The sequence below is a fragment of the Burkholderia sp. PAMC 26561 genome, assembly GCF_001557535.2.
Classification (GTDB): domain Bacteria; phylum Pseudomonadota; class Gammaproteobacteria; order Burkholderiales; family Burkholderiaceae; genus Caballeronia.
The window spans coordinates 173015-230685 of the sequence record NZ_CP014308.1 but is presented as its reverse complement, the minus strand read 5'-3'; the positions used below and the strand labels follow the sequence as shown (position 1 = coordinate 230685).

47 protein-coding genes and 6 pseudogenes (2 of these 53 running past the window's edge) are annotated in these 57671 nt (G+C 57.7%); 22 read left to right on the top strand and 31 right to left on the bottom strand.

Annotation, left to right across the window (positions count from 1 at the left end; translation table 11 throughout):
• From AXG89_RS24010 to AXG89_RS23990, 5 genes and pseudogenes are all read right to left on the bottom strand, one after another.
• Positions 1–810, bottom strand: partial view of a sensor histidine kinase gene (locus AXG89_RS24010; RefSeq protein WP_062173240.1) — the 5' portion only. Its footprint begins 594 nt before the window's first position; the window shows 810 of its 1404 coding nt (coding positions 1–810); the start codon lies at positions 808–810; its stop codon lies off the left edge, out of view.
• Positions 786–1448: a response regulator transcription factor gene (locus tag AXG89_RS24005; RefSeq protein WP_062173238.1), complete on the bottom strand. Its 663-nt coding sequence runs from the start codon at positions 1446–1448 to the stop codon at positions 786–788. The genes AXG89_RS24010 and AXG89_RS24005 overlap by 25 nt, the downstream gene beginning before the upstream one ends.
• Positions 1445–1906, bottom strand: coding sequence for a hypothetical protein (locus AXG89_RS24000; protein ID WP_062173236.1), 462 nt, complete (start codon positions 1904–1906; stop codon positions 1445–1447). The genes AXG89_RS24005 and AXG89_RS24000 overlap by 4 nt, the downstream gene beginning before the upstream one ends.
• A gap of 309 nt (positions 1907–2215) precedes the next feature.
• Positions 2216–3342, bottom strand: a pseudogene (locus tag AXG89_RS23995) (VIT1/CCC1 transporter family protein).
• Between the two features lie 137 nt (positions 3343–3479).
• On the bottom strand, positions 3480–4037 hold the full coding sequence (locus tag AXG89_RS23990; RefSeq protein WP_062173234.1) for a cytochrome b: 558 nt from the start codon (positions 4035–4037) through the stop codon (positions 3480–3482).
• A 321-nt stretch (positions 4038–4358) separates the two neighbouring features.
• Between AXG89_RS23990 and hpnI (AXG89_RS23985) the strand changes: the two genes are divergently transcribed.
• Positions 4359–5576 carry a bacteriohopanetetrol glucosamine biosynthesis glycosyltransferase HpnI gene (hpnI, locus tag AXG89_RS23985; RefSeq protein WP_062174066.1) on the top strand — a complete coding sequence of 406 codons (1218 nt, stop codon included), beginning with the start codon at positions 4359–4361 and terminating at the stop codon, positions 5574–5576.
• Between the two features lie 36 nt (positions 5577–5612).
• Complete coding sequence (gene hpnK / locus AXG89_RS23980; protein WP_062174064.1) at positions 5613–6494, top strand: hopanoid biosynthesis-associated protein HpnK; 882 nt, start codon at positions 5613–5615, stop codon at positions 6492–6494.
• Position 6495: 1 nt separating this feature from the next.
• Here hpnK and AXG89_RS23975 read toward each other — a convergent pair whose 3' ends face one another.
• The 3 genes from AXG89_RS23975 to hpnJ are packed head-to-tail and all read right to left on the bottom strand — an operon-like array spanning position 6496 to position 10203.
• Complete coding sequence (locus tag AXG89_RS23975) at positions 6496–7509, bottom strand: lysylphosphatidylglycerol synthase domain-containing protein (protein ID WP_082771650.1); 1014 nt, start codon at positions 7507–7509, stop codon at positions 6496–6498.
• Between the two features lie 5 nt (positions 7510–7514).
• The gene (gene hpnI / locus AXG89_RS23970; protein WP_082771590.1) at positions 7515–8750 is read right to left on the bottom strand and encodes a bacteriohopanetetrol glucosamine biosynthesis glycosyltransferase HpnI; all 1236 of its coding nucleotides are present in this window, start codon (positions 8748–8750) and stop codon (positions 7515–7517) included.
• A 31-nt stretch (positions 8751–8781) separates the two neighbouring features.
• Complete coding sequence (hpnJ, locus tag AXG89_RS23965; protein ID WP_062173230.1) at positions 8782–10203, bottom strand: hopanoid biosynthesis associated radical SAM protein HpnJ; 1422 nt, start codon at positions 10201–10203, stop codon at positions 8782–8784.
• A 477-nt stretch (positions 10204–10680) separates the two neighbouring features.
• Between hpnJ and AXG89_RS23960 the strand changes: the two genes are divergently transcribed.
• The 6 genes from AXG89_RS23960 (at position 10681) to AXG89_RS23935 (ending at position 17181) form a co-directional block, all read left to right on the top strand.
• The gene (locus AXG89_RS23960; RefSeq protein WP_062173228.1) at positions 10681–11916 is read left to right on the top strand and encodes a LarC family nickel insertion protein; all 1236 of its coding nucleotides are present in this window, start codon (positions 10681–10683) and stop codon (positions 11914–11916) included.
• An 18-nt stretch (positions 11917–11934) separates the two neighbouring features.
• A complete protein-coding gene (locus AXG89_RS23955) occupies positions 11935–12747 on the top strand; it encodes an ATP-binding protein (protein ID WP_062173227.1) in 813 nt (270 codons plus the stop codon).
• The gene (gene larB, locus AXG89_RS23950) at positions 12744–13466 is read left to right on the top strand and encodes a nickel pincer cofactor biosynthesis protein LarB (RefSeq protein ID WP_069638433.1); all 723 of its coding nucleotides are present in this window, start codon (positions 12744–12746) and stop codon (positions 13464–13466) included. The genes AXG89_RS23955 and larB overlap by 4 nt, the downstream gene beginning before the upstream one ends.
• Entirely contained in the window at positions 13463–14593 is a 1131-nt protein-coding gene (locus AXG89_RS23945) for an aldo/keto reductase (protein WP_062173225.1), read from the top strand. The genes larB and AXG89_RS23945 overlap by 4 nt, the downstream gene beginning before the upstream one ends.
• Before the next feature lie 216 nt (positions 14594–14809).
• Positions 14810–15766, top strand: a complete 957-nt coding sequence (locus tag AXG89_RS23940; protein WP_236873540.1) for a HoxN/HupN/NixA family nickel/cobalt transporter — start codon at positions 14810–14812, stop codon at positions 15764–15766.
• A 71-nt stretch (positions 15767–15837) separates the two neighbouring features.
• Entirely contained in the window at positions 15838–17181 is a 1344-nt protein-coding gene (locus AXG89_RS23935; protein WP_062173221.1) for a PQQ-dependent sugar dehydrogenase, read from the top strand.
• Positions 17182–17242: 61 nt separating this feature from the next.
• Here AXG89_RS23935 and AXG89_RS23930 read toward each other — a convergent pair whose 3' ends face one another.
• Positions 17243–18364, bottom strand: a complete 1122-nt coding sequence (locus AXG89_RS23930; protein ID WP_069638432.1) for a DUF748 domain-containing protein — start codon at positions 18362–18364, stop codon at positions 17243–17245.
• Positions 18365–18527: 163 nt separating this feature from the next.
• On the opposite strand from AXG89_RS23930, the pseudogene AXG89_RS43160 reads away from it, so the two are divergent.
• A pseudogene (locus AXG89_RS43160) lies at positions 18528–18749 on the top strand (IS5/IS1182 family transposase); the annotation flags it as partial.
• 839 nt (positions 18750–19588) lie between these two features.
• On the opposite strand, the pseudogene AXG89_RS23920 reads toward AXG89_RS43160, so the two are convergent.
• From AXG89_RS23920 to AXG89_RS23900, 5 genes and pseudogenes are all read right to left on the bottom strand, one after another.
• A pseudogene (locus tag AXG89_RS23920) lies at positions 19589–20357 on the bottom strand (IS6 family transposase).
• A gap of 139 nt (positions 20358–20496) precedes the next feature.
• Positions 20497–21550: pseudogene (locus AXG89_RS23915) on the bottom strand (ABC transporter ATP-binding protein).
• Positions 21551–21580: 30 nt separating this feature from the next.
• Positions 21581–22420, bottom strand: coding sequence for an ABC transporter permease (locus AXG89_RS23910; RefSeq protein WP_205583092.1), 840 nt, complete (start codon positions 22418–22420; stop codon positions 21581–21583).
• On the bottom strand, positions 22417–23274 hold the full coding sequence (locus AXG89_RS23905; RefSeq protein WP_236873539.1) for an ABC transporter permease: 858 nt from the start codon (positions 23272–23274) through the stop codon (positions 22417–22419). Before AXG89_RS23905 ends, AXG89_RS23910 begins: the two co-directional genes overlap by 4 nt.
• Positions 23275–23324: 50 nt before the next feature.
• Positions 23325–24419, bottom strand: a complete 1095-nt coding sequence (locus AXG89_RS23900; protein ID WP_062173211.1) for an ABC transporter substrate-binding protein — start codon at positions 24417–24419, stop codon at positions 23325–23327.
• Positions 24420–24860: 441 nt separating this feature from the next.
• On the opposite strand from AXG89_RS23900, the gene AXG89_RS23895 reads away from it, so the two are divergent.
• Both AXG89_RS23895 and AXG89_RS23885 read left to right on the top strand, forming a co-directional pair.
• Positions 24861–25247, top strand: a complete 387-nt coding sequence (locus AXG89_RS23895; protein WP_062173208.1) for a transposase — start codon at positions 24861–24863, stop codon at positions 25245–25247.
• A gap of 1247 nt (positions 25248–26494) precedes the next feature.
• Positions 26495–26941 (top strand): annotated as a pseudogene (locus AXG89_RS23885) (transposase); the annotation flags it as partial.
• A 520-nt stretch (positions 26942–27461) separates the two neighbouring features.
• On the opposite strand, the gene AXG89_RS23880 reads toward AXG89_RS23885, so the two are convergent.
• Positions 27462–28076, bottom strand: a complete 615-nt coding sequence (locus AXG89_RS23880) for a thioredoxin fold domain-containing protein (RefSeq protein WP_082771589.1) — start codon at positions 28074–28076, stop codon at positions 27462–27464.
• Positions 28077–28330: 254 nt separating this feature from the next.
• Positions 28331–29365, bottom strand: coding sequence for a zinc-dependent alcohol dehydrogenase family protein (locus tag AXG89_RS23875; protein WP_236873537.1), 1035 nt, complete (start codon positions 29363–29365; stop codon positions 28331–28333).
• A gap of 94 nt (positions 29366–29459) precedes the next feature.
• Here AXG89_RS23875 and AXG89_RS23870 point away from each other — a divergent pair, with 94 nt between their 5' ends.
• Positions 29460–30413 carry a LysR family transcriptional regulator gene (locus AXG89_RS23870; protein WP_069638431.1) on the top strand — a complete coding sequence of 318 codons (954 nt, stop codon included), beginning with the start codon at positions 29460–29462 and terminating at the stop codon, positions 30411–30413.
• Positions 30414–30667: 254 nt separating this feature from the next.
• On the opposite strand, the gene AXG89_RS23865 is transcribed toward AXG89_RS23870, so the two are convergent.
• A complete protein-coding gene (locus AXG89_RS23865; RefSeq protein WP_162916120.1) occupies positions 30668–31594 on the bottom strand; it encodes a LysR family transcriptional regulator in 927 nt (308 codons plus the stop codon).
• A 183-nt stretch (positions 31595–31777) separates the two neighbouring features.
• Here AXG89_RS23865 and AXG89_RS23860 point away from each other — a divergent pair, with 183 nt between their 5' ends.
• From AXG89_RS23860 to AXG89_RS23825, 8 genes are all read left to right on the top strand, one after another.
• Positions 31778–32656: an HpcH/HpaI aldolase/citrate lyase family protein gene (locus AXG89_RS23860; RefSeq protein WP_062172941.1), complete on the top strand. Its 879-nt coding sequence runs from the start codon at positions 31778–31780 to the stop codon at positions 32654–32656.
• A 24-nt stretch (positions 32657–32680) separates the two neighbouring features.
• Positions 32681–33913 carry a CaiB/BaiF CoA transferase family protein gene (locus AXG89_RS23855; RefSeq protein WP_062172940.1) on the top strand — a complete coding sequence of 411 codons (1233 nt, stop codon included), beginning with the start codon at positions 32681–32683 and terminating at the stop codon, positions 33911–33913.
• Positions 33914–33988: 75 nt separating this feature from the next.
• A complete protein-coding gene (locus tag AXG89_RS23850) occupies positions 33989–35011 on the top strand; it encodes a TRAP transporter substrate-binding protein (RefSeq protein WP_062172937.1) in 1023 nt (340 codons plus the stop codon).
• Between the two features lie 72 nt (positions 35012–35083).
• Complete coding sequence (locus tag AXG89_RS23845; protein ID WP_062172935.1) at positions 35084–36952, top strand: TRAP transporter large permease; 1869 nt, start codon at positions 35084–35086, stop codon at positions 36950–36952.
• A gap of 49 nt (positions 36953–37001) precedes the next feature.
• The gene (locus AXG89_RS23840; protein WP_062172933.1) at positions 37002–37886 is read left to right on the top strand and encodes an amidohydrolase family protein; all 885 of its coding nucleotides are present in this window, start codon (positions 37002–37004) and stop codon (positions 37884–37886) included.
• A 32-nt stretch (positions 37887–37918) separates the two neighbouring features.
• Entirely contained in the window at positions 37919–38677 is a 759-nt protein-coding gene (locus AXG89_RS23835) for an SDR family NAD(P)-dependent oxidoreductase (RefSeq protein ID WP_062172932.1), read from the top strand.
• Between the two features lie 127 nt (positions 38678–38804).
• Positions 38805–40004 carry a porin gene (locus AXG89_RS23830; RefSeq protein ID WP_062172930.1) on the top strand — a complete coding sequence of 400 codons (1200 nt, stop codon included), beginning with the start codon at positions 38805–38807 and terminating at the stop codon, positions 40002–40004.
• Positions 40005–40291: 287 nt separating this feature from the next.
• Positions 40292–40501, top strand: coding sequence for a hypothetical protein (locus AXG89_RS23825; protein ID WP_236873508.1), 210 nt, complete (start codon positions 40292–40294; stop codon positions 40499–40501).
• A 103-nt stretch (positions 40502–40604) separates the two neighbouring features.
• Here AXG89_RS23825 and AXG89_RS44760 read toward each other — a convergent pair whose 3' ends face one another.
• The 8 genes and pseudogenes from AXG89_RS44760 to AXG89_RS44755 form a co-directional block, all read right to left on the bottom strand.
• A complete protein-coding gene (locus AXG89_RS44760) occupies positions 40605–40793 on the bottom strand; it encodes a plasmid pRiA4b ORF-3 family protein (protein ID WP_162916119.1) in 189 nt (62 codons plus the stop codon).
• Between the two features lie 25 nt (positions 40794–40818).
• Positions 40819–43089 (bottom strand): xanthine dehydrogenase family protein molybdopterin-binding subunit, encoded by a 2271-nt coding sequence (locus AXG89_RS23815; RefSeq protein WP_062172926.1) that lies wholly within the window; start codon positions 43087–43089, stop codon positions 40819–40821.
• Complete coding sequence (locus tag AXG89_RS23810) at positions 43079–44149, bottom strand: FAD binding domain-containing protein (protein ID WP_069638430.1); 1071 nt, start codon at positions 44147–44149, stop codon at positions 43079–43081. Before AXG89_RS23810 ends, AXG89_RS23815 begins: the two co-directional genes overlap by 11 nt.
• Positions 44150–44152: 3 nt before the next feature.
• Positions 44153–44635, bottom strand: a complete 483-nt coding sequence (locus AXG89_RS23805) for a (2Fe-2S)-binding protein (protein WP_062172924.1) — start codon at positions 44633–44635, stop codon at positions 44153–44155.
• Between the two features lie 434 nt (positions 44636–45069).
• Complete coding sequence (locus AXG89_RS23800; RefSeq protein WP_062172920.1) at positions 45070–45969, bottom strand: LysR family transcriptional regulator; 900 nt, start codon at positions 45967–45969, stop codon at positions 45070–45072.
• Positions 45970–46077: 108 nt separating this feature from the next.
• Positions 46078–46371, bottom strand: a pseudogene (locus tag AXG89_RS23795) (ATP-binding protein); the annotation flags it as partial.
• Positions 46372–46572: 201 nt separating this feature from the next.
• Positions 46573–47097 (bottom strand): IS21 family transposase, encoded by a 525-nt coding sequence (locus AXG89_RS23790; RefSeq protein ID WP_062172918.1) that lies wholly within the window; start codon positions 47095–47097, stop codon positions 46573–46575.
• Between the two features lie 181 nt (positions 47098–47278).
• Positions 47279–47647: a cupin domain-containing protein gene (locus tag AXG89_RS44755; protein WP_062172915.1), complete on the bottom strand. Its 369-nt coding sequence runs from the start codon at positions 47645–47647 to the stop codon at positions 47279–47281.
• A gap of 337 nt (positions 47648–47984) precedes the next feature.
• Here AXG89_RS44755 and AXG89_RS23780 point away from each other — a divergent pair, with 337 nt between their 5' ends.
• Positions 47985–49277 carry an IS701 family transposase gene (locus AXG89_RS23780; RefSeq protein ID WP_062172822.1) on the top strand — a complete coding sequence of 431 codons (1293 nt, stop codon included), beginning with the start codon at positions 47985–47987 and terminating at the stop codon, positions 49275–49277.
• A gap of 317 nt (positions 49278–49594) precedes the next feature.
• Here AXG89_RS23780 and AXG89_RS23775 read toward each other — a convergent pair whose 3' ends face one another.
• Genes AXG89_RS23775 through AXG89_RS23755 form a run of 5 tightly spaced genes read right to left on the bottom strand, consistent with a single transcriptional unit; the run spans position 49595 to position 54134 of the window.
• A complete protein-coding gene (locus AXG89_RS23775; RefSeq protein WP_082771586.1) occupies positions 49595–50698 on the bottom strand; it encodes a Gfo/Idh/MocA family protein in 1104 nt (367 codons plus the stop codon).
• Positions 50699–50751: 53 nt separating this feature from the next.
• Positions 50752–52125: an NAD-dependent succinate-semialdehyde dehydrogenase gene (locus tag AXG89_RS23770; protein ID WP_062172911.1), complete on the bottom strand. Its 1374-nt coding sequence runs from the start codon at positions 52123–52125 to the stop codon at positions 50752–50754.
• Positions 52122–52541: a (R)-mandelonitrile lyase gene (locus AXG89_RS23765; protein ID WP_062172910.1), complete on the bottom strand. Its 420-nt coding sequence runs from the start codon at positions 52539–52541 to the stop codon at positions 52122–52124. Before AXG89_RS23765 ends, AXG89_RS23770 begins: the two co-directional genes overlap by 4 nt.
• Positions 52542–52555: 14 nt before the next feature.
• Positions 52556–53251, bottom strand: a complete 696-nt coding sequence (locus AXG89_RS23760) for a hypothetical protein (RefSeq protein ID WP_062172908.1) — start codon at positions 53249–53251, stop codon at positions 52556–52558.
• Positions 53252–53258: 7 nt separating this feature from the next.
• Positions 53259–54134: an alpha/beta fold hydrolase gene (locus AXG89_RS23755; protein ID WP_236873536.1), complete on the bottom strand. Its 876-nt coding sequence runs from the start codon at positions 54132–54134 to the stop codon at positions 53259–53261.
• 118 nt (positions 54135–54252) lie between these two features.
• Between AXG89_RS23755 and AXG89_RS23750 the strand changes: the two genes are divergently transcribed.
• Positions 54253–55194, top strand: coding sequence for a LysR family transcriptional regulator (locus tag AXG89_RS23750; RefSeq protein WP_335671983.1), 942 nt, complete (start codon positions 54253–54255; stop codon positions 55192–55194).
• A 1547-nt stretch (positions 55195–56741) separates the two neighbouring features.
• On the opposite strand, the gene AXG89_RS23745 is transcribed toward AXG89_RS23750, so the two are convergent.
• On the bottom strand, positions 56742–57671 hold the 3' portion of the coding sequence (locus AXG89_RS23745; protein ID WP_062172902.1) for an IS110 family transposase. The gene runs 84 nt beyond the window's last position; 930 of the gene's 1014 nt are visible here — the last part of the coding sequence; its start codon lies beyond the right edge, outside the window; it ends in the stop codon at positions 56742–56744.

Here is a 57671-nt window from a genome sequence, read left to right as displayed (position 1 = left end):
ATTGCTCAAGGCAGTAAAGCGTTCGCGCGCCTGCGTCGACATTTCCGACACATCCAGCCGCTCTGCCTGCAGCAAAAGCACAGTAAGCGGCGAGCGCAATTCATGCGCTGCGTCGGCTACGAAACGCCGCTGAAGCGCAACCGACTGGGCAACGCGCGCGAGCATGCGGTTATTGGCAACAAGAAATGGCACGATCTCGGCCGGAAGCTGCGGGTCGCCGGTAACCCGTATTTCTGAAAGATCGTGATCAGGACGGGCATCGAGTTCGGCGGCAAGCCGCGCGAGGGGCTTAAACATATGCCTGACCAACAGGAAGACGACGCCGACCAGCACCGGCGCCAGTAAAAGAAACGGAATTAGCGTAGCGACCGCACTGTTGCGTGCGATTTCGTTTCTATCGGAGGTCTGCTGGCCAACGGCTACGCGGGTACCCGGCGCCAGTGTGCGGACCACAACGCGCCATTCGCGGTTGCCGAGAGTCAGCGTCCTCATGCCATCAGACAGCGTAGGGGGCAAGTCGAGCAGGCGCTGCGTGTTGACTTTGCCTAGCTTTTGCACTACGACCTTCGCCTCCGGCTCGAACTCCGGCACATAATGCACGGAGCCTTCCGCCATGGATTCCACATTTTCCGCCGTGACGAGCGTAGCCACTTCCTTGAGTTGCTGATCCTGGATCTCGTTGGCTTCGTGGAACGCGGCCTTGAACGAAAAAATGCCTGCCGCGACGGCACTCAAAAGAACGGCAGTTGCGAGCCACATGGACAAGCGCAACTGGAGCGACTGCCCTACCCGCCTTTCGATACCATCCATCCGACACCCCTGACGTTTTTGATCGTATCGCTGCCGAGTTTTCGTCGCAGCGAGTGAATCAGAAATTCAACTGCATTGCTTTCAACCTCTTCGTTCCAGCCATAAATGCCGTCTTCGAGCTCGGTACGCGACAGGATCGCACCAGGGCGGATCATCAACGCATGCAGCAGCGCAAATTCGCGCCCGGAAAGCCTTAAGGATATTCCTGGCGACGATGCTTCGTGCGTGGCAGGATCCAGCGATATGATGCCATTGGTCAGCACAGGCGCGGCGACACCGGCACGGCGACGCACAATCGCTCTCAAGCGCGCGAGCACTTCGGACATTTCGAAAGGTTTTAGGACGTAGTCATCGGCGCCGCTATCCAGGCCGCGAATACGGTCGGCAACCGCGTCGCGTGCGGTGATGATCAGGACAGGTATGGCATTGTTGCTGGCACGAATGGCGCTCAGAACGTTCATGCCGTCGACCTTCGGTAAGCCAAGGTCGAGCAGGACGGCTTCGTAGGAGTGAACCTTGATTGCGCTTAGCGCCTGCTGTCCGTCGCGCACCCAGTCGACCCCGCATGACGCGTCCTTCAACGCGTCCCTGACCACCTCGCCGATCATCCAATCGTCTTCAACCAATAGCACTCTCATCGGTTATCCCAGAACGCGCGACACATGCTGATTGCCGCCATTCCGACGTGCCGCATCTTCAGCATACGCTCACCTGCGGTGTGGACCTCGCGCAGATCGCTGGCAAGCCGATCGAACAACGTGCTCAGTGCGGACGGCGAAGACGTCGTCAAATTCGCGACCGTAAGGTTATCGAAGAAATCGCGCATGCTGACTCGAGCGTGCGCCGTCGCAATGACAAAACCAGTTGCGTCTTCGGGTACACTTTTTACCGCGCTATTGGCGGCGGCATCCACGCGTCTCAAGATATGCTCGACATACGAACGGTTGTAAGCCGCAGCGAAAACAGCGCGTTCGCCCGCTGGCCCGCTTACAGCGCACAACGCTTGTCGCGCGAGTGCTTCTGCAGCATCGAATGCATCCGTGGTTTCTCGGATGCGATCGGCCAAATGCGCGCCTATTGCTCTACGCGTGCGCATGGCCTCCTGTGCAGGAATTGCGACGCCAAGCAAAATCCCCGCGACAGCTCCCACCCTATCCAGCCAACCGTTTGACATGACGCCCTACCTTCGAACCTGTTGAAACATTGTGCTTTCATCGTGCCGCCGCGAGACGCGTCGGCGGGATATGGGTGGACCGGCCTATCTCACCGCGACAGTCGGGGTTTGTATTTATTTGTCAGCCCCCCCACTTCAAAGCCGGCCTACGCTTCATCATAGGTTCAGAAGGCGTTACAACAATTAGCAGGGGCTTACATAGCATGCGAAAAGCATCCGGGTCAGTTGATCTCACGACATCGATACACCCAGCAACTTGCCCACACCGAACGTAAACCCTGCGGCCACCATCCCGATCAGAATCTGCCTTACTGCTGAATACACCGCCCCTCGGCCATTGAAAAGCGACGTGAACACGCCTATGGCAGCCAATCCCACGCTGCTGAGCACGATGCACTGGATAATCCCGCTCACGCCATGCGCCCAGACGAACGGCAGTGCGGGAAACACCGCACCAATCGAAAACAGAAAGAACGAAACAAGACCGGCAGTCCAGGGGTTGCCGCCCAATTCAGCTGGGTCGAGTCCGAGTTCTTCGCGGGTCAATGTATCGAGCGCCTTATCCTTGTCGCGCATGATTTGCGCTGCGACGCGACGCGCTTCTGCCGCGTCGAGCCCCTTCGACTGATAGATCAGCGCGAGTTCGTGTCGCTCGGCGTCGGGCGTGTGTTCGAGTTCGTCGGCTTCTCTCGCGATCTGGGTACGCGCGAGTTCGCGTGCGTTCGTGACCGACAGCCATTCCCCAAGCGCCATGGAACACGCGCCGGCCACGAGTCCGGCAAACGCAGTCAGCAAAATGGTTCTGGCAGGTGCGCCCGCCCCAGCAACGCCCATGATCAGGCAAAAATTCGACACTAGTCCGTCGTTCGCGCCAAGCACGGCCGCGCGCAAATCGTTTCCCGGCATTACCCCCGGATGCCACGACTCAGCCGATGCGATTTGTTTGCCACGCGACTGTCCGGGCGCCCCGCGATTAGCAACCTCCTGCACGATGCCCGCATGACGATGCTCTCCTCCGACATACCCGCGGCATCCGGCTGACCGGCGTATTTGTCCCGATCGGCGTATTCCGACGCTGCGACCGTCTTGAGCACGAAGTTCCGGCCGAACACACGCACGAGCGCACGCATCATTTGCGTCTTGACGCTTGCCCGATGCGTACTCACATTCACGCCGTTGGCGCGCAATTTCTCGGACCAGACGCGCGCGTGGTCGCGCTCCGATGCAGCCAATTCTGCATAAACCTGCTTGCGTTCGCTATCGCGCTCGGCGCCGGCAAGTGTCTCGTAGAGCGCGGCGCTGTCGAGTTCATCGGATAAGTTGCTGCGAAATCGTTTGAGCTCGGATTTCGATGCCATGCTGCGTCTCCGCATTTTGCGTGAATGAACGATTCGCACAATAACGTTCACGTATGCAACGAGACGCTATAACCCTTGGACCGCGGTTGAGTGCGATGCAACTATTTCTCATCCCGCAATTGGCGGCTTGCTAAGCGCTATTCACGCGATGTGGGGAGCATGCGCCGAAGCGTGGCATCACGGAGAACAAAGTGATGAAAAAGTGCAGCCGCCGCATGCAGTCCAACAAGCGCGAGCAGAACCCAGGCAAAAACCTTATGCCAGTCGCCAAGCAAATGTCCGAATGGCGATCCTTCTGGTGTCAAGGCCGGCAACGGCAACAGCGTGCCCAGAAAGCTCGGCCACCCTCTGGATGAAGCGTTGGCCCATCCCATCAGCGGCAGTGCGATCAGCAAAAGATAAAGAGCCCAGTGGGTAAAGCGCGCAACCGTTGCTAGCGGACGGGGAATGCTTGGCAACTCGGGCGGTGCCGGATGGGTGAAGCGCCAGACAATTCGCACGGCCACCAGCAGCAAGATCAGGATGCCCACCGACAAATGCCACGCAATCAGCCCGACCGGCTGGGTGCCATGATGCACATCGGGCATGGTCCACGCAATCGCGAATTGGCCCGCAAGAAGAAGCACGGTTGCCCAATGAAAAAAACGTGCAGGGCTGCTATACGCAGACGGTATGGTTAGGGAGTCCTGCCGCATATGTGTATGTCCTTAAAGGTTTGAATCGAGCAGCCTGAGCCCGGATACTTAGAAAATACTTAGTGGAAGCGAGGGTGTCTACATTTGCGCTTGAAGTACCAAAGTATCGGTCCATTTCGCGTAGCAATGCTTACGTTCATGCAAACCTATGTAAGCGCGCGCTAATTGTAATCGTTGAATGTCTATCTATGATCGGACGCAGCCAGGTTCAATCGAGGTGTTGGCGAGTCGCCTCACGACCTGATGACATCCCGGATTCCCGGTCATTCGTGCCTGCCGGTGCAAATGAGCGGGGCCCGCAACGATTTGACGGGGATCGCGATGACTTGGACGCCGCTGCCCGCGACGGAATGGATTCTGATTGCACTATGCTGTCTTTCGGCGTGCTACATCACCGTGGTTGCACTCGTTCGACACGGATACGCCCCTCCAATGGTGAATAGCGCCGTTCCGGCGAAGCCGCGACCGGTCAGCGTGCTTAAACCGTTATGTGGATTCGAGCCTCGCCTTTACGCGAACCTCGAAACTTTCTGCGAACAAACCCATCCCTGCTTTCAGCTCATTTTCGGTGTGTCTTCGCATAGCGACCCTGCTGTCGCAGTGGTGGAACGCTTGCGGGCCACCTATCCCGACGTCGACATCACGCTGGTTGTGGACGCAACACTCCACGGAGCGAACCACAAGGTCAGCAACCTGATCAACATGGAGCAGCACGCGCGCCATGAAGTGTTTGTCATGGCCGACAGCGACATCGCGGTTCAGCCGGATTACCTGGTGAAAGTCACTGCACCGCTTGAACAACCGGGCGTCGGCATTGTGACCTGCCTGTATCGCGCGCGCCGGGTCGGAAACTTCTGGACGCGCCTGGGTGCGCTTTTTATCGATGAATGGTTTGTGCCGTCCGTTTATCTCGCCCATGCCACCGGTTCGCAGCGCTTTGGTTTCGGCGCGACGCTCGCCATGCGCCGGGAGACCCTGGATACTATTGGCGGATTGACGGCGGTGAAAAACTGCGTCGCCGACGACTATTCGATCGCTCACGAAATCCGCCAACGGGGGCTATGCACTTATTTGTCTGAAGTCGTTGTTTCGACGGACGTGACCGAGCGTGATTTCGTCTCGCTCTGGCAACGCGAGACCCGCTGGCTTCGCACGATCCGAACAGTTCATCCACTCGGCTTTGCATTTATTCTCATCTCGTTTGCATCTCCTTGGCTGCTGACGAGTTTCATTCTCGGCCTCGGTTATAACGCAAACGGCGGCTCGATCTCAGCAGGGATGGCAGACATGCTGGCGGACCTCTGCACGTCGTTCGGCGTCAGCGCGCGCGTCTTGTTGCACTGGCGCCGGGCGCGTGACTGGCGTGCGTTTCTGCGCGACTTGCCACTGATTCCCCTGCGCGACTTGCTCTTCTGGGCCGAGTGGGTAGTGGCGGCGTTCGGATCGCACGTGATGTGGCGCGGGAGCCGGATCCGCATTGACGAGAATGCTCCGGCCAAAAACCAGCCGGATGGTCCCGAAGCCTTTGATCGAACCTAGCATCGTGAAAAAAAAGTCCGCATGAAAACATTGCGCATGCCATTGGCCACCCGCCTCGCAAACACAAGCCGCGTATCGCGTGCGCTTATCATCACCGCCGACGACTTCGGCTTGCACCAACGCGTCAACGTCGCCGTGGAGCGTGCGCACAAAGAAGGCGTGCTAAGCGCGGCAAGCCTCATGGTCGGCGCAGATGCAGCGGCAGACGCCATCGAACGCGCGCGGCAGATGCCGGATCTGCGCGTGGGTTTGCATCTGGTCCTGGCGGACGGACAGGCAACCCTGGCGGCATCGGAGATACCCTCCTTGGTCAATCGCACCGGGCGCTTCGGCGACGCGATGGTCCGGGACGGCATACGGTTCTTCTTCCTGCCGCATGCACGCGCTCAGCTTGAACGCGAGATTCGCGCGCAATTCGAGGCGTTTGCTGCAACCGGCCTTGCGCTCGACCACGTGAACACCCACAAGCACTTTCACCTCCATCCGACAGTGCTTACGATCATCCTCAAGGTTGGCCGCGGGTTTGGCATGCGTGCAATGCGGCTTCCTCGCGAAAATAACATCCCTGCCGCGCTGGTTCCATGGATATCGCTGGTCAATGCGCGGCTCGACCGTCACGGCATTGCGCACAACGATCGGGTCATTGGTATCACCCAAAGCGGCCGGATGGACGAGGCAGCGCTGATCGAGGCGCTGGAACACTTGCACGATGGCGTCACAGAGATCTATTTGCACCCCGCAAGCGCCGATGAAAGCGCTGCGCCCGTAACGCCATCGATGGCCGGCTATCGCCCGGCCGATGAACTCGCCGCTTTGCTCTCACCGCGCGTGGCGGCAGCGGTGCGCACCACCGGCGCTTTGCGCGGCGGTTTCGCCGATGTCTTCGCACATGCCGAACGCGTCGCGCACAGGTCGTAAGTCAGGGACTGATGCGCGCGCCGGCGGGACGGCTTTCGGGGGGATAGGATGCGCCGGTTGCTTCGGCGACTTGCCACGCGACCAGTCCGGGCAGGAACATGATGAGGTCGCGGATGCGCCGTGAGCCCGCAAGCGCGAGACTTGTTGCCGGATCGAACCCCAATGCGCCACCGATCAGCACGAACCCGCCTTCCTGCACCCCGAGCGCGCCGGGTACGAAAAACGCAGCGCTGCTCACAGCCTGAATGAGCAGTTCCAGCACGACCGCTTTCCCGAAACCCGCCGTGACACCAAGAAAATGCAGCGCAAGCCATAACTCGAGTGCAGTCAGCAGGCACTGAACCGGCTGCCAGAAAAAGACATATCGGAGTATGACGCCGCGGCGGCGCCAAATCAGTTTCATCGATTGATCGATACGGCCAGAGTGCCCAACGAGTTCGGCAAGCTGACCGCCGCACATCCGGTTGACGAACCGTGCCATGCGTTCAAACGGACGCGCGTGCTGAACCAGTGCGAAGAGAATGAGAAATGGCGCGAGCACGGCCGCGCCAAGTGCGAGTTCGGCGGACAGTCGCAGCATGCTCGAACTCGACTGCGCCGCCAGATACCCGATGCTGCCAAGCGTGAACACGAGCTGGCTAATGACGGTCAACTGCATATCGACAATGATGCTCGCCGCTGCTGTCGCTGGGCGCAGCCCACGGCGCGCCATCAATCGGAACGACACGACTTCGCCGCCAATCCGCGCGACGGGCAGCATGCTGTTGACCGACTCGCGAATCCATACCAGGTGCAGCATGCGGCACAGCGCGGGCCGGTTTGCCCCGCGAATCAGCGTTTGCCAGTCGCGCGAGTTTGCGATCATGGGCAGCACATGCGCCATCGCCGCGATAGACAATCCCCACCCGGCCGTGCGCATGAGCGCGACCACCGCGCCGGGGTTCTCGTGCGCGACCAGCCATACCGCGGTGATCAATCCGGCGAGCGCCGCCGCGCCTCCCAAATAACGCTTCACCACATTCATTCCTCGGTGACCGGAACCAGCAAGCCATCCCGTCCCACCGTGAAATTGAAACCGCGCCACACCACACGCGATGAAACAAAACTCAGCAGGTAGACCGCGAACAGCACAATATCCCAGATCGGCAACAGCGCGATGCCCGCAGCCGGTCGTCTTAGCGCCTTGTTCATCTGAAGCTTGAGCGCAAGCCGCGCGATGATTGCCGTTCCGACGGTGGTCCACGCCCACATTGCGCCGCCCGACACCACCACACTCAGCAAGGCAAAGGCCAGCGGATGCGTCAGCACCGAACCCAGGTGTCCGGCAGGATCGATAGTACGGATCGTTCGGCTCCATCGCAACTCGTGCGCGACAAACTCGGCCGCGTTTTTTTCCACGCACGCATGGGTCACCGCAAATGCAGGCACGACGACTTTCTCCCCGGCAAGACGTACCGCCTCGCCAATGGCATGGTCTTCGGCAAGATGATGGACGAACTGCGAAAAGCCGCCAATTTTCTCGAGCGTAGCGCGGCGCATGGCGAGCGTCTGTCCGAAACACGGCCGCGCCATACCGGACGCCAGACCAAGTACAACGCCCGGCAGAAACTGATAATTGCTGGCATCGGCGGAAAGACTGCCCCAGAAACCGGCGTCGGGTTTCCCCCAGTACAAGCACGTTACAAGACCCACGCCAGGTTGATGCAGCTCCCCGAGCACGCGTCGTAGATAGTTCTGCTCCACAGCCACGTCGCTGTCCGCGAAGACAAGGATATCGTGACGGGCCTCGGGCAGCATGTTGAGGACGTTGCTCATCTTGCGGTTCGGCCCGTACAAGCGGGCGTCGGACACTACGGTGATGTCCGCATCCGGAAAAAGCCCGCGTACGTGGCGGACCACGTCGAGCGCAACGTCGCGCGAATCATGCACGCCGAACAGAAACTGGATAGGCCCCGGGTAGTCTTGCTCACAGAACGAAACGAGGTTTTGCATCAGCGCGAGTTCCGCGCCATGCAGCGGCTTTACGATGGTCACCGCGGGAAACGTCGTGGCCTCGACCACCGGCCGCGAGAAAAAGCGCCGCACGAGTAAGGTAGCGACTACGGTGTAGCTGACGCCGAAGACCACGCATGACGCGGTGATCCACATAGCGGGGCCCTGCACCCATTGCGCAAAATCGCCCGGAAGCAGATAGGCGAGCAATGCCGTCGAACAAAGGATCGCGACAACGCAGGCAATCCAGAGGGAATGCTTCATCGCCCAATGCCGAGCCGGGTTACACGAACCCTCATGCCTTGTGGGCTCTGAGGAAGCTGAAGAATTCAACGCCTTCGCGCAAGCGCCGACACATCATTTCCCAGCTCACCAGCATTTCCCGCACGATTTCCCAAATCTTCGATGGACGGAAATAGAAGCGCTTATAAAAGGTCTCAAGCCCGTGATAAATCTCGTCGCGCGACAGATGCGGATAGCCAATCGCCGCCAGCTGCACACCCTTTGAACTGACGAGGTTGATGACCTTGTTTTCCTGCATCCAGCCGTTTTCTATGGCTTGCTTATAAAGCGTCGTGCCCGGGTATGGCGCGGCAAGCGACACCTGGATGGTATGCGGGTTGATTTGCTTTGCGTATTCGATGGTCTTTTCGATTGTGTCGCGCGTCTCGCCTGGCAGGCCGAGGATGAACGTGCCGTGGATCTTGATGCCGAGCTTGCGACAGTCCTCACTGAACCGCCTCGCGATATCCGTGCGCAATCCTTTCTTGATGTTGAGAAGAATCTGGTCATCGCCTGATTCATAACCCACCAGTAAGAGGCGAAGACCATTTTCCTTCATGATCTTCAGCGTGGAAAAAGGGACGTTCGCTTTTGCGTTGCACGACCATGTCACGCCGAGCTTGCCGAGCCCCCGCGCAATCTCTTCAACGCGCGGCTTGAAGTCGGTGAAAGTGTCGTCGTCGAACATGATCTCCTTTACTTCAGGCATGTTGTCGCGAATCCACCTCACTTCATCCAGCACGTTATCAACCGACCGTGTGCGGTACCGGTGGCCGCCAACGGTCTGCGGCCACAAGCAGAACGTGCATTTTGACCGGCAGCCGCGACCGGTATAGATCGATACATACGGATGTTTCAAATATCCGATGAAATAATTTTTGATCTTCAGATCGCGTTTATAGATCGGCGCGACGAATGGCAGTTCGTCCATGTTTTCCAGTATTGGACGCGCTTCGTTGTGTTCAAGCGAACCATCCGCTGCGCGATAGCTCAGGCCCTGGATATTGGCCAAGGGAATACCCTGCGCAACATCGCGGCAAGTGAAATCGAATTCTTCCCGGCACACAAAGTCGATAGCATCGCTCGCCGCCAGCGAGTTGTGCGGATCGACTGCGACCTTCGCACCCACCATGCCGATGAAGACAGTCGGGTTCTTCCTTTTCAGGTCTTCGGCAAAGAGCGCGTCGGTGGGGAACGAGGGCGTGCTGGTATGGATGACAACGAGTTCATAGCCGGCTGCAATTTCAAGCGTATCTGCGACCGACAAACCGTCGGCGGGCGCATCGAGTACGCGGCTGTCCGGTACCAGCGCCGCGGGCTGCGCAAGCCACGTGGGATACCAGAATGATCGTACTTCCCGCTTGGCCTGATAGCGCGATCCGGCTCCGCCATCGAAACCATCGTACGAAGGCGCTTGCAGAAAAAGTGTTTTCATGAACACTCCGGGGTTACCGATGAAATGTTGGCTTGAAGCAATACGAAAGGGTTGTCTCCGCGCTATTCAGCATGACTGATTGATGCCATGCGAACGTCTGGCTTTCGGTCCGATTTGGGTAAGACTTAAGGCACCACCGGCTCTTAAACGCGCGGCTTCCTATGACAGGATACTTGAACAATTGCTGTACTAACTTAGCGAGACATTACGACTTTCACCAAACCGAAAGCTAGGGGTCGTGCCACATCGGATCGAGAAAGATCTCGGCTGAACCCTTAAGTTAAAAACTTGTCGGCAGGCCTCACCTCAATTTCATGTAGTGAAGGGTATCTGCGGCTTAAAGCACAGGTCAGGTTCGGTTTTCAATTGAACGCAATGGAAAAACGAAGGGCGATGTCCAAATTCTGGCACAGGAACAAACCATGCTATTGCAGTTCGTACGTTTCTCCTCCCTCGCTTTTTGCACAGACCAAACACATGAGAGTTCATCTCGACCTAGTTGGTGGAATAGCTGGCGATATGTTCATCGCAACCATGCTGAGTGCCTTCCCTGAACATGCAAGTGAAACGATTCGCGTTGTCGAGCGTATGTTCAGCGATAGAGGTGTCCAGTGCACTTTGCATCCGCACAACGATTCGATACTCAATGGTTTCACGTTCAGTGTGGAACTGGCAGGATCAGGCGGACGGCATCTCGCTTCCATACGTCATGAACATGCGCCCGGACACAGTCACGACCATGTGCACTGGAGTGATATTCGCGCGCGACTCCGGCAAGACCTGCCTGCGGCAATCGCCAAGCATGCGGTTAGCATCTTTGAGCTTCTCGCGCAAGCTGAAGGAAAGGTACATGGCGTCCCGCCGAGCGAGGTTGTGTTTCATGAGGTAGGCGCATGGGACTCGATTGCGGATATCGTCGGCGCGGCTTATCTGATCGATGTGATTAGTGCGAGCTGGACCGTCAGCGCCATCCCGATCGGTGGCGGCAGAATCAAGACTGCGCACGGAATCATGCCGGTTCCGGCTCCAGCTACCGCACTACTGCTCGAAGGTTTCGACATGGTGGACGACGGGGTCCCGGGAGAACGCGTCACACCGACCGGTGCGGCAATCCTCAAATACCTGTGTCGCGGCGAAGCTGCGACGAACCGGGTCTCAGGAAAATTGTCTCGCTCTGGACTCGGATTTGGCACGCGCAAACTCGATGGCATCAGCAACTGCGTTCGAGCGCTCGTGTTTGACGACACCAGATCTATAGCGCCAACGGGCGACACGCATCGCCAACTTGCTGTAATTGAATTCGAAGTTGACGATCAGAGCGCGGAGGATCTCGCAATGGGCCTTTCCCACCTGCGCGCGCACGAGCACATCTTCGACGTCGTGCAGTCTGCCGTGTTCGGAAAAAAAGGACGCATGGCGACATCGGTGCGGGTGCTGGCATCGCCGGGAGCGATAGACGCTGTGCTCGATGCCTGCTTCCGCGAAACCACCACCATTGGACTCCGATACCACCTAGTTCACGGAGCTGCCCTCGCGCGCCGGGCAGTCGAGGTGGACGTGGACGGCGAGCGCGTGCGGGTGAAAAGTGTCGAGCGGCCCGGCGGGATCTCTGCGAAAGCCGAGGCCGATGACGTCATGGCTCGGCAAGACCATGCTCAACGCATGGCGACACGCACGCGGGCCGTGCAAGCCGCATTAACCGACAAAGCCTGACTTACCTCAGAGGAAACCATGTTCGCTGCTTTGATCCAGATACTGGACTCGCTTGGAGATATCGCCGTCGCGGTCAGCGGCGGAGTCGACAGCATGACACTGTCCTGTGTCGCGCATCGCGCTGGGAAGCGCAACGGTGCCACCGTCAGGATGTTGCACGCGAGCTCGCCCGCTGTGCCCGCCGAAGCTACGGAGCGTGTCAGGCATGTCGCGGCGGTGGAAGGCTGGTCGCTATCCGTGATCGACGCCAATGAGTTCGGCAATGCGCACTACCGCGAGAATCCGGTCAATCGCTGCTTCTTCTGCAAGAGCCAGCTTTACTCCACCATTCAGGCGCAAACAAATGTACAGATCGTGTCGGGCGCGAACACGGACGATCTGGGTGAATATCGGCCGGGACTCGATGCGGCGCGTGAGCGCGACGTCCGGCATCCTTATATAGAAGCGGGTATCGACAAGGCCGGCGTACGGCGCATTGCCCGCGAAATGGGCCTGGAATCGATCGCCGACCTGCCGTCGTCCCCATGCTTGTCCAGCCGCATAGAAACGGGAATACGCATTGAAGCGCCATCACTTGAATTTGTTCATCGAGTCGAGAAGCTGGTTGCAGCGGCGCTCACAGCTGCCACGGTGCGATGCCGCGTGCGGGCGTTGAGCGTCGTTATCGAGCTAGACGACCAGAGTCTCGCAGCGCTGACGCCTTCGATAACCGCTCACCTGATCGCTGCGATCAAGGCAGAAGGTGAAGCAACAGGTCGGCCGCTCATGGGGTCGCCGCCATACTTCGCGCCCTATAAGGTTGGCAGCGCATTTCTGACGAGGCAGGCATGATTCAGGACGAAGTTAAACTGGATTTCAGGCGCGCCGAGCGGACCGGTTTGGAAGAAGCAGTCTATGGCGCAGGCAAGTCGCCCGCACAGATCGCGTTCATTGTGGAAGCAGCAGTCGAACGTGGAGCACGTCTGCTCATCACACGGCTGTCGCAGTCGCAATTTGATGCGATTCCCGAGACGGTACGCGGCTGCTTGGATTACTGCGCGGTGTCCTCCACCGCGCGAGCAGGCAGCGCGCTACCTCTGTCGAAGGCGTCACGCATTGCGCTGCTTGCAGCCGGTACATCGGACATTCCAGTCGCTAGGGAAGCTGAACGCACGCTTCACCACTATGGCGAAGACGCGACCCTCTTCGTGGATGTCGGTGTCGCCGGACTGTGGCGCCTGATGACGCGTATCGAAGCGATCAGCGAGTTCCCGGTCGTGATCGCGATTGCCGGAATGGACGCCGCGTTGCCGACAGTCGTCGGAGGGTTGATCAAAAGCGCCTTGATCGCGGTGCCGACGTCGGTAGGTTACGGCGTGGCGACAGGTGGGCGCACCGCACTCGACGCCATTCTCGCAACCTGTTCGCCGGGCATTTCAGTTGTGAATATCGACAATGGCTTTGGCGCTGCCTGCGCGGCAATACGCATTGTCAATGCCATCGACGCCGCCGTGCAGGCGGTTTCCACATCGCACGAATCCTCATTGATATCTCAGGAGAACCGGTCATGAAACGACGTACCTTCCTGCAAGGCACGGCAGCAGGCGCCGCGGCAGCCGCCGCTCATGGAACGGCCTCGGCGCAGGCCTCCCCGGCAGACATGTCGACCAACGCAGACGGAACTGTTGGTAACCTCGACCCGCGCATGCTACTTCGGGTCACCGATCCAGGCGAACGGCGCGGTGACATGTTGTACCGCACACTAGGGCGCACGGGTGAAAAGGTGTCTGCGATTGGGCTGGGCGGTTCGCACATAGGCAAGCCGCCAGTCGATGAAAAAATGGCGGTCAAGTTGATTCAGGCCGCGCTTGACCGCGGCATCAATTTCCTCGACAACTCGTGGGATTACAACGGCGGTCAAAGCGAGATTCGCATGGGCACCGCGCTTTCACAAGGCGGCTACAGGAACAAGGCATTCCTTATGACAAAGATAGACGGACGCACCAAGATGTCCGCGCAGCAACAACTTGACGAGTCGCTGCAACGTATGAAGGTTGATCATATTGACCTAGTGCAGTTTCACGAAATCCTCCGCTTCGACGATCCTGACCGCATCTTTGCAAAAGATGGCGCGCTCGAAGCGCTGGTGGCCGCCAAGCAGGCCGGCAAGGTTCGGTACATCGGCTTTACGGGTCACAAGGACCCACGCATACATCTCTACATGCTGGCCACTGCGGCACGCCACGGTTTCCAGTTTGACACGGTCCAGATGCCCCTCAATGTCATGGACGCGCACTTTCGCAGTTTTGGACATCTGGTGGTTCCTGAACTTGTTAAACAACAAATTGGCGTGCTGGGCATGAAGACTTTCGGCGACAGTGTGATCCTAAAAAGCGGCTTGTCGCTTACGCCTCTGGACATGCTTCATTTCTCCTTGAATATGCCGACTTCGGTGGTCATCACTGGCATCGACAATGAAAAAGTACTGAATCAGGCCTTCGAAGCTACGCGTACATTCAAGCCAATGAGTGCAGACCAAGTGGCAGCCATGGCCGATCAGACAAGGCAACTGGCAATGGAAGGTAAGTACGAGCTATTTAAAACATCAAACTATTTTGATACGACTGCCAAGCACCCCGACTTTCTCGGTGGACTGACGCCCGGAGTTGAAGACCTCGCGCCGGGCCCTGCGACCTGATGCGCCGGTTGTGCAAAAGCGCCCTGCCCCACCGCTGACTTTCCCCGATGGCGCCGGGTGCGGTCCTCTTAACGCTCCGACTCATTCGATCGAGGCTCGCAAGTGCCCATGCCTAAACCCTACGCATTATTGCCCGATGGCTTCGGCGCTTCGATAAGGAGCAAGATCAAGCTGCTCTATCTCGGACTATTTGCCTTCAACGCAGCCGCATGGGCAATGGCGTTCTTGCAGTTCCGCGGTTACCCTTTGTTGATTGGGACCAGCTTTCTTGCGTATTCGTTCGGATTGCGTCACGCAGTCGACGCGGATCACATCGCCGCAATCGACAACGTAACGCGCAAGCTCGGAGCAGAAGGTCGACGCCCCCTGTGCGTCGGTCTGCTTTTTTCACTTGGGCACTCCACAATCGTCGTCCTTGCCTCGGCGTTCGTTGCAGTCACAGCTACAACGCTGGATCAGCGGTATTCGAATCTCAAAGAGATTGGCGCGGTGATTGGTACCCTGATATCTGCGTTATTTCTCATCGCCATCGCTTGCGTCAATCTGCGAGTTTTGTGCTCGGCCATTACCGCGCTCAAGCGCGTTCACACCGGGGTGTCCCACACCGATGAACACCTTGAACAGCTATTCGTCAGTCGCGGTTTGTTCGCCAGATTGTGCCGTCCGCTTTTCCGGCTCATCAACAAGAGCTGGCACATGTATTTTTTAGGCTTTCTTTTTGGCTTGGGATTCGATACCGCCACCGAAGTCGGCATACTCGGCATATCGGCTACCGGATCCGCCCGCGGACTTCCGGTCTGGTCTATTCTGATTTTCCCGTTGCTTTTCACCGCCGGCATGGCCCTGGTCGATACCAGCGACAGCATCCTGATGCAAGGCGCTTACGGTTGGGCCCAAATCGATCCGGTTCGAAAACTTTCGTACAACATCATTATCACGGGCTTTTCTGTAGGCGTCGCCGTCGTGGTTGGTGCCATTGAAGCCTTTGGACTGATTACCCGCTATCTCGATCTGCACGGCAGATTCTGGGACGCGATTTCAAGTCTCAACGATCACTCAGAAGCAATCGGCTATGCGGTCGTCGGCGTTTTCGCCGCGACGTGGGCCGGCTGGGCTGCCTTCGCCAGATGGAAGCAGGCCGGCGTTCGCAACAATACCGGCAGTGTTGCTTAATCATTTAGTCAGTACGCTCATCTTCCACGCATGCAAACCCACATCAACCTGTCTTTATCAGGACCCGCGACATGAGCCATGGAATTGCAAGAATCGCACTGGTCGCAATTCTAAGCGGATGTCTTGCCGCATGCGGCGCGACCTCCACTGTGCCGGAAACAACCGGATTCGGTCCCGCACCGCCTCTGCCCGCTCCCGCGAAATCAATAATCACGACGGTCAATATCGCACCTGTCAGAAGCTTCAGCCAAGCGGATCGTCCAAAGGCAACGGCGGGATTCACCGTCAACGCATACGCGCGTGACCTCAATCACCCTCGCTGGCTGTACGTGCTTCCGAACGGCGACGTGCTCGTTGCCGAAGCTGACGCGCCAGAGGTACACGATCAGACAGGCGGACCGATCAAACGGTTCACGGCGTGGGTCAGAAAGCAGGTCATGAAACGCGCGGGCGCAGGCGTACCGAGCCCCGACAAAATCATCCTGTTGCGCAAGGCGAGCGAGAGCGGCGAACCCGCGACCAAGACCGTCCTGATCGAGAACCTCCATTCGCCGTTCGGCATGGCGTTGGTCGGCAACGATCTGTACATAGCTGACACAGATGCCCTTCTGCGGTTTCCCTATGTCGCGGGCGAAACTATGATCCATAGCCCGGGCGTAAAGGTAGCTGAGCTGCCGGCCGGTCCGATCGATCATCACTGGACAAAAAATATCATCGCAAGCGCGGACAACGCTCACTTGTTCATCACGGTCGGCTCGAACAGCAATGCCGCTGAAAACGGTATCGATGTGGAATCGGACCGTGCACGAATTCTCATTTTTGATATCAAGACAGGGACTATGCGTCCCTTCGCGACCGGTTTGCGCAATGCAAATGGGCTCGCATGGCAACCCCAAACCGGCGAGTTGTGGACCGCCGTCAACGAACGCGACGATCTCGGCAACGACCTGGTTCCTGACTATATGACCGCAGTACACGAGGGCGCCTTTTACGGATGGCCCTATAGCTATTATGGTTCGCATGTGGACCAACGGGTGCAACCGCAGCGGCCCGATCTCGTGGCGACAGCCGTCGTTCCAGACTACGCATTAGGCAACCATACGGCCTCGCTTGGCCTTGTTTTCTATAAAGGATCATTGTTTCCGGATCACTACCGGAACGGCGCTTTCGTCGGGCAGCATGGCTCCTGGAACCGCAAACCTCGCACAGGATACAAAGTGGTTTTCGTGCCGTTCGCCAATGGAAGACCGTCGGGTCCTCCCGAAGATTTCCTTGATGGCTTCCTCGATTCAGAAGGTCATGCGAAAGGACGGCCCGTTGGCGTCGTTGTCGATAAAGACGGCGCCTTGCTAGTCGCGGACGATGTCGGCAACGCGATATGGCGCGTTGCCCCGGGAAAAAAGAACGCTCCATAAATTTGTCTTTATTGGTGGTTCTCAGGGCTTGGCCAGCCTGACAACGGCCCGTCCAATGGAGTTATTTCGAGAGCAAGCTTCCCAATTTGCGCCCGATGCCTTCTACGGCCTGCGTTGCCCCTTTCACTATCCCGCTGGCTCCCGAAGCCACCGCATTGGGAAAGCCTTTCATGATTTCCGCGCCCACGCTCTGTGTCAGGGAAAAATGAGGGTCGCGAAGGTTGCCATCCAGTTCAAACTTGAGCTTGATGGTTCCTGAAGAGTCTTTAAGCGCCGCTACGGCTGATTTCGCTGGCACGGACGCGATGGTATCGCCCGCTTTTTTGCTTTGTGCGAGTTCTAGATTCTTGAGAACGACGGAGCCGGGGGCACGGATACGTCCGTTTTGAATGGTCGCGTCCAATGCGAGATCGATCGTTCCGCCGCGCGCCTTCGCCGTGCTGCCTGCCTCCCTGATTAGATAGGGGTCAAACAAGGTGATATCGACGTTGCGCAGGTGCGTTTGCAATCGCGAGTCGCTGTTCGCAAGGATGATCGACCCCTTGCTCGACACTACCCCTTCGTGCGACGGCCCGTGCAAAGAACCCGTTAGTTCAATGATCGTAGGATTTGACAGATCGGGAAGGCGTAAATGACGCACTTCACCGCCGGCGTTCGTGATCACGATGCGGTAGGGTGGCGTTCGAATTGTCTCATCAACAAGATCAACGGTGCCGTTGCGGAGCACGATATAGTCGATCAGCTTGTCGGCGTTCGCGCGCTTGGCTGCTGCACAGGACTGCCCATCCGCTTCCCGCTCTTCGGACGTGAAGCGCGGCAACACGCGAAGGCTACCGTTACGCGCCCGAACAACTGATAAATAGTATTGATCGACGAAGACGTACTCAGCGTGAACGCTGGGCGTAAAAATCGTTCGCCATTCGAGTTTTATTGCCGCGTGTTCCGCACGAAACAAATCCTTTGTAGGCCATTCTCGTGGAGCGCGTAACTCGACGCGCTTAAGCGTGACGGTGAAAAATCCCACGTCGATGCGCTCCGCGGACCCGTTGGGACCTAGTAACTCGGCCACTTGTAGTTTGAGTTCGTGCACCATGACGCCCCAACCGCCTACGATAACCAGAGCAATACACGCTAGCAGTATGGCAATACGGTGGGACCATCTCGCCTGTTTGAATGCAGCCATGAACTTTCCTTGACGCCTCCACTGTCACCCTGGCAGGTCACGTGCCCAGGTAGCTTCGAGATAATCCAAAAAATGACGGGGCGTGCAACCGTATCCAAGGACCACTCACTTGGATGTACCGAGTATGACTCTTCTCCTGAGAAAGTTCCCTGCTTATTTACTTGCTGATCTCGGCTTTCGCGGTGTTGACGCTGAACTTGGCCCGGTACAGTTGATTGACCGTGGCAAACACAAGACGTTGACCAACCCACAGCGGCGCTGGCTCAAGCGACGCCAGGCAATTGAACCGATCATTGACCACGTGAAGCAAGACCATGGCATGCGACGTTGTTGGCTTAAAGGACAAAGCGGCGATGCGCTGCATGCGGTGTTGTGCGCGACAGGCAGGCCGCCGCCCTGCGGCACGTCCAATCGACGAGGTCTCGCATTGGTGCCGCATGCCAAGGTGCACGGATGCAACGAGTCCGAAAGCCCTAGTACTACTGTGTTAGTGCGACGTGAAGTCGCGTAGAAGATTGTTTCATCTAGCTTCGGCCGGAAGGAAACCGATTGTGCCTTCAATCGTAACCTACCGGTGCATGCGGAATTGGTAATAGCTCCGGGTGAAGCCACTGGGACAATGTAACTCGCTCATCGAGCGGCGGTGATCTCGTGAGAGAGAGCCGTTGTCTGCCAGCGCCAAGGCGGATCGGGTGCTAGGTTGGGCAGTATGGTTAGCAGAAGCGAACTGCTGATAAACGTCGTCATGGTATGCAAGCCAAAGGCGCTGTTAGGCTTGAGCCAAAAAGGCAAGCAGTCGGATGCTCCGTTTGACACTCGGTGCACGCGGACAAACATGACTGCCGGCGAAAAGGCAGAACCTGCCCGCTCTTGTCTTTTACGTGGAACACGGTAAGCCCAAGTGTCCGCCCACGCCAGTGTTTCGGTTAAGGCAGGTGACCTGCAAGGGAAGCTGTTGGACAAGTGGGTATGAGAACGCGGAAAAATCGAAGGGTGGCTAGTAATAGGGCACATAGGGGTCCAAATTTGCCCTGATCTGAAAAAATGCAGACTTCCGTGTGGTGCAGTTGTCGTAGGTCCATGTTTGCGGTTCATAGAGGGGAAGCTTGTGGGTGACCATTGCAAAATCGCCCAGGGCTCCTCGCCTCAGCGATGAGGCGAATCAACAATATGATCGCCTGCGAAGGGCTCGTGCGTTGCGACGGGACCGGCGTCACAGGACGCTTAATGCTGTGCGCGAGCGGAGTGCGGTGAAAGTCGCACGCTCCGTTCTTCGGTGGCCCTATACCCGGAAGGGTGAGGGGCTACCATCTTAAAACCATAGGGAGCAGCGCAGCAACGCGGACATCTCTGAAATCGCTTGAAGATGTTGGCAATTCGGCGGCGCAGTCTTGCGATCGAATCAGGCACGTGTCGCTGCATGCGCACGTCTCGAAAGCCACGCATCGACGCTTGCGTTCACGTGTCAGTTGATGATTGTTCTCAACCCGGTTGTTTAATTTGGGCTGCCGCCTTGACGAACATGTGCTTTGCCTTCGCAAGTTCCAGGATTTCGACTTTTGCCGCCGGACAGCTGCGCAATTGATCGGTGACGATCTTACGCGACACCGCTTGCAAACGCAGCACTCGCTTCAAGAAGCGTTTTGCGGCAGCCTTGTCGCGCCGCTTTTGCACCAGGATGTCGAGTTCGGCGCCATGCTCGTCTACCGCACGCCACAGCAGGTACGGCTGGCCACGCAGGGTGACAAGTATCACGTCAATGTGCCACGTACTACTGGGCTTGCGCCGCGCGGCTTCGACTCGGTGAGCAAAGCCTTACCGAAGTTGTCGCACCAGGACGGATCGTCTCGTAGGTCACGATCACCCCGCGCTCGAAGAGCAGTTCATCGATGTCACGCAAGCTCAACTGGAAGCGGAAATACCAGCGCACCGCCCAACTGAAGACCTCGGCTGGAAAACGGTAACCACGATAGAGCAATTTCGATTTCTTCATCGCGACATCTAACTTGACCGACCCAACAACCTGACAATGCCTCCGCGCGAAATCCGCCGCATCGCAGTATTAACCATTCACGACTCCCGCGCTCGAGAGTCTGCTTAAATCGACAACACCGAAAGCAGATCAACCGTAATCACGCAGCGACGAGCTTGCACGATTTCACTGGCAAATCCACGATCACGTGCGCGCCGAGGATAAGACCGGGGTTGTGCAAGACGTAGTCGCCGCCGTGAACACGACCCCGGCGCAATCGACGGTGGCCTCAAGCGACGCACCGACATCGCGAATGAACGTGACGCGGCCTTCCAGCCGATTTGGACCACACGATTCCGAATTGCTTCGCAGGCGGACGTCCTCGGGTCGGATGAGCAACCTGAGCGATGACGCGCCTGCTGGCACGACGTTATTCACCACGACCGGTTGTCCTCCTGTTAGCCGCACAGTGCCAGGCGTGTCAGCCGTGACCGGCAGCAGATTTCCTAGACCGATGAAATCAGCCACGAACTCGTTAACCGGATTCCGATAGATATCGAGCGGGCTACCGATCTGCGCGATGCGCCCTCCCCCATGACGACGATCTGGTCGGCCATTGTCATTGCTTCACGCTGATCGTGCGTGACCATGATCATCGAAATACCCAGGCGTTGCTGGAGTCGGCGGATCTCAATTTGCATGGCTTCGCGCAGTTTTGCGTCGAGCGCGGAAAGCGGTTCGTCAAGCAGCAACAGACGCGGCGACGACGCGATCGCGCGGGCAATTGCAACGCGCTGCCGCTGACCGCCGGACAGTTGCGCCACAGGTCTTTGCGCCATATGTGGCAGCTGAATCATTTCCAGCATCTCGTTCACACGCTGCGTTTGCGCTGCTTTGTCGAGCTTACGCAGTCGCAACGGATAGGCAATGTTCGCCGCTACCGTCATGTGTGGAAAAAGCGCGAGTGATTGAAAGACCATGCCAAAATTGCGGCGATTCGCGGGAACATTCGTGATCTCGCGGTCACCGAAACGTAGACTACCTTCGTCGGGAGTATCGAGGCCCGCAATCAGACGCAGCAAGGTTGTCTTGCCGCACCCTGACGGGCCAAGAAAACAGACGAGCTTGCCATCTGGAAGGTTCAGGTTGATGTCATCAAGCGCAGTAGCCGCGCCGAAATACTTCGATACATGCTGAATATTTAGATCGCTCATCACGGCCTCCTGGATGAAAGTGGCATTGAGTCAGATCGCGACACCGGCATCGCCGACCAGTTTTTCAAGGAGCCAGATCAGCGCGAAATCGATCAGCACGATGAAAACTGCAAATGAAAAAACTGTCGGATCCAGAGACGAAACCGTACGGCTGTAGAGCCAGACGGGCAGCGTCATCGTGTCGATGTTGTATAGAAAGAATGTCACCGTGAATTCGTTGAACGACACGATGAATGCGAATAACATGCCAGCGAGAATGCCGGGGCGCATTAGAGGCAGGATCACATCGACTAACGCACGCAGCGGCGATGCGCCCATAACCGTGGCCGCCTCCTCGAATTCGGCGCCGATATTTGCCACCGATGCCGCACAATTCTTCACCGTGAAGGGCAACGCCAGAATCACATGCGCGATGATGAGCCGGCCAATGCCCAGCTCAACCGGGAGGGCATTGAACACGAGCAGGAGCGAGAGTCCCAGCATGACCATCGGATAGACGAGCGGCATCGCAACCAGTTGCTCGACTAGATCCTTGCCGCGAAAGGTGTAGCGGTTCAATGCGTACGCGGCAGGTACGGACACCACAATTGCAATGATCATGGTTGATACCGCGACTGTTAAGCTCGTGCGCAGCGCTTCGCCGATTGACAGAACATCGGTAGCATCCGGTGAGACAAAGGTTTGCCACGCAGCGCGATACCACTTGAAACTAAATTCGGCAGGCGGAAATTGGAGCGTGCCGGAGACGCCGAAGGACATCACGATCATCGTGAGGATTGGCGCCGCGGCCAGAAAGAGTACGATCGTGGCAAACACGCTGGTCGCGCGCCCCAGTTCCCCAGGCAGGCGGCGGGAGAGCAACACGCTCACCGGTCGACTCCGAGCCAGCCGTGAACACGCCTGGCCAAGCGCCGCGAAGACGACGCCACGGCGAGCGCGACGACCATCAGAGCAACGCCCGATGCAGACGCACCTGGCCAGTTCAGCAGCGGTGCAACCTGATCGTGCACGAGCAGCGCGAGCATTGGTACGCGCCGGCCTCCGAGCAACAACGGTACAGCGAACGCGCTCATGTTATATGCGAATACGAGCATCGCGCCTGAAACAAGGCCCGGCGCAGCGAGCGGCAAAATAATATCGCGAAGGACTTGCAGGCGGCTCGCACCCAATGTGGCAGCCGCTTCTTCATACGACCTCGAAATTGCTTTGAACGCGCTCGACAACGGCAGAACGGCCAGCGGAAACGCAGTCTGAATCAACCCGAGCAAGACGCCTTGCTCGCGATACAACCATAGCAACGGCCGATGTGTGATGTGCAGCGCCATCAGCAAGCGGTTTAGTAATCCCGCCGGCCCAAGAATTACGAGCCAGCCATAGCCTTGCAGAAGCAGGTTCACGAGCAACGGCAGCAGGACGCCGGCCAACAGCAGACGTCGCGCGATGCGCGATTCGACGCGCGACATGGCGAGCGCGACGGGTACCGCCAGGAGCACGGCTATCACCGTACTTTCAGCGGCGAGCCGCACAGTGAGCCACATCGACCGCATAAAGTAGGGTTCGGCCAGCGCTATATAATTTTCCAGCGTGAAACCATGCCCGTCTTCCGCGCGTACGCCGAAACTCATGCGCACCACGACAAGTGCTGCGGCGAGCAGCACGGCGAGGAATAGCAGGATCGGCATCAGCAGCAGCCACGCGCGCCTGTTGGACGCGGACGCGCTCATCTGCGCCGTCCGGCGCGCGATAGATAGCTCAGCGCGAGACGGCGCCGCCGTCATGCCGAGAAAATCTCCGTATAACGCTTGATCCAAGCTTCCTGGACGGCGGCGAGCGATTTATCGTCGTGAAGAATAGCTTTTTCCGCGATCAACTTCGGGCTTGGCACGAGCGCGAGGCTTTGCGGCGCGATCACGGCTTTCGAATTCACTGGCCCGTTCAGTACGTCGGCAGCCATCTTGCCCTGCACCCCTGCATCGAGCGAATGGTTGATAAACGCGTGGATCAGGTCGATATCGCCGGGATGCGCCTTCGGAATCACCGTGAACATAAGTTGCGCTGCAAACCCTTCTTTCATTCCATACGTCACGCCCATCTTGTATTCGGGCTTACGAATTGCATCAGGGAAAAATGCTGGCGAATAGATGCCGCCGATATCCAAAGAGCCTGTGCGAAACAGGTCCGCCACTTGATTGGGATTCTCGCCGAGCGTCATCACGCGGTCTTTCAGCTCTGCGAGCTTCTTGAAACCTGGATCAATGTTTTGCTGAGAACCGCCCGCGAGCCGAGCAGCGATGATCGCCGTATCAACCGCTTCGACCCACTCGGGAGGCGGCAAAAAAATGCGTCCGGCGTATTTCGGGTCCCACATGACTTCGTAGCTGTTGGGCGCCTGCTTAAAGGTTGACGTGCTGTAGATCAGGCCATCGGTCCATAGCAGATAGCCTACGCCAAAGCCATTCGCGCCAGAACGATATGCCGCTGGCACGTCCTTCAGATTCGGCAGCTTCGCGGGATCCGGCATGGTCAGCAAGCCGGCATCAGCGAGACCGGATGCACCCACGCCCGCGAGCGTGATGACATCATATTGGGGCTTGTCGCCGGCCGCTTTCAGTTTAGCCACCATTCCGGAGGTGCCATCGGCGCGATCCGCGATAACTTTTGCACCGGTCTTGGCTGTGAACGTCGCAGCGATATTCTTGAGCGCCGCGAGCCCGGTGTCGTCGGACCACGTAAGGAGGCGCAGCGTCGTACCATTGAACTTCTCTGTTTGCGCGCGCGCTGAAATAAACGGTGCCGGTAACGCCGAGACCGCAATCGCGGCACCCAGTGACTTGATGACTTGTCTTCTGCCTGGTTTAATCGATGGCACTATCGGCTCCGTGGTGAGGATGCCGCCGGGTGATGTCCAGCGCGCAAACTGAATTTAGGTTCGCAAAAAAACGCTCGCAAACGAATTATCGTCATGGCTGCCATGTTCAAGGGTCATGGCTCCTGCGGGGTTATCTCCTTGTTGGACGTAGACCGAGATATATCATGTCCACATGAAGCCCCGTTGCAATAGTTTTCGAGCCTTCAACTAACGTAAGTGGCGCGGCTCCACTTAAGTTAAAAAGGACTCACGCGTCGACGCCTGCTCGCACCGCTGGGTAAAGGTTCCGATCGAAAGAATCCTTTCGAACGACGGGCCAGGACAAACTCGGCCGCTGCATGAACCTAAGGAGGAAATAGATCTGTTAAGGGTGCGGCGCCTCCGGTTTTTCTGGACACAGATTTAGGGTAAAACATGTGTTCCAAACTGGAGTAGTTCATCTTGAAGAAAGTTGATGCGAATGCAGTTGCGCCAGAGGCGCTGGAAGGCGCGCGTAGCGCGACTGGAAACGCCTCTGGCGCCGCCGAAGTCAAACGCTGGTCGACCGGGCGCAAACGTGGCGTGGTGCTTCGATTGCTGCGCGGCGAACCCGTCGATGCCGTGTCGCGCGAAGTTGGCGTGACGATCGCCGAGCTTGAATGCTGGCGTAAACAGGCTCTGGCGGGCATGGAGGCAGGCCTGAAGGCACGCACTAGCGATCCGTTGGAAGCCCAACTCAACGAGGCCGTCCGGCGCGTCGGCGAGCTCACGATGACAATCGAGATTTTGAACAAAGACCGCGAGCGGCAGGCCCGTCGCCCGTTGAGCGCTCGGAGATCATCGACATGAGCCACGAGATCTCCGTAAGCGTCGGCAAGCCCTTTGGATTGCAACGGGTTTGCCAGGTGCTCGACTTCCCGCGCTCGTAGACCGACATAATTTCGTCAACACTACGCGTATAAATCCGTCAACTCGCGGTTTTGGAGCTAAACTCCGTTTGTGCGCAGCGGGTTTTCCCTAAAGGGCTATTTGACGAAAGCGAATTACGGAGCCTCCTCTTCGACGCCTCGCCGTATGCTTCACAGGGTGATTGCGAAGCGCCATTCCCTCCTGCATGGCGTCGGATTCAACTTAGGAACGGGCATCACGCCACAAAAAATTACTGGTATTGACGCAGCATCTTCGATAGCCTCCACAGCTAATCGATTACTTAGTTATACAAATTAACGAATAACATTGGTCTCGAATACGGACTTCGTGGGATGCTCGAGCCGTCCTTCCGCAAAGAAAATATGGGATACAGGTAGGCCAAAAAATTAGAAGTCATCTGTTTAAGCATAGTGGTTGCTCTTCATACCGTAGCGTGACCGTTCGGCATTTCTGCATCCTGCGCGTAGGAAAATGCCGCCAGCAGCTTCCTGATTTAGGCCTCTTGAGCACCAACTTTTAATATGAAGCGATCCCGGTCCTCCCGGGCTCGTCAGGCCAGATACGCGATAACTGCATCGAGATAGCTTCGCAACTTCGGTAGGGATTCGAATTCTTCTCATCGTTTGACTTCGGGATTTGGGATGAACGCCAATTGACAGATTTATGTCGCACTGATGTGAATTGACAAAATCATGTCGGCCCGAGTGGGCATAAATCGGTCAACTCGACCCGGCCCTTCCTGGCGTACATGGATTCCGGATTGACAGAATTCCGTCGAACGACGTCATCGGAGGCAACGGACTTTCCCAGCTGACCAAATGCAATCAGAATGCGAATGTTCTGCTTGCTGTCGTGATGGCGCTCGGCAGCAAGCGCAACCAAACCCTGAGGTTCCCTGAAATTTTTCGTCTTCCATAGGTCGTGTATAAACTCGACTAAATGGAAGAAAATCGATATTGAAGATACCGAAGCGGGAGCGGCTACGAATCGTTGGTAGAAATCCGAATTCTTCCCGTCAGCTGGTTTCGGGGTTTGGAATGAACGCCAAGGTCAACTCGGATCGGCCCTTCCTTGCTGTACAGCGATTCCGGATTGACAGAATTCCGTCGAACGACGCCTGCGACAGGCAGATTGCCGCTCACGCGAGGAGCAGCGACGTTGCACGGCGTGCCAGCGAGCTCCTCGGCGTCGGCCCGGTGACCGCAAGTGCGCAGGCCGCGGCAGTTCCCGATGCGAAGGTCTTCAGAAATGGCCGACAATTTGGCGCCTGGCTTGGCCTAACCCCACGCCAGCACAGCTCGGGTGGCAAGACGCGGCTGGGTCACATCAGCCTGCGCGGAAACGTCTATCTGCGAACGCTGCTTGTCCAGGGAGCCCGAAGTACGTTGCAGTCGGCACTGCGTGCCGACCCCACGCACGCAGGCCGCCTGCAACGATGGATCAGGCAGCTTCACGAACGCAAAGGCTATTACAAGACGCTGATCGCGATTGCAAACAAGCACGCGAGAATGCTTTGGGCGATGCTCGCCAAGGACGAGCGCTACGACGCTAATGCCTGGCAGCGCCATCCCATGAACCCACCATTGCCATCTGTATCACCCACAGCAACATGACCTGATTGCCCTGAAACTCAATTACCGCTCAACGCGATAGCAAGACGAGGTCGGACCGAACGGGAGAAGAACCCGACGATTCTTGGCGACTCACAACTGCATGCGGGTCACGGCCCCATGCCTGATCGCCGGTTTTTCAAACAGGGTTCTCCTGTGCGGCTCATATCGTGGCCCGCCCGACATAAAGGGCACCAAGGCCGTTTGCAAAGACGCAGTCTATTCCTGGAATTGCATCGCACACAGCAGTGGGAAAAACCGGAGATGTGTCATGACCGCGCAAACGACTGGACCACCTGCATGGCCATCACTACGGAACCGCCAGCGTGAGAAAACTTAACCCCAAACTTGACTCTGAGGGGAAGTCCTTGCGAACAGAATCGGCCACTCTCAGCCGATTGCGACTGACGCATACCGAAGCAAAAACCCGTTGCAAACCATAGGTTCAGTCCGAAGGGAAGCGATCCTCGAAGCGGACCGTGAACCGCGGCACAGCCGTTTTCACACTACGTGCGAATGACTTTTAGCGGAACCGTTGCAAAGACGGATCGATAATCGGTTGTTCCGGCAAATTCAGCATGGTCGGCAATGAGCTCAAAGGCGGCAAGCCGCTGACATCAGCCCACCGGGGGCCGCTCGTCATATAGATGATCGTCGGCGTACCATCAAAGCCAAGGTGATGAAATATCTTTGCATTGCGGTCCAGCTTCGATTGCGTCGCCGACGGCACCTTTTCCAATGGCTTGATACCACCGGACTCGTCCTTCTCGGAGAATTTAGTCTCAAGTTCTCGCATCAAAGCCGGACCGTTCTGCGCCTGAAGTAACGCAGCGGCCTTGCCTGGCGAATCCGGTTTCAGGAAGCCTATCGGGATCCAACGCACCTGCAACCCGGCAGCTTCGTACGGTTGGAACGCCTTCCACGCGTAATGACAGAAGATGCAGTTGGGGTCCATAAAGACATAGATCGTCGATTTGACGTTTTTGCCCGAAGCACCTTCTACGATTGCAGGCGCATTCTCGAGCGCCGCGGCAACTGACGCCGGCAAATAACTTGGCGCTGGCCGCTCCGCCGCCACAGCAAAACCAGACAACACCACCGCGATCGGGGCAACTACCAGTCTTACAGGTTTTAACATCAAGCGCACCCATAGATATAGGCCAAGCTATACAGCCTACTTTGAATTTGAAGTGGGCGGGTTCGTGGGTCAAGGGCGGGCGGAAGCCCGGCGTAGCGAACCCTTGGCCCGCCAAACCCGCCCACCCCAGATTCAGAGGCGGATGACTATACATTGTCGCCTTTGCGAAAAGCGGTTAGCGCGCGCATACATCCTTGCTCGCCTATACCGCGTTCGCTTGTACAAATTGATGCTTCGCTGCGGTGACGTTTAGGTCATTTGTCCCCCAAAGATGCATCGACATCGATCACTACCTTGCCGAAGTGTCCACCCTTTTCCAGATATGCATAGGCATCCTGTGCATTCGAGAAAGGGAATACTCGGTCAATAACCGGTTCGATAGCCGATTGTGCAAGCGCGCGCACCGCGTCCGCGAGATTAGCCGTTGATCCCGTCTGGCTGCCGATGATGCGTAACGTCTTCGCCATCACATCCAGCAGTGGAAACGACGCATCCATTCCACCGACAAAACCGACGGAGTATAGCGTGCCGCCTATCGCCGACGCGTTGACTGAGCGCTTGAACGAGTCGCCGCCCACGGTCTCGACGACCAGGTCGGCCCCCCGACCGTCGGTGGCTGCGAGCAACACCTCATCCCAGGCTGGCGTCGTACGGTAGTTTATGGTTTCATCGGCGCCGAGCGTGCGCGCTTGCGCAAGTTTCTGGTCCGACGACGATGAGATGAAAACGCGCGCGCCCGCCGCTTTCGCAAACTGCAGCGCAAAAAGGCTCACACCGCCAGTGCCGAGCAACGCGACCGTTGATCCGGGCCGCACGTTCCCCGCAACGATCGCATTCCACGCGGTGGTCGCCGCAATCGGTAATGTCGCGGCCTGCACGTAGGGCAGCGCATCCGGAATACGCACGAGTGCAGTCGCGGGGACGACCGCAAAGGCCGCAAGCGACCCTGGCATCGAAACGCCACGAAGCCGCTTGCCGGCTTCGCGCGTGAGCGGTCCCGCCGCCCAGTCCACGATCGATCCGGCAATCACGCGATCTCCCTCCCGCCAGCCGCGCACGCGCTCGCCGACAGCCACAATTTCTCCGGCTCCATCAGTGCCTGGCACGAACGCCGCGTCGACTGCGCCCAAGCGTCCCCATGCAACCATTAGATCCAGATAGTTCAGGCCAGCGGCATGCACGCGGATCAAGACCTCGTCGGCTTGCGGGCTGGGAACTCCCATATCGCGCTGTGCAAGTTTGTAGTTCTTGCCGGTTTCCAGCGTATAGGCACGCATGGTCGTGTTCATTGATTGCTCCTTGAATTAAGTAGCAACCAGCGTAACAGCGGGCGGGCACTATAATCCACCGTTGCAACACGACACTCTTGCAGGAGGCGCAGCAATGGATGGGATCGAGGCGGACGAGATCGGCGCATTCCTCGCGGTACTTGAAACGGGAAGTTTCACCGCTGCGGGGCGGCAACTCGGGCGCGACGGGTCGGTCGTGTCGCGCCGTGTCGCCGCGCTCGAGGCGCGTATCGGTATTCGCCTGCTCGAACGATCTACACGGCGGGTTTCCTCCACCGAAGCCGGCCAGCGTTTTCGCGACCGGGCTGACGAAGCCTTGTCGATTCTCCGCGCCGCCCATGAGGAAGCCCGTGTGCTTTCGACCACACCCAGCGGCCTGTTACGAATCAGTCTGCCGGCTGGCTTCGGGCGTAAATGGATCGCTCCGCGTCTACCCGAATTGCTCGTGCGCTATCCGCTGCTGGACGTCGAATGCAACTATACAGACAGCTTCGTCGACTTGATCGCAGGAAGGCACGACGTCGGCGTGCGGATCGGCGAGTTGCAGGATAGCCGTCTCGTCGCCAAGCCGCTGCTCACGATGCGCAGGCTGCTGTGCGCGTCGCCCGCCTACCTCGCGGCAAACCCCCCGCTTGACACGCCGCGCGATCTGCAGCGCCATGCATGCATTGGCTTCACGCCGCTCATGACGCATCCGGTCTGGCATCTCAGGCATCTGCGCAAGAAAGATGCGCATCAGACGGTGCGAATCCGCTCGCGCCTCTCGACGGACGATATCGACACGGCCATCCACGCCGCGCTCGGCTCCGCCGGTGTGATGCTCGCCACCGATTGGCTCATCGGCCGCGAACTGCGCGACGGACGCCTCGTACATGTGCTGCCAGAATGGATCGGCGCGGTGGATGAGAAGCTGAATATTGTGCGCGCGTCGCTGCGGCACGAGCCCGCGAAGACGCGGGCTTTCATCGACTGGATAGCGGCGCTGTTCGATCCGCCGCCGTGGAACACGCACGCGCCTTCCAATGCGGGCGTCCAAGCGATGCCATAGGCCGCACGCCTGTCTCGCGGATCACACCCCTCACCTAACTTAGGTCAACGGCCGGCATTCTTCCCGGCAAGGTGGTCAGCCATCTTTCCAAGGGGCTTTGTTGGACCAATGTCGGTGCAGATTCGAATGCCTATCCACTGCGCTATCTTTCCGTTCGCCTGCTCGAAGTCGCAGCTTTTAAACGAGGGTCGGCCAGTCCCGTCTTCCGGTGTTGGACATTGATCCCTATCGCACTTCACTTTGAAAATGCGGGCCTATTGCGCGTCGTGGTAACTCGCGCTAAGCCAACGACCGCTCTGCACCTCTTCATACGTCAGGCGCCGTAGGGAGTTCTCGAAGCGCCGCGCAGCGACCGAAATCTGGCGTTCGACCGGACGTGCGACAACCCAATGCATTTGCAGTTCGGCGATGGGAGCCGCGCATATCTGTCCCGACTGGACATGCTCCCGAATAGCCGAGAAAGGCAGGATGGTAAAGCTGTGACCTGATGCCGCGATGTCGATCATCAGGTGATAGCTGTCAACCTCGACGTTGTAGCTGAGCGCCTCGCCGCCGGAGAAGTAGCGCGCTAGCAGCGTTCTCACGGCACTTGGAAATGGCGCCTGGACGAGCGGCAGTGTGGGCAGGCGCGCCGCGGACACAGGGCAGTCGAGTTGCAGGCCGTGCTTCGTCGCGCCGACCAGGAAGAGACTCTCCGTGAGAAAGGGGTCACAGGTCAGGCCCGAAGGCGGCTCTTCGCCCGAAATCACCCCAAGTTCGAGCGAACCCGCCTGCAGGAGGTTGAAGATCAAGAGCGGTGTGTTTTCGAAGATATGCAGCTTCACCTGCGGGTGTTCCAGGCAGAACGCCGGTATCAGCGTGCTGGACACGATGCTTCTGAACGGCGCAGGCAGTCCGACCGAGAGGCTACCGCTCGGCGTAGACGCTCGGCTCGTCAACTCACACTGCACCTGCTCCAGATGGCGCAACAGGCCCTCCGCATGATCCCTCAACACGATACCCGCGTCAGTCAACGTGACGCCATGGCCGTGCCGGTCGAATAGCTTGGTCTTCACCTCGTCTTCGAGCGAACTAATGCGGCGGCTCAGCGCCGGCTGCGTAATGCGCAACTGCCCCGCCGCGCGGTTGAACGTGCCGAACTCGACCACCTTCATGAAAGACCGGAGATTTTTAGGATTCACGCTTACTCATGCAAAAACGTTATTAGCCGTATGTTCCTTATGCACTTTTATTTTGCCCCTTCAGGTGATACTTTTCAATCACCATAAGGTCGCCAAGACCTAAAACGAATGGAGACAAGACATGCAACCTCAATCGCGGGTAAACCTGCGGCATAGCCAGCCGCCGCAAGCGAGGAGCAACTAGTGCGCACACTACTCTTTGCATCGGCTTCCAACGAACGACATCTCGCCAAAGTATCCCAATGCGGTGCGGACGCCGCGATCTTCGATCTGGAGGACGCTGTCGCTGCTAGCGAGAAAGCGACGGCGCGCGCTACCGCCGCCCGCGTGATAGCAGGTCTGACCAATGGCCCCGTGTTCGTGCGGATCAATGGGCTCGACACGCCTTATGCCTTCGCGGATTTCCAGGCCGTCGTCGTCGCGGGTCTCGGAGGCATGATCCTGCCGATGGTGCAAGGCCCCGAACATGTTGCCATCGCCGACTGGATCATCAGCCAACTCGAGCGTGAGCGCGGGCTGGAAAGCGGAGCGATCGAACTCATGCCAATCATCGAAACCGCACGCGGACTCGATACCGTCGAGGCGATCGCCCGATGCTCGGCGCGTGTCAAGCGCCTCGCTTTCGGCGCGGGCGATTACGTCAACGATCTCGGCATGGAGTGGACCGCCGCCGAGCAAGAATTACTTTTTGCCCGCTCCCGGCTGTGTGTTGCCTCGCGCTCCGCGGGACTCGCGCCGCCCATCGACACCGCCCACGTCGATATAGCCGACATAGAAGGTCTCAGGCGCTCCGCGGTGCATGTACGCACGCTCGGCTTCGGCGGCAAGTTCTGTATCTATCCGGACCAGGTGACGGTGGTGAACGAGGTGTTCACTCCGAGCGAGGCCGAAGTGGCGAAAGCACGGGCGATCGTCGATGCCTTCAGGCAGGCGGAAGCGGCCGGGATATCGGCAATTCGCGTGGAGGGCGGATTCGTCGACTATCCCATCGTGTCCCGCGCCCAGCGGCTGATCGAAAGACACAGCCTCGCGACGCGCGCCAGCAAGCCCGAACACGTCTGAATCAAAACCCTCAGGAGTCTCATTTTGACGTTAAATACATCGCCCCAGTCCCCCGTGGCCGAGACCATGCCGATGCAAGGCATCCGCGTGATCGATGCCGCCACCTTTCTCGCTGCCCCGTTCGCCAGCACCTTGCTGGGCGAGTTCGGTGCAGAGGTCATCAAGGTCGAATTGCCGGATGTTGGCGACCCGTGCAGGAGACTTGGCAATGCGTCGGCATCGGGCGACAGTTTTGCCTGGCTTACCGAGGCAAGGAACAAAAAATCCGTCACGCTTGACTTGCGCAAGCCCGAGGGAGCTGACCTGTTTAAGCGACTCGTGGCAGAGTCAGACGTGGTGTGCGAGAACTTCCAGACCGGCACGCTCGAAAGCTGGGGGCTGGGATACGAAGACCTGAAGGCGATCAACCCGCGCATCATCATGCTGCGCATAACAGGCTACGGACAAACCGGCCCGTACGCCGGCCGCCCCTGCTTCGGGCGCATCGCCAACGCATTCAGCGGCCTGTCTTTCCTCGCTGGCGATCCTGACGGGCCACCCGTCACGCCCGGCTCGGCGACACTCGCCGACTACGGTTCCGGGCTCTTCGGCGCGATCGGCGTGCTGCTCGCCTTGCGCGCGCGCGACATCACGGGCGAGGGCCAGGTCGTCGACGTCGCGTTGTACGAGAGCATGTTCCGCATCCTGGATGAACTCGTTCCGGCCTACGGCGCGAAGAAGATCATTCGCCAGCGAATGGGCGCGGCCACTGCCATTGTCGTGCCGCACAGTCACTATCCAACGCGCGATGGCCGGTGGGTAGCCATAGCGTGCACCACGGACAAGCTCTTCGAGCGGCTTGCGGTGCTGATGTTGCAGCCGGAACTCGCGACGCCCGAGCGCTACGCGACCATGGCACAGCGCCTTGCGGATCGCGATGAGGTTGACCGGATCGTCACCGCATGGACCCGCTCGGGTACGCTCAAGGAGGTGATCGACGCCTGCGACAAGGCGCAGGTTCCCTGCGGTCCGGTATATGCAATCGACGAGATTTTCGACGACCCGCACTACCAGCAGCGTGGCAATCTGCTGACGGTTAAGGACGATCGTGTGGGCGAACTGACCATGGCCAATGTTGTCCCCCGCTTGTGTGGCACGCCTGGACAAGTCAACTGGCTCGGACCCGTACTTAGTGAGCATACCGACAGCGTACTCAACTCGCTACTCGGCATCGGCGCTGCCCGGCTCGCGGAACTGCGTGCGCTCAACGTCATCTGAACATTCGTCAAGAATTGGCTGCAGGTAGCCGTGCTAAGCGGCGCTAAAACAAAATAGCAGGAGACAAGCGTGACCATGTCAAAGAAATCCCAGGCGCGCCGCCGCGTGCTCACAACGGGCGCCGCAGTGTGCGCCGCCGTCGCCATGCCTCGGCTCGCGCGTGCCGCGGCGCCCATCAAGCTCAAATACGGCACTAACGTCAATATCGAGAATCCGCTCAACGTCAGGCTGAACGAGGCGTTCACGCGCATTCGCACACAGACCAACGGCGCCGTGGATATCCAGCTTTTCCCCGACGGTCAACTTGGCTCGGACACGGAAATGCTCAGCCAGTTACGCTCCGGCGCGCTCGACATGTTCACGCTCTCGAGCGTGATCCTGTCGCGGCTCGTGCCCGAATGCGCGATCGTCGGTGTTGGCTTTGCCTTTCCCTCCTACAAGGAAATATGGGCGGCCATGGACGGCGACCTGGGCGCCGCGTTGCGCGACAGGATCTCGGCGGCCGGCCTCTTCTGTCAGGAGAAGGTATGGGACCTAAGTTTCAAGGAGATCACGTCGTCCGCCATCGCGGTGAGAAAGCCCGAAGATCTCAAGGGCTTCAAGCTGCGCGTACCGCCCGGCCGGCTCTGGATCTCTTTGTTCGAAGCCTTCGGCGCATCGCCGACCACGATCAACATGAACGAGATTTACTCCGCGTTGCAGACGCGGGTGGTAGACGGCACCGAGCTTCCGCTTACCACCTTCTACTTCGCGAAGCTGTACGAAGTGCAAAAGTCGGTTTCGCTCACGCGCCACATGTGGGACGGCTGGCTATCGCTCGTCAATAAGGCGACCTGGGACCAGATCCCGGCAGACCTGCGCGCGGTCGTATCGAGGAATCTCAACGAATCCGCCCTTGCGCAACGCGCGGACGTGGTCGCGCTCGAAGCGCGCTTCGCCGGGGTGTTGGCCAAGGATAAAAAGATGCAGGTCATCGAGGTGGACCCGAAGCCGTTTCGCGTGGCGCTTCGCCAGGCCGGTTACTACGAAGAATGGAAGAAGCGCTTCGGTCCCGACATGTGGGCGTTGCTCGAAAAGTACGCCGGGCACATCGGCTGAGTCCGCTTTTAATATCGCCGTCTTCTCCGGGAGTTCAGCGTGAGAAATCTACAGGCTATGATCGAAACCCGCATGTCACGCGCCGAGCACGACGCATCGTCGCTATGGCAACGGTGCGCCGGCATCTGCGACAGGTGGCTTGGCACCCTCGTTGAAACTGTCACCGCCTGCGCACTGGCAATCGAAGTTGCGCTGCTGCTCGCGGGCGTGTCATGCCGTTATCTGCTGCACCAGCCGCTGACCTGGAGCGATGAACTCGCGTCAACGCTGTTCGCCTGGGTCGCGAGCCTGGGCGCCGCGATCGCGTACCGTCGCATGGAGCACATGCGCATGGTCGCGTTCGTGAGCCGTCAGGGACGCGGGCCGAGCGCGCGCTTCGATGCCTTCAGCATGACCGCAAGCCTCATGTTGCTCGCCATCTTGCTGATGCCGGCGATCCAGTATGCGGTGAGCGAATTTCCGATCGAAACCGACTCGCTGGCGATCTCCGGTGTCTGGCGCGCAGCCGCTTTGCCCGCAGGGATCGGGCTCATGATCGTATTCGGATTGCTACGCCTGGGACGCCAAGTCCGCCTGCCCGATTTCGCACTGGCGCTCGCGCTGATCGCTGTCATCGCCACCGCGCTTTATCTCTGCAAGCCGTCGATTGTCGCAATGGGTCTCTACAACCTGCTGATCTTTTTTGTGGTGATCGTCGGCGGCGCAATCTTCGCCGGCGTTCCGATTGCCTTCGCCTTCGGGCTGGGGACGCTCGCCTATCTGAGCATCGTCACGCACGCGCCGACCGACGTCATGATCGGCCGCATGGAAGAAGGCATGTCGCATCTTGTGCTGCTCGCAGTGCCCCTGTTCATCTTTCTCGGCGCGCTCGTGGTTGTGACGGGCATGGCAAAAGCCATGGTCGGGCTGCTCGCCCGGCTCTTCGGTCACGTGCGTGGCGGCTTGCATTATGTGCTGGTCGGCGCGATGTACCTGGTATCCGGTATCTCGGGCTCGAAGGCCGCCGACATGGCGGCGGTCGCTCCCGTATTGTTTCCCGAGATGCGAGCGCGTGGTGCCAAGGATGGCGATCTGATCGCGCTGTTGTCAGCGACCGGCGCGCAGACCGAAACCGTGCCGCCAAGCATCGTGCTCATCACGATCGGCTCCGTCACGAGCGTGTCGATCGCGGATCTCTTCGTCGGCGGCCTCATGCCCGCTCTGCTGCTTGGCTTGATGCTATGCGCGGGCGTGTGGTTCAAGTATCGACACGACAGCGACCAGGCAGCGCGTTCCACCTGGCCCGAGATCGCGCGCGCGTTTGTCGTTGCGCTCCCCGCGCTCGTGTTGCCGTTCGTCGTGCGCTTCGCCGTCATTAAAGGGATCGCGACGGCAACTGAGGTTTCGACCGTCGGAATCGCCTATGCGCTCGCCTATGCGGTCCTGATCAGCGTGCTGTTTCGCAAGCCGGTCGCATGGGGCCGCATCTGGCACGCGCTCGCCGACACTGCGTCGCTCTCCGGCGCCATCCTGCTGATCATCGGCACAGCAACGGCCATGGCATGGGCACTCACGCAGTCGGGCTTCTCGACAGGACTTGCCGCGCTGCTGGCGGGTCTGCCCGGCGGAAGAGCCACATTCCTAGCGGTCTCGATCGTGGCGTTCATGGTGTTGGGAAGCGTGCTGGAGGGTATACCCGCCATCGTGTTGTTCGGCCCGTTGCTGTTTCCCATTGCCAAAGCGCTCGGCGTGCACGAAGTTCATTATGCAATGGTCGTCGTGCTCTCGATGGGAATCGGGCTTTTCGCCCCACCGTTCGGGGTGGGCTACTACGCTGCTTGCGCCGTCGCGCGCATCGATCCTTCCGTTGGCATGCGCCCGATCGCGCGCTACTTGCTGGTTTTGTTCGCGGGCACCGTGATCGTTGCAGCGTTCCCGTGGCTATCCACCGGTTTTCTCTGAGTACGACGGTGTCATCGTCTTCGCCTAAACCTCTTCATTGGAGCATCGCATGCAAAAGATCGATACCCACTTTCATATTTGGGACCTTCAAACAAACTACTATCCCTGGCTGACTGACAACGTCCAGCCACGCGTAATCGGCGATTATGCGGCGATCCGCAAAGACTATCTAATCGAAGATTTTCTCGGCGACATCGCGGGATCCGACGTGGAAAAGGCGGTACATATCCAGGCGGAACATGATTCCCGCGATCCGGTCCGCGAAACGCGCTGGCTGCAGCAAGTTGCCGACGCACCCGCATCGCGCGGGTTTCCACACGCTATTGTGGCGTATGCGGATCTTGGCGCAACAAATGCTGCGGATGTCCTCGCAGCACACTGTGAGTCCGCAAACATGCGTGGTATCCGGCAGAGCCTGATCCAGCACAAGGTCGATCCGGCCGCCACGGACCCGCGTGAGAGTAAGCTTTGGGCTAGCAATTTCATGCTGCTACGGCAAATGAATCTGTCGTTCGATATCCAGCTCTTCCATTCCGACATGGCCTTCGGAGCCGACTTGATCGGACGCAATCCCGATGTCCAGTTCGTACTCACGCATACGGGTTTGCCAATGGAAACGTCGGTGCAGTATCTCGAAGCGTGGCGTACGGGCATGCGGCTGCTCGCGCAGCGCCCGAACGTAGCGGTGAAGATATCAGGTTTCGGGTTCCTCGACCGCCAATGGAACGTCGACAGCATCAGGCCACTCGTGCTCGAAACCATCGAAATCTTCGGTATTGACCGCTGCATGTTCGCAAGCAATTTTCCTGTCGACAAGATGTCGCGAGATTATGCGAGCTATTGGAACGCGTTCGATCATATAACGCTCGGTTTCAGCGAAAGCGAGCGCACCGCGTTGTTCCAGAGCAATGCCGAAAAAACCTACCGCATCTAATATCGGATCGATGACTTAAAAGAGGTGAACCGATGGACCTGCAACTCGACGGACGCACCTGCCTGATTACCGGCGCCAGTTCAGGCATTGGACGCGCGATCGCGCAAGCTATGGCGCGCGAAGGCGCCCGGCTCGCGATTGCCGGGCGCAATGCCGAAGCGCTCGAGGCGTTACGAGACGAATTGAGAGCACTGGGACTGTCCGAGCCCACTCTGTGCATTGGCGATGTATCGACGACGGCCGGTGTTGAACAAGTGGCAGCGCAAGCCATGCACTCACTGGGCGAGATAGCAATGCTGGTGAACAACGCGGGCGGTTCCCGTCCCATGGGTGACAATAATGACGAGGACGTGTGGAGCGAAGCCATCGACCTTAATTTTTACGCCGCGCGCCGGCTTACGGGACTAATGGCACCGCAGATGATCAAGGCTGGGTGGGGCCGCATAATCAATGTGACAGGTGCAGTCGTCGGCGCAAAAATGAACGCGGCGGCCCCCGCAAAGGCGGCGTTGCAGAGCTGGTCGAAGGCGCTTGCGTCCGAACTCGCGCCAAACGGCATCACGGTGAACTGCGTCGCCCCGGGCCGGATCAATAGCCGCCAGATACTCGAAACCTTGCATCCGACAGCCGAATCGCGCCAGGAGTACATCTCGCGCAACATCCCGATCGGCAGGTTCGGCGAACCGGAGGAGTTCGCCAACGTGGTTACGTTCCTGTTGTCTCCGCTGGCGAGCTATGTGACCGGGACGGTGATCCCGATCGATGGTGGCCTGCATCGTCTTGCAATCTGAGAGCACGCGGGACATGGAAAGTTGATCGCCCTTTGCGCGATGATGTAAGCGGTCAACGGTTGTGTACTTCCTGATGTAACCCAAAATCTGTTTGTTCAGTTATCCATATTAAATATCTGGAATAGCCATGATCCGAAAAAGGCCAGGCCTTACCGTGTTCGCCGCAGGTGCATTGACTGCTTTCCTGCCCAGTGCCCATGCGCAAAACTCAGTAACCTTGTATGGCATTATCGACGCCGGGGTTTCCTACACTAACAATGTGAAAGGCGCGAGCGCCTGGCAAGAGACCGTTGGCAAGCTGGGCGGAAGCCGCTGGGGCCTGCGAGGAAGCGAAGACCTGGGCAGCGGCCTTGCTGCAATCTTCATGCTTGAAAGCGGATTCAACGCTGCAAATGGCAGTTTGCAACAAGGAGGACGTCTGTTCGGGCGGCAGGCCTTCGTCGGACTGTCGCAAGCGAACGTGGGCACTTTAACGTTCGGCCGACAATACGATCCGCTTGCGGACATGGTGGCGCCGTCCGTGGGTTCGTACATCTGGGCACCGTCAACGCATATCGGCGATAGCGACAATCTCACACAAACTTTCCGGGTGAACAATTCGGTGAAGTTTCGGTCGGCGTCCTTCGGCGGCCTCTCCGCCGACGGCCTTTACGGCTTCAGCAATCAAGCCGGATCGCAACCGGGAGACGGCTTCGCAAATAACCGTGCATGGTCGGCCGCGCTCAATTACACAGGCGGCCCGGTCACGTTTGGAGCCGGCTACTTCGAGCTTAATCATCCCAACTCGTCGACGAACGGAAGCGGTGCAGTCGGCGGCGCGACCACCACGTCGGGTGACGATTATAGCGGCGCCTTCTTCTACAACATTGATGGCGGGGTCGCGCGCCAGCGCATTGGTACGGCCTCAGCCAGCGTCAAGCTGGGTCTGGCAACGCTTGCGAGCAGTTTCAGCCGCGTCATTCTCGACTATAACGATGGCGCGGGCAGAAAGCTGGACAATTACGATGTCAGTCTCCGTTATCTGATTAAGCCGTCCCTTTTGTTGATTTCGGACTACGTTTATACCGATGGCCATGCCACCGATCTTCCCGGTCAGGCGGGGAAAAGCAGTAAACCTAAGTGGCATCAACTCACTCTTGGCGCAGATTACTTTCTTTCAACGCGTACGGAGCTGTATGTCACTGCCGAATATCAACTGGCCGCTGGCGACGCGTCGACCTTGGTCAATGGACACTATGTCAAAATCGCGTCCATCTATACCGTAGGCGCTCCGTCGTCTACTAATCGGCAGGTAAGCGTATCGACGGGACTGAGACACAAATTTTAGTGGTCGGAAGAAACGACCAAGCCCTTGTACTGTTGCATGTCTTCGATTTGCATTGAAATCTTGATTCACTTTGACGGTAAGCAGTCAGTTAAGCGCACCGAAGTGGTTTTTATGATCGATAGGGCCGGTGATTTGCGTGTCTTTTTTGCCCCAGTTGTTCCGGGCCATGAGTAAGAGGGTAGCGTTGGTGGCACGCCGGTCGAAGAACTCGATATCGAAGTCATCACTAGTCCACTGCGTCATTGACTTGGCACCCCGTCTATGTTCGAATTTAGGGCATGGGAAAAATGAATCTGACTGATACCGAACGTGCGCAATTACTTTCAGCGGCACGCAGCCGAACGGTGCGCGCGGCGGACGTGCGACATGCAAAACTGATCTTGATGCTCGAGGACGGTGAATCGCGCGACGGGATCATGAGCGCACTGGGCTGCGACTCACGTTTCATCGCACGTTGGTCGGGGCGCTTCCTCAACGAGCGACTGGCCGGCATGTAAACCAATCAAATGGAAATATGACGATCCTTCCCGTCGAATTCGCCCGGTGCCAAGTCAATGATGCAGTGGACTAGCGCACATCCTGTATTCCTGAGTCTCCTCGCTATTGGGCTCGCTGGCCCAGAACACTCAACATTTCTTGATAGCCGCTAGCGCTACCTACGTCTTCCGACGGCCATGCAGCGGCACTTGCAATGACACAGGCCTCACGGCTGACTTGATGACCGATGCATACTACGTCTTCGACGTGGATATCGTGGTGCCAGTCGTCACCGAAGTCATAGCGGTACACAAACCCGGCTTTTTGAAACCGTCTCTTAGAAGAACTTATCTGGGGTCAACGGCAAATTCCTGAGCCGCTTGCCAGTGGCGTTGAAAATCGCATTGCCGATCGCCGCGGGGACATTATTCGTTCCAAGTTCGCCCAGCCCCCTGGCGCCGAGCAGTCCCATCTGCTCATCGGGAATTCCTAATGTCTCTACCGTAATATCGGGCGTGTCTGCACAACACGGTATGTGGTAATCCGCTAGGTTTCGGATTACCGCTCTTCCTGTGTACGGATCGTAGTAAGACTCTTCCATCAGTGCCGCACCAAGTCCTGCGATCATTCCGCCCATGAGTTGCGATCTAGCTGTGAGCGGGTTGATGACTCGGCCTACGTCAAACACCCCAGTGAGCCTAGGGACGCGAACCACCCCGGTCGAAAGGTCAACTCGAACTTCCGCGAAAATCGCTCCAAATGAGTGGAGCTCGAATTTCTTGTCGTCTCTGTCGGGCGTGAGGACTCCGGTTGCGGTCACAAGCTCACGTCCTGCTTGGCGCAGCACCTGAGAATAGCTTTCGCGTGCTCCGCCCGCGGTGTTGTCTGAAAGGCTGGCATTTGACGCAACGATTCGCTCGACGGGCAGGCCGAAGAGAGCCGAATTAGGATCGTGGCGGGCAACTTCCTTGATCGCAGATAAAAGGTTGGCGCCGGCCGTCAGGACTGCCGCGCCAACGCTTGCGGTAGTGCGTGATCCTGCGGTGATGGGCGAGTCAGGAAAGGTGGAGTCGCCGAGGTCGAACTCAACAGCATCAATCGGCATCGACATGGCGTCAGCAGCGATTTGCTTGAAAACGGTGTAAGCCCCGTTGCCGATTTCGTGGGTAGCGCTCCGTACTTTCGCTGTCCCATCCGCGAATAAGGTAATGCGGGCGGTGGCATCGTCTAGTACGGCAGGCAACGTGCTGCTTGCAACCCCAAAACCGATCATTTCATTGCCAGAGCGTATTAGTCCAGGCTGCATCTTTCTCCGTTTCCAGCCGAAAATCTCCCCACCTTTCTCGAAGCACTCTCGCAAATGCTTGGACGAGAACGGCAGATCAGTGAACGGGCCCTTAGTTGCCTCGTTTGCCAGACGAAGGTCAATGGGATCCATTTCGAGCTCGTGCGCTAATTCATCGAGCAGACTTTCCAGTGCCCAGCCTCCCGCTATAACGCCAACGCCCCGCATGGGCATGGGGGTTGGCAGGTTTAAATGCCTAATTTCCTGTGCGATTGCCAGATTCTTTATCCCGTACATCATCATCGTCATGCCGGTTGACGGCTCGGGATATCCGCTCACCATGGAAGTATGTGAGACGGCCTCGTGACGCAATGAGGCGATTCGTCCGGTCCGCGATGCGCCTAGACGCATCACCTGACGCGTCGCCGGCCGGTGACCGTTTAGCTCGAACATTTGCTGTCGAGTGAAGGCGATTTTTAGGGGGCGCCCGAGTTTCCGAGCACATGCCGCTGCCAATAGGGTGTTCCCAAACATCCAGGCTTTCGAACCAAATGAGCCGCCAAGAAACTTCACGACAATTTTGATATTCGATTCGGGCACGTCCAGGCAGTGGGCTATCACAGCGCTAAGACTTTTGAGAACTCGTGTCGTGTCGTAAAGCAACAGGTGTTCGTCGCCGTTCTTTGTTTCCCACTTCGCGATCGTCGATAGCATCTCTATAGCATTGTGGTGGTGTACTGGTGTTTCGTAAGTTCGCTCGATACGGATAGCCGCCGCGTCATATGCCTTGGCAGGATCCCCGGTTTCAAGCTGGAGTGGCTCCATTCCGCAATACGACGCTGGCTTCGACCGTCGGCTCGCCGTCTCTAAGTTCAATTCGGCATCTCTCCGCCGGTATTCGACATGGAGCATTTCTGCGGCGTGAATGGCCTGTTCAAACGTTCCAGCAACAACTACAGCTATCGCCTGACCAGCATAGCTTACGGAATTGTCTTGCATCGGAACCATCATCTCAATGAGGCCTCCTTCGCCAGAATATTGAATTCCCTGGGTCTTCTCGGGTAATTCGCCAATCCGGGGCGCCGTCTCGGGTGTGATAACAGCGACGACACCAGGCAATGCCATGACAGACTCTGTATCGATGGAAGTCACGCTTCCGCTCGAAATGGCGCTGCCGACGACCACGCCGTACAGTAGACCCTCCAGGGAGTGCTCTGCAGTGTAGAGTGCGCCTCCGGTGACCTTGGCGCGACCATCGACGCGCTGCGTCGCCTGTCCCACGGCTACCGGGACAAACTTAGTTTCTGCAGATTTATTGAACATGATTTGCCGCGACGCCTCCGATGTTAGCTGCGAAAACAGAGCCCGCCGGACCGGATAAAGGTTCCAAGCCGGCAGCTTCCAGCAATCCGCGCGCGATAAGTTCGATAGCCATGGGGCCCTTGAAGTTATTCTGTGAGAAATACTTGGCACCGGTTAATGCCAATTGGGCGGCGCTTCGAAAAAGCTCGTCCGAAGGAATGTGTCCGGACAGCATCTCCTCCGCCTCCCGCGCGCGCCACGGTTTATGGGCCAATCCACCCAAAGCAATCTTTACGTGGTCGATCCGTCCATCATGCAGATCAATTGCCACCGCACAGGAGACCAGCGCGAAAGCATACGAAGCTCGGTCGCGAACCTTGAGGTAGTGCGAAATCCCACCAAACATTGGAAGCTCAATCGCAATGATGAGCGATCCATGCGGCAGGTTAGAGTCGAGACCGGGCTCGTTAGCTGGAAGACGCAGTAAATCATTAATCAGGAAGCGTTCTTCCCCAACGCGTGAGCGAGTGACCACCACTGCGTCCAGGGCAGCGAGCATGACTGCCATATCCGATGGGTAGGTTGCGATGCAGCTGTGACTTCCGGTCGGACCGTCGTCGGTGTGACCGAGTATCGCGTGTAGCCGGTTGAAACCAATAATAGCCGAACAGCCGGAGCCGGGGGACCGCTTGTTGCACGGCTGGTGAACATCACGCAGATAAGGGCATCGGGTTCGCTGCAGGATATTTCCGGCTACAGACGCCATGGACCGAATTTGGCGGGACGCACCAGCGGAGATTGCTTCTGAAAGCCCTGGGAAACGTGAACGGACCAGGGGATGATTGGCGACAACTGCGTTCTTGGCGTTTGCACCAATCTGCAAAGTGCCACCTGGTAGCTCTGCAATCTCGTACATCGGTAAGCGGGAAATATCGACTAGCCGGCTTGGTCGAAATACTTGCTCCTTCATCAAGTCCACCATTGTGGTTCCACCGGCGATGAAGGAGGCGGTATGGTCCGAGGCAACCTGTTCGATCGCGGTGGCCTCATCAGTTGCACAGACGTACTCGAACGGCTGCATGGACTAAATTCCTTTCGAGAGGTATGCCGCCTTAATGGCCGCCACGATATTGGGGTATGCGGCGCAGCGGCACAAATTGCCACTCATCCCGTCGCGGATCTCAGGATCGGTTAGCACCGGCTGATTTATAAGGGTCGCCGCGCTCATGATCTGCCCGGACGTGCAGTAGCCACATTGAAACGCATCGTGCTCGATAAATGCTTGTTGCAACGAATGGAGAACGTCGCTCGTGGCAAGGCTCTCTATTGTCCGGATATCGGTGTCTTGACACATGACGGCCAGTGTCAGACAAGACAGCTGCGCTTCCCCATTGATGTGAACCGTGCAGGCTCCGCACTGCCCGTGATCACATCCCTTTTTTGTACCGGTCAGATCCAGCCTTTCACGCAGAAGGTCGAGCAATGTCGTCCGCGAATCGACCTGTAGCTCGAGCGGCTTCTCGTTAATGCGCAGTTTCAATAAGACTTCCAAGTCAGGGTGAGTCATGCGATACCGTCCCTTTCGTTTGCGAAATTTGCCGATGAAATAAAATCGTTGAAAGTAAAGAGCTACTTTTAGGAGGTTAGTCGCCCGAAATAAGCAGACTCTCTTTAGACTAGCCAACTCGTGGCGTTTAACCGCTTAACCTTTTATGCGCCGAAAGGGTGCAGTCAGCAATCAAGTAGGAGAGGCGAACAGTGTGGCCGAATTTTGGCGCCGTGCCGCCAGTTCGAGTCCGTCAATCTCTCGAAAGGCCGGCAGGTGGGAGACTGCAGCCCAACCCGTCTTCATATCTACCCTGGTCACGCCGACCCGCAATAATTTCTTCGTCTTCTCTCCAATTGTTGCGAAGCTGATCATGAAACTGAGACAGCGTGGCAGGGGCGAAAGATTCGAAACGATTGGTTGGGACCATTGCACCTTTTCCGATGGAACCTAATTCAGCCGAGTTCAGCGAAAGCTTGTACTAACCAGTCTATGAAGACGCGTACCTTCGGGTTCTGATGCTTTTGCGAAGCAAAAACTACTTGAAGCGGTCGACTCAGGCCTTCGTAGTCTTTGAAAAGTTCGACAAGGGATCCATTCCGTACGTATTGCTGCACCTTTGACTCACCGATTTGGATGATGCCGAATCCTAGGAGTGCTGCAGCAATAAGGGATCGGCTGTCGTTCACGACTAGGCGGCCCTTCGGCTGAACTTGCACAACGTGTTCACCGGACTTGAACAACCACAGGTTAGGTGCCGGATGCGACGGAAAAGTGAAGTCCAAACACTGATGACCTTCGAGCTCTTCAGGCATTGCTGGTATCCCCTGATCCGCAAGATATTCCGGGGAAGCACAGGTGATCATACGGTAGGGACAGAGCACCCTCGAAATGAGTGCCGAATTGGGTAAGTTACCGATTCTCAAGGCGACGTCGAATCCCTCGGCAACGACGTCCACGATTCGGTCCGACAGGTTGAGTTCGATGGAAACACCTGGATAGGCTTTGAGGAAGCTAATTAGGTGCGGAATGAGAAGACTTGACCCAATACCGATCGGGGCTGCGATTCGTAGCGCCCCCTGCGGCACACCAATCTGGTCAGTCACTCGGGCCTCAGCATCCTCAACCGCGGCCAATGCCAGCTTGCAACCCTCGAGATAAAGTCTTCCCGCTTCAGTCAAGCTCTGACTGTGGGTGGATCGGTTGATCAAGCGAGCGCCCACCCGCTTTTCCAGGGTCGCCACATGTTTCCCTGCCATCTGTGCCGACATACCTAGCTGCGAGGCCGCGGCGGTGAAAGAGCCGCACTCGGCGGTCTTTACGAAGACTTGCATTCCAGCGAGCTTGTCGGCCATCAATACTCCTCGTCTCGAGGCGGCACTCTATCGCAACCGATAGGAGAATGCCGACGTGATCAAAAAAACTTCGACCATGCACGAGAATGATCAGTAGATGAACGTACAACGAATGAATATAGCCATCAGCAGCCGGGCGGTGAGCGCCCGGTCCAGGCCGCGGGCGGTGAGATAGTCGATGTCCTCGGGCGACGCGTCGGGGACCTTCAGTCTGGCCCGACGCAGCCGGGCCGCCGTTTGTCGCGAGTCACGTTCACTGGATTCACGCTCGACCAGCAGCCCCAAACGTTCTTCAAAGCCCAGCCGGTCAATGCCGTCTTGGGACTGTTGCTCGGCAAGCGCCGTCGCCATGCCGGGCAGGCGCAGCGCGTGCAGTTTGTCGACAGTGGGATAATGCAGTATATGGACTCCCTTTCAGCTTCGGTGATAGTACGAAGGCCCGCGCATATTGGCATGCACAAGCGGCAGGTCGGCCTGCCCGGTAGCGGGTTCGGGCTTCCGGTCCAGGCCGTTCTTCAGCGTCGAGTCAGTGAAGTTGTAGTTCGGCGCTTTCAGATCGATGGCGCGGCGGCAGGCAGCTTCGAGCCGGTCGCGCCCGTAGCCCTACAGGTGCAATACGACTGCTGGGGATGCTTGCGGGCACCCAGCAAGCGCTGGATGACGGCCGCCGTATGGGGGCCCGATGTCGGCGGCCCAGTTGCGCAGCCGCTCCGGATCCCAGCCCTTGGCGACAGCCAGGTGCTCCGGCGGCATGTGCGCGTCGATCGTGGTGTGGGAACGGCGGCGAGCGCTTTCGCCGTGAGCGGCAATGCGTTGACCGCGATGGAAGATCTCGACGGTGTTGTTCGTGTGACGCACGTCAACCTGTTCGCGCGCGTAGCGATACGGCACCGAGTAATAGTGGTGATTTAGCTCGACGTGATAGTCCGGGCCGACACGCGCGACCTTCCACTCCGCGTACTGATAGGGCTGCTCGGGCAACGGCCTAAGTGCCGGGCGATCGATTTCGTCGAAGACGCTAAGGCGTGAGCCAGGCAGCTTCTTGAAGGGCCGGTTGTTCAGATCGCTCAGCAACGCGGCGATCGCCCGCTTAGTTGGCGTCAACGAGGTGCATGCGATCGTCGTCATTCTCGCCATGAGTGTGGGCCTGTTTAAGCTATTTCTACATCTGAAAACTAATAGCACGGACGCGAGCAAAGCGTTACGCGCTTTGACCATGAGGTCACAAATATCAATGGCCTGATCTGTCAGATTAGGTACTCCCGAGACTGCGGAGGGAGGGGGCGTCGATTAGACGAGAACCCATTGGTTACTTTTGGCCCATTGATTTCTCTCGCGATTTATAGAAGGTAGCCATATTTTCTGGAGGGCAAGTGACTGCAAGGTAAGCAAAGACTTCAGCTCCGGTGTTCTCGATCCCGTGGATCTCACCAGCAGGCGTACGGATGATGTCGCCTTGCCTGACAATCTCCGGTCTTGCGTCCGTCAGAAGTAGCAGTGCCTCACCCCGCTCCACAATCCAAATTTGCTCAGACGACGTGTGGACGTGCCGCTCTGAAACGGCTCCTGGTTCCATTGTGACCCTGGTTATGGTGGCCATCGCATCCGGGGCGTTCTCGGGCCAAACAATTTGAACGGAATTTTTCCCGGGATTTTTTAGCACCACGCAATCGGACATGCGCAATCTATGTATTGTCAAAATAGACTCCAATATTGCATGAGGTATTACAGCGTAGCGATAGCATCGCATGATCGATGCAAGATTTCTTGAACATATATTCCGATGAATATTCAAGTCCCAACCATGCGTGTGAGCTACGATTTTTTCGCTCGGACATTAAACTGCTGCGGTTTGCGATCGTAAGTCTGCCGCACGAAAGGTGACAATCTCCATTAACCGCCTTTCGAGGGGCAGTACGGTGCCAATTGGATCAAATAGAGATTCAAGCTAGTACTACTGTGTCATAAGATTCATGGCATTATAGGAGCTTCTTCATCCTTTACAAGAGGAAGCGATGGACTGGGAGACATCGTTCGATGAGTACCTGGAGCACCTATGCGACACAATTGGACATAGTGATCGCCATGCCGGCCTGGTGGGCTATTGCCAAGGGTTGATGCTGCCGATTGCGCGTAAAAGTGTCGAGCCGCTGGCAGCCCATCTCGAGCCGCATCGCGTGAGTGCGCGTCATCAGTCCCTACACCATTTCGTTTCAAAATCCGAATGGTCTGACGCCGCATTGATGGAACAGGTTCGGCGCTGGGTATTGCCGCACATGGACCCGTCAAACGGGCTGTACTGGATCATCGACGACACTGGCTTTCCAAAGAAGGGAAAGCATTCGGTGGGCGTGGCCCGGCAATACTGCGGGCAGTTGGGTAAGCCGGATAATTGCCAGGTTGCTGTGAGCTTGTCTGTAGCCACCGAGGAGGCGAGCCTACCAGTCACTTATCAACTTTACTTGCCGCGGGAATGGGCGGACGACCCGGCAAGACGGCAGCAGGCCGGTGTGCCCGATGAGATTGAGTTTGCGACCAAGCCGCAGATCGCCATCGCGCAACTGCGTGAGGCAAGGCAAAGTGGTGCGCCGAACGCAGTGGTGCTGGCTGACGCGGGTTATGGAAACGACGCAGCGTTTCGTGCCAGCGTTGGCGAACTCGGCTTGCAATACGCCGTGGGCATCCAGTCGAGCACACGCGTGTGGCCACCGGGACTTGCCCCGCTGCCGGCTGTACCCTCAACCGGCAAAGTTGGCCGACCTCGAAGCCTGCAACGCCGGGTACCGGGACATAATCCAGTCGCGGTCAAGGACCTGGCACTAGCGCTCGATCCATCTTGCTATCACACGGTTTCGTGGCGTGAAGGCACTCGTGCCGCACTAAGTTCCCGTTTTGCGGCGTTGCGCGTGCGGACCTCTCACCGTGATAATTGGCAGGCTACACCACGCGATGAAGAATGGCTGCTTATCGAATGGCCCATTGGCGAAATCGAACCGACCAAATACTGGCTTTCAACTTTGCCGGAAGAGACGGTTGTGCAACATCTCGTTCACGTTGCCAAAATGCGTTGGCGCATTGAGCGTGACTATCAGGATCTCAAGCAGGAGTTTGGCCTCGGACACTTCGAGGGGCGTGGGTGGCGGGGTTTTCATCATCACGCATCCCTATGCATTGCCGCCTACGGGTTTCTCGTCGCACAGCGCCTGAGTCAAGGCAGTAAAAAAAACTCCGAAGTCCGCAGCATACCTGCCTTACCCGCGGACTACACCCCACGCGGCTCCCCAGCGCATGCAGCGACACGTATCTGATTCGATCGCAACGCTGCGCTGGCGAATTGCTGCCCACATCTCCAAGCAACTACAGAGATGTCCGTATTGCTGTATTGCGCCACCTTGTTTTATGACACAGTAGTACTAGGACGCTATTGGTCGATTCGGGAACGGGAGCGCGGGCTTGCGACCGCGCTCGCGCGGATGTCGCACACGTCTCGGCGGGCGGTACAGCGTCGCTGCACGGTCTGGTCTCGTCAATAGATTATGTGGAGATTCATAGGCGCGGCGCATCCTCTTGGAGACGTGCCGCCCCGCCGCGGTACACGTGCGGGTGCGTGTCAGTCGTGTCGCCTTCAGTAACAGGGCCAGTCGGACGCAGAGACGCGAGAACCACTCTGTGATGCGGCCATCACGTCCTTTATCAACCGCGTTACGCGAACTGCATGGTCGAAGTCGGGTGCAGTTCGGGTGCCGCTTGTGATGTCGTCGCGCAGCGCCATGTATACGCCAGCGACGTTGACGGCAGACTCTGGGGTAGCGACTGCTCCCGCGTCCACGGTTTGCTCCTCGTCATCGAGAAACAGGCGCAGCACGCCCGACTGAACGCCGCGAGGAGCGCCTCCGATGAGGACAAGTTTTCCTGTTTCGCCGATCACTTCGAAACGGAAGGCCGCCTGATCAGCAGGCCGGCCGCCTATCACCTCGATTGAAAGCGGCGCGCCACCGGCTAGCCGCGCTATAAGCGCAAGATGGTCGGGGGTCGTCCGGTGTTGCGGTGCGCCACCTGCGATTGCAATCTGCGGAAACTGGGTAGACGCTAGCGCGGTGATGTCAGTAAATTCTCCAAGCAAAGCAATTGCGAGATCGATTGTATGTGCGCCCTGGATACTGACCAGGGTGACGCCGTTCTCAGGGTTCTCCGCGAACGTCATCGCGTGCTCGATATGAGAACCGAACGCCACGGTCGACGACACGACGCGTGCGTTCAACACACGCCCGATTTTGCCCGCCATAATCATTTCTCGCGCGCGGACAGCCGCAGGGTTGGCGCGTAGCTGCAGGCCGATGGCAACATGAACTCCGGCCTTACGTGCGGCCTCAGCCATTTCTTCGGCCTCGGCGACGTTGCGGCCAAGCGGATACTCGCAGTAGACGTGCTTGCCCGCCGCGAGCGCGGCCAATACAAGATCGCGGTGCGAGGGAACGTTAACCGCAACTGCCACGATGTCAATTTCGGGATCGACGAACAATTCCTTCGGATCGTCATATCCCTTTGCTGCGCCGAACGCCTCAACCGCCATGTTTGCGGATGATTGTTTCCGAGTGACGACGGACCGGAGCTCGAGCCCGTCGAGTTGCTGGATGGCCGGGACGTGGGATATCCTGGCCCATCCACGCTCAGCGCTCGCGCCGACAATACCAGTCTGCAAGTTGCTGCTCACGAAAGTCTCCTTCATCGCTTGTAAGTCATAAGCCCCGCCCCAACGGCGTACCAAAATTTGCGGACCCGCTAAGTCGTCGTCACAGTGACCAGCTTTCTATTAACGAACTCCTGGATACCGAGATCGGAGAGCTCGCGTCCGTAGCCTGAATTTTTGACGCCACCGAAAGGCAGATCGGGAGCAGATATCACCGTGTCGTTAATGAACACCATGCCGGTATCCATCTGGGCCGCGATACGCTTGCCTCTCTCGATGTTGGTGGTAACAACGGAGCCGCCGAGTCCATAGGGAGAGTCGTTGGCAAGCTCTACCGCCTCGCCGTCGCTTGCCACCCTGAAGACCATCGCCACTGGCGCAAAGAACTCTTGTCTAAAGACGGGGTTATCCGGGCTGACGTCGACCAGCACCGTCGGAGCCAGGAAATATCCTGAGCGTTGCAGCCTATTGCCTCCTGAAAGCACCTTGGCGCCGCGCGCGACCGCGATGTTGATCTGCGCCAAGGCACGTTCGAGCGCAGATAAGCTGCATAGCGGCGCTAGCGACGTTTGGTCATCCATAGGATCGCCCGGAACATACGTTCCAAGCGTATCGCAAAAACGGCGAGTAAATGCGTCCGCTATGGCTTCGTGCAGGATAAAACGCTTTGAGCCGGCGCAGGCCTGGCCCATGTTGTTCATCCGTCCCTGTACAGCCAGACGCACTGCCTCGTCGATATCGGCGTCGTCAAGCACGATGAACGCGTCCGAACCACCTAGTTCCATCGTACTTTTCTTAAGCGCCTTCCCTGCCTCTGAAGCAACGGCAGCTCCAGCGCGCTCGCTGCCTGTAAGCGCGACGCCCTTCACCCTGCGATCAGCGATGGCATTCGCGCACTGCTCGTTCGAGATGAACACGTTTGAGTACGCGCCCGCTGGCGCCCCGGCCTCGCGGAGCAGCTCCTCGAACGCCAAGGCGCACTCAGGAACGCTAGGCGCGTGCTTCACAATGAGCGTGTTCCCGGCCATCAAGTTAGGGCCGGCAACACGCGCCAACTGGTAGTAGGGAAAGTTCCATGGCTCAATGCAAAATATCACGCCGATGGGTTTACTATGCACTACCGCTTCGCCCCGCTCGAGAACGAGCGGGCGTTCGGCGAGCATCGCCTCCCCGTTGTCCGCGTAGTAGCGTAGGATATCAGCGCAAAGAGCGATTTCCTCCCTGGCCTCGCGCAACAACTTGCCCATCTCCCGAGTGGCAATAACCGCGAAGTGGTCGATGCGATCGTTAAGTATCGTCGCGGCCCTTCGCAAAACCGCCCCGCGCTGCTCGTAGGAGCGACCCCGCCAGTCATTTTGGAATGCCAGCTCGGCTGAGGCCAAAACTGCTTCTAACTCGGCATCAGTGTGCTCAGGAAACGATCGGAGAACAGCTTCCGTAAATGGGTTGATTGACTGGTAGGTCATGAGTGCGTCTCCCGCGCCGCTTGTGCGTACACCTCGTCGGTGACAAGATCAAACCAGTCCGCCATGGTGCCGTCCGGACGTGCCCCCTGAATCGAGATATGGGTAAAAACCTGGTCCGGTCCTGCGCCATGCCAATGGCGCTCACCTGCGGCGATCGTGACGCTATCGCCCGGATTGAGTGTTTTCGCCGGTTCGCCAGCGAGTTGCACGCGCCCGGATCCCGATGTAGCGATGAGTATCTGACCGTACGGGTGGGTATGCCACGCAGTGCGCGCACCCGGGGCGAAGGTCGCCAGTACCACATGCAGCCGTTGCGGAGCTTCGCTCTCTGCAAGTGCGGTTGTCCACACCTGGCCGCTATACCATTCGGAGTTGACGGTCTGGCTTGGCACATCACCTGAGTAATTTAGTTTCATAGCTGTTCTCCTGTTTAGGTCTCGTTGCCTCGCTCACGTGCAATACGAGTCCAGTTTCGGAACTCGACCGCAAAGTGGTTCAGATGCTTGCTCAGTATCTGCTCCGGGACGGCCGACGGTAAAACAGTAGTAAATTTAAGGTTTAGCCCTTCTTCAATGTCGCGCGACTGACGCATGCTGAACCCCACCCTTACCCCATCGGCATCAAGGATTTCCATGCCGTAGTGCAATGCATAGCTGGGGTCCCAGGGAGCCGGATAAACGAAATCGTCAGGCAGCCCGCGGTAAAACACCCGCCAAGGCAATTCGGTCTCGCCAATGTTCTCGATCACTTCAACCTGATTCGATAGAGGATGGCTAACGAAATGTTCGGGATGGCCGGCACGCAATTCAGCTTCACGCTTGTTGGCCATTGCTTCGACATACCAATCCTGGAAAGAATGTGCACCGGGTCCAGGAACGATCAACTCCACGGAAGCGGTACGCCATTGGCCGGACGACGCCTGCACCCATTGACGGACCTGAGCGTGCATCGTGCGCAGGTCGTCGTCGAGCAAGGCTCGCATCGCCTCATTGCCCAGCTTGCGCTTCAAGTAAGCCAGTGCGTGCCGGGCGCGATTAAGTTCGGCATCCTGAATATCATTTTCGTTAAAGTGTCGCCCTTCGATGATAGCGGTCGCACGATTCTCATGGTCCGGAATGGGAGTCATATCGTACTCACGCGGGTTGCAAGAGGAAATTCAACAGCAGTTCGGTTAGCTTCTCCGGCCGCTCCTCTGCAAGATAATGGCCACACTCGTCGATCATCGCGCTGCGTAAGTTTTGCGCAAGCGGACGAATCTCGGACTCCAGATTGACACCGAAGCTTGCTGTTCCACCAATCGTGAGGACGGGCATGGGTAGCTTTGAGCTCGCATGTTCAAAGTTATGAATCTTGTCGATGCGGTGGGCTCTAAAATATTCGATACCGCCGTGCAATGCTCCAGGGGCGGCGAGGTGGCGCGAGTATTCCTCCAGCGCGTCGTGATCCAATGCCGTCGTGTCGTAGGCTTGTTGACGCATCATGTGAGCCACGAAAAGCGATTCTTGCCCGGTAATAAGTGCCTCGGCTAATCCATTCGGCGCTTCAAAAAGCGGCAAATGAAACATGCGCGGATTTTTGTCGGCATCGAACAGGGCCTCCAGGCCAAAGCCGGCAAGCGCGGCCTCGGTCAGCACCAATCGCTTGACCTCCGCCGGAAAACGACTCGCGTAAGCATAGGCGACCATCATTCCTACGTCGTGGCTGATGAGGTTGATAGGCCCAAGTTTGAGATGCTGCACCAGTCGATGTATATCCTCGGCTACCGTCCGCTTATCGTAGCCAGCGGAGGGCCGGTCGGAATCACCGCAGCCGCGAAGATCGGGCACGATAACGGTAAAGTGCTCCGCTAGCGCCGGAATGACTTTGCGCCAATAATATGATGTCATTGGAAAGCCATGAAGCAGCACCAGCGGATCCCCAGCACCCGCCAGGGTGTAGTGAATCCGAATGCCATTCAATTCCACCCGATGGTGACTTCCTGGCATCTTTGGAAAAAAAACAGTTGTCATGTCTTTATCCTCTGATAGTTAGCGGCGCTCGGTCCTGCGCGAATGGCTGCGAAACTTCACGTCCGCACAGGCTAGAACCTATGGTAGCGGCCTATCGCCCACTTGTGACCCCGGCAATTTGCTCAACGATATGGTGAAAAAAAGCTCATCTGTGACCATGCCTAATCTGCCGGCGCTCGAGGTTTTCCTTGCAGTGGCCCGGCATCAAAGCTTCCGTCGAGCCGCGAAAGAGCGAGGCGTCGGCCCGTCTGCGCTGAGCCACGCCGTTCGTAGCCTTGAAGAAACGCTCGACATGCGGCTGTTCAACAGGACCAACCGAAGCATTTGCTTGACTGAAGCGGGCGAGCATCTACTTCGGCGAGTGGCGCCAGCATTAGGTGAAATCGCAGAGGCGATCGAAGAGATTGGCCTGTTGAAAAGCCGACCAACTGGCACGCTGCGCCTCAACGTGCCTCGCAATGCGGCTGAGCTCGTCATTAAACCCGTAATGACTGAGTTCCTCGCAGCCTACCCTGGCATCACGCTCGAGGTCGTCACCGATGACGGGATCGTAGACATCGTGGGCAAAGGTTTCGATGCCGGAATTCGGGCGGCCCCGGATCTGAGCCAGGATATGATCTCCATCCCTGTGGGCCCCCGTTTGCGCTTTGCCGTAGTTGGCTCCCCGGGCTATTTCACTGGCCGCGACATGCCAGGAGCACCTCACGATCTGACCGGACATGCTTGCATCGGCCGACGCTATCCAAGTGGCGCGATATACCCGTGGGTTTTCGCGAAAGACTCCGAAGAGATCAAGATCGATGTGTCCGGGCCGCTGATCGCGGACGACCGGGCTCTGATCATTGCTGGTGCGCTCAGCGGCATTGGCCTGGCGCACATTCATGAGGCGCTGGTGGCAGACCAGCTCGCAAGAGGCGAACTGGTGCGCGTTCTAGAAGAATGGTGCCCGACCCTGCCAACATTTTTTCTCTATTATCCCGGCAGGCGGCAACTTCCCGCACCGCTGCGTGCCTTCATCGATATGTTTCGCAGCCGCGCATGGCCAGGTCATAACGTTTAACGCTGGTTGTAGCGTGTAATTGACGATCGCCAGGGATCAGCTATTACAAATCATAGACAGCGCATAACTCGCGAGGAGATGTCACGGCATCCGAGTGCAGTCAAAACCGGAGGCAGCGGTAGGCAACACGTTGGCAGCGAACGTGATGTTTGTACTTTGTAGAGAATCGCAGTGTTTCCGGCATTCCCCACATTTTTAGATCCCCGTTTGGCCTGCTCGTTCAGTTTCGGGTCGCCGTGCTCCAACCCTCGCACGCCATCCCCGACCACTCGATTAGGAAGCGTAACCCCAGCCCAGCGGCCGTTCCGGCAGAACACCTCGTCGGCGCGATCCAAAAGAGTCCACCACGTCGACATGGGAGCGTCTCTTTCGCGGACATTAATTTATCCACAGAGTGGACATTTTTTTGGTGATTTGGGGTCCCGCAGTTTGCTGCCTTTTTTTGCCTGAATCTTCTTATCTGGCGGGCGCTGACCGACACCTTTCGTAGACCGACATAATTTCGTCAACACTACGCGTATAAATCCGTCAACTCGCGGTTTTGGAGCTAAACTCCGTTTGTGCGCAGCGGGTTTTCCCTAAAGGGCTATTTGACGAAAGCGAATTACGGAGCCTCCTCTTCGACGCCTCGCCGTATGCTTCACAGGGTGATTGCGAAGCGCCATTCCCTCCTGCATGGCGTCGGATTCAACTTAGGAACGGGCATCACGCCACAAAAAATTACTGGTATTGACGCAGCATCTTCGATAGCCTCCACAGCTAATCGATTACTTAGTTATACAAATTAACGAATAACATTGGTCTCGGATACGGACTTCGTGGGATGCTCGAGCCGTCCTTCCGCAAAGAAAATATGGGATACAGGTAGGCCAAAAAATTAGAAGTCATCTGTTTAAGCATAGTGGTTGCTCTTCATACCGTAGCGTGACCGTTCGGCATTTCTGCATCCTGCGCGTAGGAAAATGCCGCCAGCAGCTTCCTGATTTAGGCCTCTTGAGCACCAACTTTTAATATGAAGCGATCCCGGTCCTCACCGGGCTCGTCAGGCCAGATACGCGATAACTGCATCGAGATAGCTTCGCAACTTCGGTAGGGATTCGAATTCTTCTCATCGTTTGACTTCGGGATTTGGGATGAACGCCAATTGACAGATTTATGTCGCACTGATGTGAATTGACAAAATCATGTCGGCCCGAGTGGGCATAAATCGGTCTACATGGACGCCCCCCTTTGCGCCAGGTCTTTCAGTGCGTGACGGACAGGATGGGCTGCAGTTCTACATTCATACATGGACTCCCGCCTATGAGCAAGATCGGTTTGCATTTTGAGGGTCACGACTGCGTCCGTACATTCGGCTTCTGATGTGCTTACTGCCGCACGAGCCATCATGGAAATCTGCGCGCTTGCTCCTCATCGGCCTTCTGGCTTCGTACTGCAGCCGTCGGATATATCAGGATCTGCAAGCGCCGGTCCGACCGGTTCGCCATGCTTGCCGCTTCTTGCGCAATCGCGGAAGAAATGAAACAGTACTCGATATCTGAAGCCTGCTATGCAGCCCTGAAACAGCCGTTGCCCGTCAATATGGCCCAAGCGATGCGCGCCGTCTTGTTCGCCAGGGCGATCGCCGCGATGCTCACGTGACGGCGTTGCATAACGGATTTGATCCACTGGCTGTGACTGTCATTGCGCCGACTCACGAAGTGCATTACCGCGCGGGCACCCTGTACAAGCAAAGTTCTTAGATAAGTGTCGCCGCGCTTTGTGATACCGCCTAATCGCGTTTTGCCTCCACTCGATCTTTGCATCGGCGTTAGCCCCAGCCAGGCTGCGAACTGTCTCCCATTCTTGAACTGCGAGGGATCGCCCACACTGCTCACGAGCGCAGTCGCAATAACCGGCCCAATTCCCGGAACTGTAGCGAGCCGCTGGCAGGCCTCATTGCTTTTGAATATCTCCGCTATCTCGGTGGCAAGTTCGTCGAGCCATTGCTGCAATGCCTTCAGTTGCTCAAGGTACATTGATCCAAGCCGTCTTAGCAAAGTGGTGATGCCGGAATCGGGGTCGTTGACCAGCGCCATCACCCCCTTTTTTAACTGCGGAAGACCAATCGGGAAGATCACACCCTCTTCGGCAAACATGCTTCGGATCTGATTGGACTTGGCAGTACGCTCCAGGACCAGTCGTTGGCGCATGCGATGCACCGATTGCAGCGACTGCTGTTCCGCGCTTTTTATCGCGACAAAGTGGATGCCCGCACGAGTGACTGCTGCACAGATCGCAGCCGCGTCATTCGCATCGTTTTTGCCGCCGATGAGGAATGGCTTTACGTACTGCGTTGGTAGCAACCGGACCGTATGACCTAAGGCAGTCAATTCACGAGCCCAAAAATGCGATCCGTGGCAGGCCTCGATGCCAATCAGACCAGATTCGAGTTTTGCGAAGAACTTCAGCACGTCACTTCGGCGAAGCTTTCGCTG

What these genes read in the sequence shown, in the direction of transcription:
- AXG89_RS23780 (WP_062172822.1), top strand. Translation starts at nt 47,985, where the DNA reads ATGGACTGGGAGACATCGTTCGATGAGTACCTGGAGCACCTATGCGAC.
- hpnI (WP_082771590.1), bottom strand. Translation starts at nt 8,750, where the DNA reads ATGAAGCATTCCCTCTGGATTGCCTGCGTTGTCGCGATCCTTTGTTCG.
- AXG89_RS23825 (WP_236873508.1), top strand. Translation starts at nt 40,292, where the DNA reads ATGAATCTGACTGATACCGAACGTGCGCAATTACTTTCAGCGGCACGC.
- AXG89_RS23935 (WP_062173221.1), top strand. Translation starts at nt 15,838, where the DNA reads ATGAGCCATGGAATTGCAAGAATCGCACTGGTCGCAATTCTAAGCGGA.
- AXG89_RS23835 (WP_062172932.1), top strand. Translation starts at nt 37,919, where the DNA reads ATGGACCTGCAACTCGACGGACGCACCTGCCTGATTACCGGCGCCAGT.
- AXG89_RS23770 (WP_062172911.1), bottom strand. Translation starts at nt 52,125, where the DNA reads ATGACCTACCAGTCAATCAACCCATTTACGGAAGCTGTTCTCCGATCG.
- AXG89_RS23955 (WP_062173227.1), top strand. Translation starts at nt 11,935, where the DNA reads ATGTTCGCTGCTTTGATCCAGATACTGGACTCGCTTGGAGATATCGCC.
- AXG89_RS23755 (WP_236873536.1), bottom strand. Translation starts at nt 54,134, where the DNA reads ATGACAACTGTTTTTTTTCCAAAGATGCCAGGAAGTCACCATCGGGTG.
- AXG89_RS23850 (WP_062172937.1), top strand. Translation starts at nt 33,989, where the DNA reads ATGTCAAAGAAATCCCAGGCGCGCCGCCGCGTGCTCACAACGGGCGCC.
- AXG89_RS23765 (WP_062172910.1), bottom strand. Translation starts at nt 52,541, where the DNA reads ATGAAACTAAATTACTCAGGTGATGTGCCAAGCCAGACCGTCAACTCC.
- AXG89_RS23790 (WP_062172918.1), bottom strand. Translation starts at nt 47,097, where the DNA reads ATGACGACGATCGCATGCACCTCGTTGACGCCAACTAAGCGGGCGATC.
- AXG89_RS23940 (WP_236873540.1), top strand. Translation starts at nt 14,810, where the DNA reads ATGGCGTTCTTGCAGTTCCGCGGTTACCCTTTGTTGATTGGGACCAGC.
- AXG89_RS23810 (WP_069638430.1), bottom strand. Translation starts at nt 44,149, where the DNA reads ATGCAGCCGTTCGAGTACGTCTGTGCAACTGATGAGGCCACCGCGATC.
- AXG89_RS23990 (WP_062173234.1), bottom strand. Translation starts at nt 4,037, where the DNA reads ATGCGGCAGGACTCCCTAACCATACCGTCTGCGTATAGCAGCCCTGCA.
- AXG89_RS23930 (WP_069638432.1), bottom strand. Translation starts at nt 18,364, where the DNA reads ATGGCTGCATTCAAACAGGCGAGATGGTCCCACCGTATTGCCATACTG.
- AXG89_RS24005 (WP_062173238.1), bottom strand. Translation starts at nt 1,448, where the DNA reads ATGAGAGTGCTATTGGTTGAAGACGATTGGATGATCGGCGAGGTGGTC.
- AXG89_RS23830 (WP_062172930.1), top strand. Translation starts at nt 38,805, where the DNA reads ATGATCCGAAAAAGGCCAGGCCTTACCGTGTTCGCCGCAGGTGCATTG.
- AXG89_RS23845 (WP_062172935.1), top strand. Translation starts at nt 35,084, where the DNA reads ATGTCACGCGCCGAGCACGACGCATCGTCGCTATGGCAACGGTGCGCC.
- larB (WP_069638433.1), top strand. Translation starts at nt 12,744, where the DNA reads ATGATTCAGGACGAAGTTAAACTGGATTTCAGGCGCGCCGAGCGGACC.
- AXG89_RS44755 (WP_062172915.1), bottom strand. Translation starts at nt 47,647, where the DNA reads ATGTCCGATTGCGTGGTGCTAAAAAATCCCGGGAAAAATTCCGTTCAA.
- AXG89_RS23870 (WP_069638431.1), top strand. Translation starts at nt 29,460, where the DNA reads ATGGATGGGATCGAGGCGGACGAGATCGGCGCATTCCTCGCGGTACTT.
- AXG89_RS23905 (WP_236873539.1), bottom strand. Translation starts at nt 23,274, where the DNA reads ATGAGCGCGTCCGCGTCCAACAGGCGCGCGTGGCTGCTGCTGATGCCG.
- AXG89_RS23815 (WP_062172926.1), bottom strand. Translation starts at nt 43,089, where the DNA reads ATGTTCAATAAATCTGCAGAAACTAAGTTTGTCCCGGTAGCCGTGGGA.
- hpnJ (WP_062173230.1), bottom strand. Translation starts at nt 10,203, where the DNA reads ATGAAAACACTTTTTCTGCAAGCGCCTTCGTACGATGGTTTCGATGGC.
- AXG89_RS23945 (WP_062173225.1), top strand. Translation starts at nt 13,463, where the DNA reads ATGAAACGACGTACCTTCCTGCAAGGCACGGCAGCAGGCGCCGCGGCA.
- AXG89_RS23760 (WP_062172908.1), bottom strand. Translation starts at nt 53,251, where the DNA reads ATGACTCCCATTCCGGACCATGAGAATCGTGCGACCGCTATCATCGAA.
- AXG89_RS23960 (WP_062173228.1), top strand. Translation starts at nt 10,681, where the DNA reads ATGAGAGTTCATCTCGACCTAGTTGGTGGAATAGCTGGCGATATGTTC.
- hpnK (WP_062174064.1), top strand. Translation starts at nt 5,613, where the DNA reads ATGCCATTGGCCACCCGCCTCGCAAACACAAGCCGCGTATCGCGTGCG.
- AXG89_RS23880 (WP_082771589.1), bottom strand. Translation starts at nt 28,076, where the DNA reads ATGTTAAAACCTGTAAGACTGGTAGTTGCCCCGATCGCGGTGGTGTTG.
- AXG89_RS23800 (WP_062172920.1), bottom strand. Translation starts at nt 45,969, where the DNA reads ATGGCCGACAAGCTCGCTGGAATGCAAGTCTTCGTAAAGACCGCCGAG.
- AXG89_RS23805 (WP_062172924.1), bottom strand. Translation starts at nt 44,635, where the DNA reads ATGACTCACCCTGACTTGGAAGTCTTATTGAAACTGCGCATTAACGAG.
- hpnI (WP_062174066.1), top strand. Translation starts at nt 4,359, where the DNA reads ATGACTTGGACGCCGCTGCCCGCGACGGAATGGATTCTGATTGCACTA.
- AXG89_RS23775 (WP_082771586.1), bottom strand. Translation starts at nt 50,698, where the DNA reads ATGAAGGAGACTTTCGTGAGCAGCAACTTGCAGACTGGTATTGTCGGC.
- AXG89_RS23875 (WP_236873537.1), bottom strand. Translation starts at nt 29,365, where the DNA reads ATGAACACGACCATGCGTGCCTATACGCTGGAAACCGGCAAGAACTAC.
- AXG89_RS23840 (WP_062172933.1), top strand. Translation starts at nt 37,002, where the DNA reads ATGCAAAAGATCGATACCCACTTTCATATTTGGGACCTTCAAACAAAC.
- AXG89_RS24000 (WP_062173236.1), bottom strand. Translation starts at nt 1,906, where the DNA reads ATGCGCACGCGTAGAGCAATAGGCGCGCATTTGGCCGATCGCATCCGA.